Below are 57,671 nucleotides of genomic sequence, written 5' to 3'. Positions count from 1 at the left end.
AGAAACACTCATTCATTTTTCTCCAAAAACATTTATTTAAATCCTAACAAAAATAATTAATATTTTAAAATGTTTTATTTATTAATTTAATAAAAAACATAAAATAAACAATCCAATTAATTTTAATTAAATAAAAGCAAAGATCTGTTTTCATTAAAAATTGGATGGCGTAAGACTTTTATCTTTCGAAAGACACTAAATAAAGTCTTGATCTTCTTGCAAGTCTTGAAGCTGCTTTTTCAATTGTTTGCGATGCAATTGCTTCGCAATGAACCCCTGGTCGGGGGCAAAGATAATGGCGATCAGATAGAACACTAAAATAGTCGTGACAACCACGCCAGAAGTTGAAAGAGCCATTCCATAGACAGTCAAAAAATGCCTGGTCAAAGCGACGCCGCAACAGGCGGCTAACGCCCCGATGGAAGCTGCTCCAATTAATAGAGGTTTCAGCCTATGAGTGAGTAGGCGAGCAGTCAAGACAGGACCTGTCATAAAGGCTAAGACGAGGATGACTCCTACAGCCCGGAAAGCCGTTATAGTCGTAATGGAGACTTGCGCCATAAGCAAATAATTAAAAATAACTGGGGAAAAGCCAAGTGCGAAGGCTAGGTAAGGATCAAAAGTGGTTAACTGGAACTCTTTAAAAAAGAGCACAAACAAAACGGCATTGATCAATAAGATAAGGTAAACCCAGAAAAGATCGTTGACATGCAATGCATCGGCATTTCCCATCACAGCTTCCGTTCCTATATGCGCATCTCTTGTCAAGATAGTGACAAGCGTGACTCCAAGTGCAAAGAAACTCGTGAAGACAAGTCCTACGCTCGCATCTTCTTGAAGTTTTCCTGTCTTGGTTAAAAACTCGGTTAAAAATGCAGTCACAAAACCTGTAATCAAAGAGGCTATAATCATAGCCTCCATCGGTGCAATAAATCCTGAGTGCCCGGCTTCTTTACCTGGGACAATGACAGTGAAGAAGTAAGCTAGCACAATGCCCATTAAAATGGTGTGTGACAAGGAATTAGCAAGCATCGTCATCCGTCTAAGCACTAAAAATGTCCCCACAAGCGCTGACGAGACTGCTACACCTGACAAGACTAACACTTGGATTTCATCCGACACAAGATGTTCACTCGTCAGCTGACCCGTTAAAAATCCCCATAATCTGACAAAGAGCTGTAAGAAAAATCCAAAAAAGGTTTGATTATGGTATGGATTGTAAAAAGAAAGGCTAGAGAGCATGAGTCTCCTCCTTGGGAGGGATAGGCTGATGGTGGGGGTCTTGTTTAGGATCCTTCAAGAGGAGGGTCAGCTCCTTTTCAAGCTCTGGCGTCAAAATATGTTCCATTTCCTCAGCATTGTGGTGCACCCGTTCTGCATGCGCTCCTAAATAATTGACCAAATAGACTTCCCATAAACGATGCAGACGCACAATTTTGGCTGCCCGGTACTGCCCATCCTGAGTCAATTGGTAAGAGTCGTCAGGCAAGTGATGAATCCATCCATTGCTCTTCATGCGCCACAAGATAAATTGCAAATAGAGCCTGGAAGAGGCCTGGTATTTTGCCAACTGATCCAGCCCTACTTTTGCATCGGGGCTCAGCCGCCAAATAGCCTTGAGCAAATTTTCGCATATACATTCGTAGCGGAAATAGGCTATGCGCATCAACCGTACAAGCAGTCCTCTCTCTGGAGCAAGCAACAGGGCCATTAAACAAATGCCTGAAGCGACAATGACAATCATTGGACCCGTTGGCAGCACAATGCGCGCTGCAGCATAGTGTTTGGCCAGATAATCGGTGAGCTGTACCGAAAGAAAATTGCCAAAAAACCCGCTCAACATCCCAAATAATCCGGCCAGCACAAACATGACAGACAAGCGATTGGTAAACTGCCTAGCCGCAACGGCTGGCGCAATGAGCATGGCAGACATCAAAACGACACCCACAGAGCGAATTCCAATAATGACCGCCAACGTCAATAAGATAAAGAGCAGGGCGTCGATAGCTTTGACGCGAATGCCCAAACTTCTGGCATATTGCCGGTCAAATGTTAGCACTTGAATTTCTTTGTAAAGCCAGGCCACGATCACAAGTACGAGGAATGATAAAACCCCGTAGATCGCAATATGGATATCGGTCATTGTGGCTGCTTGGCCGTAAAGGTAGGTCAAAACCTGCTTATACAACGATGTGTAGCTAAATTGCACTTCGCTTGTCAGCATAAGCCCCACCCCGAAAAAGGTGGATAATACAAAGCATAAAGCCGCATCGCTTGGCAATTTCATGCGCCTTTCTAATACATGCACAATCCAAAGCCCCAATAATGACGTTGTGAAGGCTCCACCCAAAGTAAAAAGGGCTAATTTGAGCTCATCTGTTTCTTGAACAAAAAAAAAGCCGGCTAACAAGATACCTACAATAACGCCTGGATAAGAAGCATGCGACAAGGTTTCGCCCGCCAGGACTTGCTTGCGCAAAAAGACAACGACTCCTACAAGGCTTGCTGCCAGACACATGAGCATACAGCCTATTGTCGGAGCTCTTAAGATGGGATCGGTAAAGAAAGAAAAGAGAGTTTGCGCGTCTATCATGAGTGTTAGTTTTTGACCCCGGCTTGTTTTTGCTGAGACAGCTTTAATGCCTCATCAAATAGAGCGTAGCTTTTTCCGTAGGCTGTATTAAGATGATGAGGAGTAAAGACATCAGCGACGCTGCCGCATGCAATAAGCCGAACGTTCAACATCATGACCCAATCAAAGTAGCGCTCAACCGTGCTCAAATCGTGATGAACAACGAAAACAGTTTTGCCTTTGGCTCTTAGCTGCTGTAACAGCTGTACAATAACCGTTTCGGTTGCAAGATCCACACCAGTAAAAGGCTCATCCATGAAGTATACATCTGCTTCTTGCAACAAAGCCCGGGCGAGAAAAACACGCTGCTGCTGCCCGCCAGATAACTGGCTGATTTGCCTGTCGGCATACGCTTGCATGCCAACAATTTCTAGGTAATGGTCGGCGGCTGCCCGATCAGCTTCTCTTGGACGACGCCATAGCCCTAAACGGCCATAGCGCCCCATTAAAACAAGCTCACGGACAGTAACAGGAAAATCCCAATCGACCGACTCTCTTTGAGGAACATAAGCAACGCGTTGACGTACCTGCTTTAAAGCATGTCCAAAAAATTCGACACGGCCAGAAATCGGTTTAATCAGCCCCAAAGCTCCTTTAATCAAGGTGCTCTTGCCAGCTCCGTTGGGACCAACGATGCCGATCAACAATCCTTGCGGGACTGTCACAGAAATATCCCAAAGGGCTGGTGTCTTGCCATAATTGACGGTCATTTGGCTGATCTGCAGAGCTGGTACGACCGAAATAGGGTTTTGCAAAGAATCATTCATATAAGCATTCAGCATCCAATCAATTTTTAAATGACGCTTCAGACACAGCTGGAACCTTTCCATCCATATGATCGGCTAGCGTTTTAGCGTTATACTTAATCATTTTGAGGTAACTATCACCTTCCGATCCAGGTTTGCCCATAGCATCCCCGTATAAAGGACAGCACGCCATTTGAACTTGAAGACCCTGTTCTTGACCTGCTTGAATGATTTTTCTAATCGAATCGCGGCTCACATTGGTTTCAGGAAAGATGAGGGTCACTTGATGAAGCTTAAGATAGTCGATGATCGCTTTAATATCAGTCACGCTCAATTGACTCTCCGGCGCTAAACCCTCAGGAGCCGCAAACCGCTTGCTCCACTCGCCAGTTTCTCGTTCATTGTCCTCAGATAGATAGGCCCGTGTGAAGTAGTTAAAAGCGTCATGACTCGTCACTAAATACCTTTTATCGGCCGGAACTTGCTTCATAATTTGCTTCACCTCTTCATGTGCATCGGTCATTTCCTTTTGAAGCCTGCTTCCATTGGCCTTGAAATCTGCCGCGTGCGAGGGGTCTTGTTGGCTCAATGCATCTACAATAAAGGGAATGGCCCTTGACCAGATCGAAATATCCATCCAGATATGGGGATCCTTCTGCCCATTAACATAGACGACTAAGGAAGGCATTTGTTTTTCAATGCCGTCGCCTAAAGCATGCGCTTTTGGATTGCCAGCTAAATGTTGGTGTAAACTCGGTCCATGCTCCAATCCGAGTCCATTATAAAAAATAAGTTGTGCAAACATAAGCTTTTCGTCATCCCCTTTGACAAGCTGGTAAGAATGGGGATCTAACTCTCCTTGAATGAGCGTCAAGGCATCTACATGTTCGCCTCCAACATTTTGAACAAGATCATTAATCATGGAGGTCGTGCTTAATACCTTCACCCGGCCATTTTCACTTATCCACTGTTGGAATTCTGCCTGCCGCTTTGAGCGCTGTTCATTCGAACATCCCATCAGCATGATTATTCCTAGTAATAGAACCACTCCCAACAATTTTGTTTTCATGACACCCTCATCTGACGAAGCATTTCAAAGCTATAAATTCCCATGGAACATCCCGATGTAAATTGAATTTGTAGACCATAGCGTCCCACATTGCGAATAGCAACGGCGCGTACATTCTCTTTAATACTTTCTGGATGCAATAAACGCTGCCCTGTGACTTCATCGACGCAGTTAGCACAGGGGCAGTTTTTCTGCAAATCTCTTAAATGAAAATCTTGCTCTTTTTGGTCGCTCCAAACAATTGAGAAAGTGTGGTTATCCTTTTGCCTAATTTGTCTGATCGCTAAGGGACTGTTCATATTGGCTTCATCTCCTTCCAAATCAGTTCCACATGCGCAAGTGTCGAATCCATTTGACTTTTTAAAGCATCTGCATGGGAGATGATCTGGCCAGCGAGCTGAAGAAATGATCGTGTAATCCCAAGCTTTGCCTCAGGGTCCAAAGTAAACAGGGACTCACCCTTATCGCCGCATGCACAAAGAAGTGGATCAACAGGAATCTGTCCTAAGAAGGGATAACCAGCCTCTCGAGCCAAGCGCTCTCCCCCACCTTTTCCAAATAAATAAATAGTATCTTCTGTATTGGGAGCTATGTAATAACTCATGTTTTCAACAATGCCCAGAATCGGAACTTTGACCTGATCAAATAGATACATCGCTTTTTTAACATCTAATAACGCCACCTCTTGAGGAGTCGTTACCATAATCGCACCTGTTAAATTAGCTTTTTGGGCGAGCGTTAACTGAATATCGCCCGTGCCTGGTGGAAAGTCAATTAAAAGAAAGTCCAGCTCGCCCCACGCCACATTTTTAATGAAATGGGAAATTAAGCCGTTGGCAATCGGAGCCCGCACTGCCGTAGCTTCATGCTCTTTTCTAAAATATGCCATCGAAATCATCTTAATGCCCGCACAAAGGGCCGGCTGAATAATTTCTCCCTTCTGACTAGGTAAACGATCTTCCGGCAGCATTTTTCGAACAGAGGGGCCATAAATGTCTGTATCCATTATCCCCACAGCATAGCCCTGAGACTTTAATGCCAATGCCAAATTCACGGTAACCGATGATTTACCAACCCCACCCTTTCCAGCTGCGATAGCAATAATCGACTTGATTGAGGCTAAAGGTGGAGCCGCTTTGAACATTTGTAAGGGCATATAGAACCTCCATTCATCATTTTAATAAAAAAATGGATCGATAGCCGAACTGATAAAAAAAGCCTTCAAAGGCACTCGTCAAAATTAAAAAGAGCGTTGAATCAAAACTTTTTCACCCCATTGCAATTCTTTAAAAGAATTGCTGGCTATTTTTTTCATAAACGAGCAGTGTAATTCATTTTGTGTTGGTTGACCAGACAAAAATCGATCACCTTCTCTTAAGATGCGACTCAAAGATAAATAATTATTTTTAAAGCCTTCTTAATGGCCCTAAATAGATCTCCACCTATCAAATGATAGGTCTAAAAGACTAATTGTTAACCGATTGATAGAGCAAATCCTAATGGTAATTACACTGAAATTAGATAACAAATATGCGATTTAACTACTAGATTGAGTACTAAATAGACTTCAATTGTAATGGAGTTGTAATTCTATAATTTGGAATAATTACCTAATCAATCCAGATCCTATTGCAAATTAGATTTTGAGTATATCAAGCCTATTTAAGTCGAACTAATTTAAATGAAAAATTAGATTGTTGAAAAAAATGAACTTTCCTGATTAATTTTATCTTGCAAGAAAACTTATAATTTCTTAAATTCCCATTAATAATTAAGGCTAGCAACTATGTTGCCCCCTATGAGAAATTTCTTAAATCCCAATTGGTTTGGATGGAAGGGGCATTTTCGAGAGTTTTTAACATTAGTTAGATTTCTTTTGATTAGAAGGTATAACAACCCTTTTAAAATCCAAATGGTGCTTAGCCAAGCAATTTAAGTTTAAGAAACTGTTTATGGGTAATTTATCAAAAGCATGCTAATCTATAGCGAATGTATTTCTAAAGGACAAGTTATCGGTGTTCGCAACTACGGCTATAGTCAGGTAATAAAATGGTAAAAGGGATAGTATGCCAAGTTTACCATACGATTTGAAAATTATCTTTAAATAAAGTGAAAAGAATACGGTAACCATGCGTGGTTAACTTCAAATAATATTCAAATTTTTTTGAATATTGCTTATCGCAGCGAATGAAAACTGATACTTGCGCCTCTTGGCCCAGTTTGTAACGATTCCATGAATCCGCTGCGGAGTCTTTTCGTAATGATGCATTGATGAAACGTAACGGTCAAACGTTACACTTTGATGGCAAGCAAAACACTTGCCTGTTAGGCCTTATGGCATAGGCCTGAAGCTTTGAAAACCAAAAATTATGCTATTATAAGGAAAACAATGGACAATAAACAACTCGAACTTTTAATTCAGTCAGCGGTCAAGAAAGTTGGTGGAAAAAAAGAAAATGACATCTGTCATTATCTACCGATTGGAACAGGTGGTTACATTCACCACTTTACCATGCGCAAAATGAAAACCGAAGATCCACAACAATTAGCTGATTTGATTAATAAGTACATTATCAATAGCAGTAATCCGCAAGAAGTCACGCCAAAACCTCGTGCTGCAAGAGGCTCCCGTAAGCGCCGCGATCTATTCACATTCTCTAAGCAAGATTTAGAAAGAATGTTAAATATGGCTCGCATCGCTGGCGATAAAGAAATGGTTCGCAAGCTTACTCCTAAGAAAGATTTGAGAACAGTAAAGCGAGAATTGATTTCTTCTATCCGTCACGGACGAATTGAGCCAGAACTTTGGAATATGTATGTTGAAGCTATGACAAGTCATGCTAGCTTAGCAGCAATGCCTGCCAATCTCGTTGCCGCAACTGTTTAATTCAAGCTTCTTTTAAGTTCATCAGCCCCATTCACATTTCTGCATGGGGCTGATTTTTTTGCCAATTCGCTCAAATATTTTTTAATCTTTTAGTATGCATTTTGTAGACTTTTAGCAAAAAAATTTGCTAAGCTCACACTTGATACAAACCCCCATCAATTAATTAATTTTGTGAATATCCTTTTATCAGCCGACCTCCCGCATTCCATTCAGCCCCGTTTGGCATCATTATGCTTTGGTTTGCAGCAAGTTCAGTGGCTCGAAGAGGGCGATTTTTACTTAAATTTAAGATCTTTTGGCAAATTATCGCCAAATGAATTAGATGCAATTAGAATCCGCTTGAAGTATCTATTCTTCCATCCTCTTCCAATGACTCTAGAGGGTATTGGGCATCATCATCAACGGTCTAATCGCGGAATGATCTGGGCCGGCATTAAACGCTCTCTGCCATTAGAGCAATTAAAAAAAGAAATCGACCACCTTCTGAAAGATCTCTCTCTGCCATCTGAGGCCCCTTCACAATTAATGGTACCGCTTGGATACTATGAAAGGCTCAATCCAGACAAATTGAATGATTACTTAATAGATCGCGCTCATTTTCAGTCTCAGCCCTTTGAAATACAAAGCTGCTCTCTCCGTCTCATGCGAGCCACTCCCAAGAGGATGTTTTTCGAAAGATTGGAACAATACTCGGCCTCTCCGCAAATTAGCGGTGAAGATTAGTTCTTCATCTATTTTGCCGCCTGCAAGCGCCCTCTTAGAGCACAAACAAAGCGTTTGATGGAATTGAATATTGACAATGTACCGTGGCGGCTAGATTCCATCTTTCCATTTTCCACTCGATACACCGTATAGGCGCAATAGTTATTGTGGTTAAAGACCTTGTGCAAAGGTTTGGAGAGCTTTGCTTTTACATAAGGATGCTCCAGATCAGCATAGATGTCCCAAGTCAAATGTACTGCCTCGGCCTGCCTGGTAACCGCCCATTTCATTCCCCTTTCGGCGCAATATTGGTGAATGACACCGTCGAGGAATGGCTTCCCATGGCTTTGCATCCACTCAAACAGAGCGATAAACTCCTTTGATCGCCAAAGAGTCAGGTGGATTCCGCTCAGCTGCTCGGTATAGGCTTCATGAGTATTTGTCGGTTCTGGTACCCAAGACTTAGACTCTGGAAAAGCTTTTAAAGGAAGATTCTGCAAACTTAACTTCACCCCGCAAACAAACACCTCAGGATGCTTATTCAAAATCTCCACCTCTTCGCTTAGCCAGTTGGCATCTTGAACTGTCAGGTCGCCATCAGTCACTAAGACATATTCCGCCACTTTAATCCTCTCTTTATAGCGTTTGATCATCACTTCAAACGCATTATTAGAGATATTCTCATCAAAAAGAATGTAATTTGTAATCAATTGGCGATGCAATAAGTCTAAGCAAAACAACTGATTTTCAGACGATTGCAGGCTCTTATTTTCAATCACATAGATATCCAAGTCTTTATTTTGTACCAAGTTGTTCAAGGCATTTTTAATTAAATTTGATTCTGAATAAATCAAAACAAAGCAAGGAATTTTTTTATTGCGCATATATTGATCCGTAAAAAAAGGAAAGCTCCTTCTATACATCAACTGGAAAGTTTAAGGAAAGAATTATTGGCTAATCGAAAAGGAATTAAAGAGCAACTGGCAGACAAAAAAACAAAGAGGCCAGTTGTAGGCCTCTTTGTTTTGGCAAGTTTTACGCGCGTTTTGCGGCTGATTCGCCATTGTGTTGATGCTCCACTTCTTTATTGTGGAAATACAACATGACCGGAGAAGCAATGAAGAGAGACGAAAGCGTCCCAATTAAGACCCCTATGGTCATAACGAGGGAGAAGGCGAAAATCGACTGTCCACCTAGTATGACTAGAGCGAGGAGCACGAGCAGTGTCGTTCCCGACGTCATAATTGTACGGCTCAGGGTCACATTCAAGGCATGATTGATGATATCCTTGAAGGACATGCGGCGCATCGTTTTCATGTCTTCACGAATGCGGTCAAAAACGATAATAGTATCATTCAAAGAGTAACCAATAATCGTCATGATCGCACCGATCACTTGCAAGTCGATTTGGACTGGGAAACCAAGAGCATGGAATAGTGCCAAGATCCCCAACGTGATAATGACGTCGTGTACAAGCCCAGCTACCGCACCGACTGCGAATTTGAATTCGAAGCGGAAGGTAATATAGAGCAAGATAGCAATCAACGCAGCAGCCAACGCAAAGATGGCATTATTTCTCATCGCATCAGAGAACTGACCGCTCATGATCGTCCAGTTTTTCTGCAGCGTTGCAAGCTGAGAAGGTTGAACTTCCAATCCATGCGATTGTAAAGTCTCGACAACCCAGTTCAAACGCGGATCCTTCTGGTAATCATAAGCATATTTGCCTTCAGCATTGATTTCTGGCATTTGATAGAAAGGATGGCCCTTTTCATCCATGCTTGTACCTAGCTGAATGCGCAATTGGTTTGGACGGCTCAATTCACGCACCTCAAAGTCGCGGCGCGAAGCCCCTTTGTCTAAGAAGGCATTGATCGCTTCTAAGCGGTAATCAGGATGATTATTCTTCTCTGCAACATCCACTGTCAGAGAATAACCACCTGTAAAGTCCATTCCAAAAATTGTCTTGCGCTCAGTAACAAGGAAATAGGTTCCGATTAACATCACGATTAAAGAAATCGCGATGGCTTTTTTCGCCTGGCCCAAGAAATCAAAGTGCGTTTCTTTTAAGAACTGCGCCATAGAGAGCTGTTTGTTTTCTGGATTTCTAACCCAGCCAGCAAAGAAATAGCGAGTCATGAAAAGAGCGGTAAACATCGAAGAGATAATACCGATGATCAACGTCACAGCAAAACCTTTGATTGGGCCTGAATCGAACTGAATCAAGATAATCGCAGCAATAAGCGTTGTGATGTTTGAGTCGATAATCGCGCTAAAGGCTTTGCGGTAACCTGCTTGAATAGCAGAAGCAATTCGTCCGGTTAGCTTAAACTCTTCTCTAATTCTCTCAAATACGAGTACGTTCGCATCAACAGCCATACCGATCGTCAAAACAATACCGGCAATACCAGGCAAGGTCAAGGCCGCACCTAAGTTTTGCAGGACGCCCCACATGATGAAGATGTTGAGCAAGACAGCACAAGAGGCAACTAAACCAGCAAAGCGGTAGTAGCCTATCATAGCTGCGACAACCAAAGTTAAAGCCACGAGAGAAGCCAAAATCCCTTTTGTGCGCTCTTCATGTCCAAGTTCTGGGCTAACATTTTCTTCCGACAAAATGCGCGGCGTAAAGCTTAAGGATCCAGCCTTTAAATCGGCTGCAAGCTGAGTAACTTCTCTCTGAGAGAAACGACCACTGATCGTTCCGCCATCGCGAAGAGCCGAATTCAAGGAAGGTGCTGTAATAACAGTCCCATTCAGGATGACGGCCATTCTCCAGCCACGCCCTTTAGAATACGCTTCTTTTGGCGTTCCTGCAATCTTATCCTCAGCAAACTGGGATGTCCATGTATAAAAATCATCTCTTGGGCTACCGCTGCCGCTCGATCCTTCAAAAGAGCGCTTGATACCGAAGGTCAAAATATTACCTTGAGTTGCATCGTAGCCTGGCTGAATATTCTCTAAATTTGATCCTTCCAAAGCAAAGTTATGGAAAACAACTAGCAAAGGATGAGTTTGATTATCCCATTCAGCCGAATCGCCACCTCTAAACATCGCAATGGCAGAGAGCGACTCATCAAAGGCTTGGCTTACTACGCGATCTTTCGGATTCGCAAAGCGCAGGCCATTATCGTAAAGCAACTTGGCATGATCGGAGCGTGGACGTGTGCTCACATCGTTTACATCACCACCTAACTGCTGCCAAGCAATTTCATTGATACTATCAACATCTTTGCGGTTGGTTACAACAGCTTCATTCCAGACATCTTGCAAGAATTGATTGACCGCGCCCGCTAAAGTAGCATTTTGCGAGCCAAATTTTTCATTGACAATGTGGAAATACATAGCTGATGCCTTAACAAGATCAGAGGCTGACAGGTTTTGCGAGCCTGGGAAATCAAGCAAGATGTTGGAGTTTTCAATGCGAATAGTTCTTTCTGCAACTCCCATCTTGTTGATACGATTATAAAGCTCGTTAACCGCTTGCTTAAGATCTTCTGGATTCGTCACAGGGCGTCCATTTTGATCGAGCAAACCGATGCGGACTGTTTTACCACCTGACAAGTCTAGACCCCATTTGAGGACCTTGCGATCATCTCCTCTGAAATATTTAGCAGCGCTCAGCTTCAGATTTTCCCAGTAAACGTTCTTCGTTGGAGCTGGAACAGTATACTTGCTTGTAAGGTTTAAATCGACTTGAGCTGCATTGTAAGACTCTTTCCATTTTAAAAGATCTTCTTGAATGCGATCATCGATTTTATTGATCGTTAGCAAACGCTGCTCAACGTCAGAGAAATCGAGTACAGCAAAGCGCTTACTTCCCTTGACTTGGAAATCTTCGCGTGTTGCTTTTAAAAGGGTGCTGTAATAGTCGTTGAGTTCAAAAATGTAATCTTTGCTAAACTCTTTTGGCAAATTGAAAGCTGACCCTGGATAGCCAATGAAGCCCATTTGCTGCAAAGTTGTATTTAGCTGGCTGAAGTCCGCTGCTAATGCCTGGCTTTCGGCCGCCTCTGGAGCTTCCTGATACTTTTGAACAATTGCATCCATTCCTTTCGCAATGACGTAAATCGATCCATTACGGAAGCCTGCTGGAGCAGAAGATCCATACATAGCGGGAGCATAAACGACAAGGCCTAATTTTTGATCTTCAGACTTTTGTGTTTTGTAGGTGTCATACGAACGAATCGGATAAGCATCGCGAATGAGGTCAGTATGGCTTGGCACCCAAGAAAGCAAGAGCTGATCCATGACCTGCTGAGCACGCTTATTAGCTAAATAGCCTAAGTTAAGGGTTAAATAGCTTTGGCTGTTTGTCAAATTGTCCAATTCAACTACAAAGGTGTCTTCGCTAGGCTTAAAGACTTCATCAGAGAGGCGAGCAATACGAGCAATGTCATTGATCAAGTACTGATTCACTCTTTCTTTAACAAAAGCTTCTTTCTCGCTTTTGCCTTCAAAATTACGCAATGCCAAGACATCGTCATAAAGGTTCAGCATCAATTGGCTGCTTTCCCAGTCAATCGTCAAACCCTTAACGAAAGGATGATAGCCTGTTAAGTCAAGCACTTGGGCTTGATTGGATGCACTCTTATCAAGCAAGTTTTGAATTTTTTCAACTGTTAAAGGTGCATTTCCTTTTTGGAATTCAGCCCCATTCTTACGCATGATCGCAACGGCTGTGTCAAGCGCTTGGGCTTGGTTATTTAAAACGGCTAAGGTTTGTACGGCTTCTGACGTAGAATCGGCTTGAAGAGTGACTTGGCGCTCCTTAACTTTTTTACTTAACGCTTCCATCTTGGCAATGAACTTTTGTGTGAGCCCCTCGCCATCTTTTGGAGAAAGTTGAGAAAAACTTGCATAATAGCGCTTTGTGATCGGGTTGTTCTTGCCCAAGATATTGTCCATATCGACAATCTCTTTAGCCAAGGCCACAGTAGCGTCATCATAGCGTGAATCTGCATCGCCCTGATTTACAATCATCGACATCTGCAAAGCTGCCTTGCTTGGCCCGCCAATTGCTAAAGCAACTTGAGAAACCCGATCGCCAACAATTTCGCGATACAGATCTGCGACTTGATGCTCTTGTGAATACTTAGGGGTAAACTGAAACAATTTATCCATATCACTTGCGTCAAGATGAACCGCTATGTTGCGCTGGACAAGAACTTGAGTTGGGTCAAGATTGGCTCCATCAGAACTGAGCTCGAGTTGAGCCGGTACAAACGGGATTAAGGCTCCAGCCCTTGGCAAGAATCGCTTAAATAACTCAGCATCTTGTTCATTTTTAAATGAAACCTGAAACAATCCGCTGTTCGTAGTGACTAAGTCGATCGAAGTGGGTTTGATTCCCAATAAGCGACAAAACGAATACAACCATTCCTTAGAATCTACCTCAACTGTGTTAACTCGATCTACAATCGCCGATGCAACTTGCTCTGAACGAGGCGCATCAATTGGAGATTGAAGAGGTTTCGAGTAAAAAAATAGAGTAGGGAGAATGTTGTAAAGCGTAATTGCCATCACGGCAACAATCAAATAGAATTGCCAACGCTTCTGTTTTTCCATATTTTCATGCTTCCTTCTATGATTGTGAACTTCCCGTTACAGTGATGAAACTGAACCTCAACGAGGGCATTTTCGCACTAATGTAAAAGGAAATTTACTGTAAATGAACGTGGAACATCTTAGATAAAAGGAGAAGCATAACAAATCATTATGCATTCTGTCTACATAAAATCAAATTTGAAAAAAGCTATACTTATCAAGCAGAAAATTCGGAGGCAAGAGAAAAACAAATCCTTTCAAATAATAATTTTATTTTTAAAGTTATTGATACAAAAAAAACCCTTCCTTTTAAAAGGAAGGGTTTTTTCAGCTTTCACATTCTGAAACGGCTAACCTTAGCTAGCTGTTGCCTCAGATGTTTTGTCTGACTTATCAGTTGGCTGGTTTTGCTCAGCAGTTAGCTTCGCGAACTGCTTGCTCAAAGAGCGAGCTGCCACGATCCAAATTGCGATAATCACCATCAAGATTGCACCGATATAAGGTGTAATCGTTGCCAATGTTCCAAATGCCAACAAGGTCATCTGAATAATCGATCCACCAGATTTTCCTAAGCGAGCACCGACAACGTCAACTGCAGCTTTACCTTTTACTTTAGAATCTTCATCTAACGGAATGTAGGCCATCTCTTTTGTTGGGTCAAACAGAGAGTACTTAGCAGACTTACTCATGATATTTTGAGCAGCACCAAACATAACGGCTAAGAACAACGGTGTTGATCCAATGGCTGCGATGTAACCAAGTAAACTATCTCTGAAGATAACAAATGAGAAGAAGCCAATACCAGTAACCAATAAGACAACTGGAGTAATGAGAGCTGCGAAGCCCCAACCTTTACGACGAATAACGTTACCACCAACAAACAACATCATCAAGATTGTTACTGCACCAGTCATTGTAGAGAACCAACCCATGAATGTACTATAGTCGTTTGGATTAGGATACTGTAGTTTTACTTGGTTTTTCCATGTAATCTCAACAAGGTTGATGGAGATACCATAAGCAATAACAAGAATCGCTAAGCAAAGGATGTACTTAGATGTGAAGAGGAACTTGAAGCTATCGCCCAATGACATTTTAGCTTTTTTCTTCTTAGTCGTTGTTTGATTTGCATCATAGAAGCGAGGATCAGTCAAGACATTGCGATTAATCCACCAGTAAATAGCTAAAATAGCAATACCTGCAATAACAACCATTCCCATTAAGTAGTTAAGAGAAATTTGCCATGCATCAACATTAGCTGGCAAGTGCTTGCGAATGTCAGATACGTAAACGATAGCAGGACCAGAAACTAAGAGCGCTAAGTTAGCACCCAAGCCGAAAAGGCTATAGAAACGCTTCGCTTCTGTTACACGAGTAATTTGGTTAGCAAATCCCCAAAATAACAATGATAAAACAACGCTACCCCAAAGCTCGGCTAGAATGTAGAAAATCGAATACATCCAGTTTTCGTAAGCAGCAGCCAATCCGCTCCAACCACCTGGCAAATACGCGCGCAACGCTTCTGCTGATGCTTGAGGCATTAAAGCTTCTCTGGCTGGGTACATAACAAATGCAAATAGGCCAAAGAAAATGATAAAAGGAAGCAAAGTTACATAAAACAGATTTTCTCTGCTAAGCATGTTACTAAGCTTGGCATAGACAATCATAAATAGAATAGCGGCCGGAACAACACCAAAAGACTTTAAGAATGGGATTGCTTCAGCACCTGCAGCTGTCACGATCAAGCTGTCTTTTGTATCTCTCAAAATGGTATAGTTGAAAGAAATACAGAAGAACATAAAAAACATCGGGAGAAGTTTTTTAAGCTCGTAGCCGTGTACAGGCCAGAAAAACGACCTCCACTTACCAAAGTCTTGTTTCGCATCTTGCGACATAGTAAAACCTCGAACTAGTTTATTGTTTGCAAATTTTTGATAATATCTTGCGCGTTTTCATGATTTTTCTGAAAAAACATTACCAAGAACCTAAATTATTAAGCCGGATTATCTAAAAATGCAAGGAAAAAACTAGCGTAGAACTAAATGGTATATGCAAAAAATGATAAAACTCCTTAACTATCCTCTTCTACTACCCTTTCCCCAACCTTTTAATTTCAAATTTTAAACGTGAAATCGTATCGTTAAAAAATTTTATGAACCATCCATCCCTGGCCCATCTCTTAAAAAATCGATTTTGATAGAAAGCTCATTTTGAGGAGAAATCCCAACAGGTCGTTTTTTAAGAGAGACAAAATTTTTCTTATCAGTTAGAGTGTCCATACTTTTTAACATAGTCGACTTCTCGCCTCCTGAGCGCGATCAAATAAAGCTTGGTATGCTAGAGAGTCTACTAAATACTCTATTAGATATGTGCAATCGCATTCATTGAGATAAAGAGTGGTGAGCTGGTTTAGGATACTCTATCATTTCACTTGACATTGAGTCTATGAAGCATGCAATGTTAATAAAACATACTAAGTTGAATGACACCCGGGAAAGCTTATATCCCAGAATCTGAAACTAATGAAGCAGTCCAAATTGCCTCATTGTTCAAGTTCATGATATCGAAGTTACTCGGCAACGCAATCCTGACGATGAACAAACACGCGATTTTTTTTAGAGAAACGGAGCTAGAACTAGATGCATTCCACCACTCATGCCCACGAGGACCCTATCTGGGTTTATCCCCCGACGGACAATGAATTAAAGGAAAGCATCGTTAAAGAATTCAAAATCCATCCTGTCATCGCGCAAATTCTTGTTTCACGCGGATTTAAATCCTTCCAACAAATCCACGACTATCTTTACGCCAAATTACCAGAATTGCACGATCCTTTCTTGATGGCTGAAATGCCGCAAGCAGTAGAACGCGTATGCCGAGCCATTCGTGACCATGAAAACATTCTGATCTACGGCGATAATGATGTCGATGGAATGACAGGCACAACGCTTTTAACCGAATTCTTGCAAGATTTGGGGGCTAATGTTTTTTTCTACGTTTCTAATCGAGGAACTCTGCGTCAAAGCCTAATCGTTGAAGCTCTCGAATATGCCCTTATGAATAACTGCAAATTACTTATTACAGTCGATTGCGGCATTACGGCAGCCGTAGAAATTGCCAAAGTAGCCGCCCAGAATGTTGATGTCATCATCACAGACCATCACGAGCCAACTGATAAAATTCCCCACTGCGTTGCCACTCTCAATCCGAAACTTGTCAACAACGCCTATCCCAATCGGGATTTAACGGGAGTGGGAGTTGCTTTTAAATTAGCTCATGGAATCACCAACCAACTGACATCGGAAGGGAAAATTCCGCCTAAAAAGATCGACTTAAAAAGATACTTAGACCTCGTTGCATTGGGCACCATTTCGGACATGGGATCCTTAAGCGACACTGAAAACCGCATTTTAGTCCGCTACGGCCTTCGCCAATTGCGTAAAGGGAAGCGAATGGGCCTGTCTAAATTATTTTCTATTTGCGATGTCGATCTAAACGATTTGACGACTTTTACCATTGCTTCAAAAATAGCTCCGCGCTTAAACAGCCTAGGCCGCATTGACGATCCTCGCAAGGGAGTTCAAATGCTGCTGGTCAAAAATGCTGATTTAGCCGAGAAAATGGCTTTAGAGTTAGATCTCAATAACATTGAAAGGCAGAAAATTGAACGCACGATGTCTGCGGATGTAGATACAACGATTCATGAAACGCCAGCCATTTTGACTAATAAAGCTATTGTCATGGTGTCGGACAAATGGCATCCGGGTGTTATTGCCATCATCTCGACGCGTATTTCAAAGCAATACAATCGACCGACGGTAATGATTGCCATCGACAAAGGAGTTGGCAAAGGTTCTGTTCGCTCAATTCGTGAATTTCCCCTTTTGCCTACATTGAAACAATGTTCAGACTATCTAATCAATTTTGGCGGCCACGATTTTGCAGCTGGTTTAACGGTCAAGGAAGAGCATATCGAAAGATTCAAGAGCCAGTTTATTGCAGCAGCTAACGAGCAGCTAAACGATGCAGATGTCATGAGCAAGCTTTCTTTAGATGCCGAAATCAAATTCAGCGAATTAACATTCGACTTTATGGAATCAGCCCGTCTCTTGGAACCTTACGGCAATGAGAATCCGCAACCTATTCTTTATTGCGATGCTTGGCAGACATGGCCCCCAAAAATCGTTGGTAAAACACATTTAAAACTCTATTTAGAACAAGGCGACCGCGTCTTGGAAGGTGTAGCTCTTGGCAAAGCCTCTCATAGTCCGCAATTGAGAAAGAAAAATCTTAAGCTCCGCATTGCCTTTACGCCGCAAATCAATAAGTCGAGTATTCAATTACTCATCCGCGACTTTAAAATTCTTGAAGATCCATCAAATTCGCAAACAGACCAGATTTTGGACCACAACACTTAAATGATTGAAAAGCTCGCAGTTAATTCCATTATTACAGGCGATATCCAAAGCATTGCTTTTGGCGGAGAAGGCATCTTGCGCCATCAAGGTTTTGTAGTCTTCGTCCCCTTCACGGCCCCTGGCGATAAAATCGTTTGCCGCATCACAGAAGTCAAAAAATCCTTTGCTAAAGGCGAAGTGATTCGACTCGAACACCTAAGCCCACAACGCATAAAGCCCCCTTGCCCCTATTTTGGCACCTGCGGTGGATGTCAGATTCAACACCTAAACGATGAAGCCCAAGCCAAGTACAAATTATCGGCAGTAACTGATGCCCTAAAAAGAATTGGTCATTTGAAGGTTCCCCCAGCCCAAATCGTTCCTGCTCACCTAAAATGGGCCTATAGGCGGCACATTACCCTTCATTTGAAACCAGTCGGCCAGGGATTTGAAGCGGGCTATATTGGCGTGGACCATCGCTCGCTCGTCTTCATCCAAAGCTGTCCTATCTTCAATGCTCCGCAAGATCCGATTGTCAAGCAGCTGCAGGAATTAGTTAGCTCTCTTTCCAATTCGACCCAGCAAGAAGGCAGGGTCATGATTTTAAAAAACCATCGCGACCAGTATATTTTGTCATTTCAGTTTGCCTCTCTCTCAGGCCTGGATTTGCACACATTTGAGACCTCTTTACAACACTACCCCACTTTTACCGGCATCATCGTTCAATCACCCCAGGAACAGCGCACGTTTGGCGACCCTTACTGCGAGCAGAAATTAGAAGGGCTGACTTTCCGATTCACCCCCCAAGCCTTTGTGCAAAACCACCCCGAACAAAGTACAAACATCTACAAGCACATTTGCACCCTTGCCGGCGAGCATTCTCCTAAAAAAATCCTCGACCTCTATTGTGGATTTGGCATTACCTCTTTGCTACTCTCTCGTCAAGGACATACTGTTACCGGGATTGAATACAACCCCGACGCCATTCGCTTTGCTCAAGACAACGGTCACCTCAATCACCTCAAACAAGCCCATTTCTTGCAAGGAGATGTAGAAAAAGTCCTACCACACTGCCTCAAGACAGAAGGTCCTCCCGATCTCATTTTGATGAACCCACCCCGGACCGGCCTTTCCAAAGGGGTCATCCAAACAGTTTTAAAAGCAGCGCCAACCGAGCTGATCTACGTCTCTTGCATGCCAGCTACCCTCGCCCGCGACTTAGCGCTTTTCTGCCAAGATCAATATGACATTCAACAATGCATCGTCTATGACATGTTCCCACAAACTGCACATGTTGAAACATTAATTTATTTGAAGAAGAAAAAAGAGTATAACCACTCAGTTCTTAATAAAGGAAAGCGGTTAAGTCGATAAATCCTTTAATAAAGAAGTGAGCGGTTACAAAAGAGATGAAGCTAGAAAAAAGAATTAGCTAGCTTGGCGGCGACGGCTTTTTTTCTGCATATGCTTTTCTTGATAATCTTTCATATCATCAGAATGAATCACCCAAGCAGCACCTTTGCGTTGCGCTTTTAACAAGCCAATCCGAGTCGCATAGTAAATTTTTTGCGCAGGCACGCTCAACATTTCAGCCACTTGATTGACAGAAAAATAGCCTTTGCAATTGTCAAACAACAGTTCACCATTAAAGACAGACTTTGTTCGTGAATATTTTTGACGGCGATAGTCTTCCAAATCTTCTAAGCTGATTGTCCAACGAGTTGTTTCTTTCGTTGCCTTCAATTTATTTAATTTTATCGCTACATAGATTGCTTGTCGCGTCACTTTATTTAACTTAGCAGCTTCAGTGATAGAAACTACTTTCTTATCATCAGATTTAGTATTCTGAGACATTATATTATCCTCCATACAAAACTTAATTACCTATAAGATATAAAGATCAATCCTTTTTAATAAATTTTATAATTTATAGCTAAGGAACAATCAATTTTACATAATAAAGAATTTAAATCAAGCAATTTTTACTACTTTTTTAATAATCGTGAAATTTTTTGTAAAAATTTCGTAAATCAAACAACGCAAAAATAATTAATTTGGGTTTAACAGTAACAAACCAGCAACTAAATTATTAATTCACCTACTTTCAACCTTACCGCGCATAGTAAAAATCTAAAGACAGAAATTTTACAAAATATTTCTTTATTAATCAAATTATTTTTGAATAGAATTTCAATTGATCCATTTATTGTGGATGGTGGCGTCTTTAAGGAGCGCTGATATAGCGAATAAAGTGGACTTTGGAGGCATCAGAGAAAGTTTTTTTCACGCTGGTACCTAAGGAGATTACAGCACTTTATTGCTTACAGTTCATTGAGAGAGCGCTTGAAAGAATTTTTCAATCTCCTCTTTACTTGAGAAGCTTTAAAGGCGGTTAAAAGGCAATTTTTCAGCTACTTTGTGTAGAAACCTTTTTCAGATAATGGACTTTGGTTTAGAGTAGAACTTTTCTCGATCTGAGCTTTGGTTTTTTCTCAGAGTAATGGATCGGTTCTCAAATAAAAGACATAGGGTAAATCTGATGTACAAGTACATAGTCCTGTTAGCCTGTTTATTCAGCTGTGCGATCGAAGCCAAGTTGCCTGATTTGACACCTCAAGATGTTACGACTAAAGCCAAAGAAATTATGAAAGCCCATGCGTCTCAAAAAAAATTGACTCCGACGCTTGCAAAGCGCATCTTAAATAATTATCTAGAGAATTTAGACCCCAACAAAACCTATTTTATTGAATCTGATATTCAAGAATGGACCCATCCCTCGGATGAATTACTTTCACAATTAATCGAAGAATACAATAGCAGTAATTTCCGCATCTTTGAAAGCATTCACGCAAGCTTGGTTAAGGCCATTCAAAGGCGCCGCGAATTGGAAAGTAAAATAGATTATGAAAATCTCCCCAAGCATGTGCGTGCTGAAGAGTTCAAAGATATTCCGTGGGCGCATTCAGAGGATGAGTTAATCGACCGTTTAAGGCGCATCCGTTCGCTTCAAATTGAAACAGCCGCCAAGCTGAGCGATAATATGAAGGAGAACGCCCTACAAAGAATCACCAAACGCCAATCCAAGTATGAAGAAGAGGTATTAGCCCCTGATGCCCAAGAAAAGCAGCGCCTCATTTTATCAAATGTTCTTAAGGCCACTGCTTCGGCTCTCGATGCCCATACAGCTTATTTTACTCCAGGAGAAGCTACTCAATTTATGATTAACGTGCAGCAGCGGTTGTTTGGAATTGGAGCTCAACTTCGCGACGATATCAATGGCTTTACGGTCATTAAGATTGTTGAAGGAGGCCCTGCAGCCAATAGCAAAGAACTCAAGGTAAAAGACCGCATCGTTGCCGTCAATGGAGAACCGGTCGTTGGGATGGACATTATCGATGCAGTCGATTTGATCCGCGGTGAAGAGCATACTCCCGTCGTTTTAACAGTCATGCGCGAGACGACAGCGGCGAGCGGCGAGAAAGTAGAAGAGAAATTGGATATCACCATTTTGAGAGGAGAAGTCGTTCTTAAAGAAACTCGATTCAAAACCTCATATGAGCCTTATGGAGAAGGGGTAATTGGCTATTTAAAACTCTATTCCTTTTACCAAGACCGCGACAGCTCATCTGCGACCGACTTAGAACAAGAAATTAACAAGCTTAAAAAAGACCACCAGTTGTACGGACTCATTTTGGATCTGCGCTACAATTCAGGAGGCCTCCTATCGCAAGCAGTCGCCGTGACAGGGCTATTTATCACCAAGGGTATTGTCGTATCGATTAAAGATGAAAATGGCAAGATCCAACACTTGCGCGATCTGGATGGAACCATGGCCTGGGATGGCCCTCTCATCGTCTTAGTCAATCGAATGAGCGCCTCAGCATCTGAAATTGTCGCTCAAACTCTGCAAGACTATGGCCGGGCTCTCATCGTCGGCGACGACCATACTTATGGAAAAGGCTCTTATCAAACCTTTACCTTAACGACAACAGAAAACGAACAAGTCAATCCGCAAGGTGAATATAAAGTAACGCGTGGGCGCTATTACACGGTCTCAGGTAAAACACCTCAATTAAACGGTGTCCTGTCAGATGTTGTCGTTCCAGGGCCCCTTTCAGAAAGCGAAATTGGTGAGCAATACATCAAATATCCTCTGGAAAATGATCACATCAAATCCAATTTTGACGATGATCTTTCAGATGTCCCCTTTCTACAAAGAGATAAGATTCGCAAACTGTACAAATTTGGCTTGCAAGAAAAGCTGGATACCTACACTCCTTATCTTGAGCGGCTAAAAAACAACTCAGAGCAGCGTTTATCGACCAACCTGAACTATCAAAACATGCTAAAAGAAATCAAAAAGAAAGAGGAAAGCGATTCTGAGCAAATGGAAGACTTTGGTCAAAATGATTTGCAGTTAGAAGAGGCTTATGAAATCATGAAAGATCTCTTGATCATGATGCAAGAAAAGGGAATCCCGCTCTATCCTTCCAAGAGAAGGGAAAGCTTATCCCTTACACCCGACGTGAAACTACCAGAGGCGGCTTGAATCGCAACCGCATGCCCTTAGAGTCGATGCTGAACCGGCATCGACTCTTGACTCTTAGACCTTAGCTCATCTGGTTACTGACATTCGTCACTTTAATCAATTTTATCCTGAGTCTTATATGCTCATGCTAGACCGCCTTTGCTCAATTTTTTCCAAAGCAAGAAAGAAGCCTATTTATTAAAAAGCTTCCAAGGTTTAACTATTCTTAATAGATAAAGCTTAGAATCCAGTCCGTTTCAGAAAAAATAAAAATCTTAGAAGGTTAGAATGATTCATTCTATTCAGTCCATTCCTCAATATTTTCTGCCTGCCGCAAGTAAAGCTTCCCCTGGGCATATTAACGGCAAATCCGTTCGCCATCTTCCAACCCACACGGCTAAAAGTGGATTCCCGGGAATTGGTAGATTGGGCCCTACAATGGCAATAATAGGTGCGATTTGGCTGATGGCTGTTGCTGCTATTCCAGCTGGAATTGCATTCATGGCTGCAAGAGCCTTAAATGTTACCATGCAAACAAGCATTGCCGTTGCCATTGCGTTTAGCGCCGCTTGCTTAAGTGCGCGTCAGAGATCAAACCAACTCGAAAATTAATTCCTTCTCAAAGCAGCATCTTCGCAGAAGGCTGCCGTGTTTGCGAAAAGAGTTTTTAAATTTTTATACAACGTAATGACAAATATGGCTTACTAGCCATGTCCATTCATAAGGCCAAAACATGATCAACGCAAATTTTCGAAATCTTTTTTTTGCTTTGGAAACATTCGAGCAAGGGTTAAATGTCCTTGGCTATATTCCCTTAATAGGAAACATTTCGGCTCATGTGAGATCCAATTATGCCAAGATTGAGGCTATTACGGGGATAGGGCTGGCTATTTTTGCTGCATGCCTGAACCTACAAGGCAATTTACATAGCGCTTTTTATCTAGCTGTTGGAGTGAGCCTCGTTGGCCATGCTATCCTCAACGGCATACGCTCGTATTGGGAAGATAGCTATCCGGGGTTTACTTTATTCACAGCGCTTCCTTACGATGTCGTTGCAACATTTTTTGTAGGAAGGCGTTTTTTTCCCTATATCCTTTAATTTTACTTACCAAAAGAGGATCCAATTTTTCAATCCAGCCATTAGAGACTTGAAATCTATCTAAAAATCGCTCACAATTATTATCTATTTATATAGTTTATTGGGCCCTTCTATTCTTTTGTTGTTAATGTGAAGATTAGAACGCCTTTGCCTTTAAGATGATTCAACGAAAGGATCTTACGTTTATGTCAGTTCGCGTGCGCATTGCGCCTTCTCCAACAGGCGATCCTCATGTGGGAACCGCCTACATGGCTTTATTCAATATGATTTTTGCCCGCCACCACAAAGGGCAATTTATTTTACGCATTGAAGACACAGACCGCACGCGTAGCCGTCCCGAGTACGAAGAAAATATTTACTCGGCACTCCGCTGGGCAAACATCCAATGGGATGAAGGTCCAGATGTTGGAGGCCCCTTCGGTCCTTATCGCCAATCGGAGCGCTTTGGAATCTACAAGCAGTATGCCGAAGACTTATTGGCTAAAGGAAAGGCCTACAAATGCTTTTGTACGGCTGAAGACTTAGATGAAATGCGCGAGTTAATGGCCAAGCAGGGTGGACGCCAAGGCTACGATAGGCGCTGCCGTCATTTAACACCGGCCGAAGTGGAAGAAAGAGAGCAAGCCGGCATACCTTATGTTATACGCTTAAAAGTGCCACTAACTGGCGAATGTGTTTACGAAGATGCCATCAAGGGAAGAATGACATTCCCATGGGCCGATGTCGATGACCAAGTTCTTTTAAAATCCGACGGCTTCCCAACTTATCACTTGGCCAACGTTGTCGACGATCATCTCATGCAGATTTCCCACGTGATTCGTGGCGATGAATGGATGAGCTCTACTCCGAAGCATATCCTGCTATACGAATCTTTTGGGTGGACTCCCCCAACCTTCATGCATATGCCGCTTCTGCTCGGACGCGACGGCAAGAAGCTATCGAAGCGCAAGAATCCGACCTCTATTTTCTTCTATCGCGACAGCGGCTATTTGCCAGAAGCATTCCTTAATTTCTTGACGCTCATGGGCTACAGCATGACCGGTGACCGCGAAATCTACAGCCTCGACGACATCATTCAAGAATTTGACTATAAGCGCATTGGGGTCTCTGGAGCCGTCTTCGACGTGCAAAAACTCGATTGGGTTAACCAGCAGTATCTCATCAAGAATATCCCGGTCGACCAGCTGTGGAACCGCATGAAAGAGTGGAGCTTCAATGACGAGTTCATGCAAAGGCTGATGCCTTTATGCCATTCGCGTATCAAAACATTTGGCGATTTCATGGACTTATTTAATTTTCTCTTCATTAACCACATTCACTATAGCGACTCGCTTTTTGAGGTCAAAGACCTCGCTAAAGAACAGGTATGCTATTTAATCCAAGCCATTATTTGGCGTTTGGATGAATTAGAAAACTGGACAGGATCGGGAGTCAACCAGGCTTCTCGCGAAGTCGCTGAAATATTTGGAGTCAATCACAAGAAAGTCATCATGCCAATCCTCTTTGGAAGCTTGATGGGCAAAACACAGGGCCCTCCCCTTTTTGACTCCGTCACTATTTTAGGCAAAGACCGCACACGTGCCCGTTTTCTTAAAGCAATGGAATTTTTAGGCGGCATCTCTAACAAAAAAATGAGCAGCCTTAAGAAAGCTTGGCAAGAAAAAAGCGGACAAGCTCTCATGGCTAAAGAATAAGTCTTTAATGAATGCACTTTAAGAGACTTAAAGTGCATTCATTTCAACCTATACAAACATGCGCATATTGATTCAAACAAGGCTCACACACTAGGGGAGTGAATGGACCAAGCTCAACCACAGTCGTTTTTTCACATCTGCTCTAATGTCCTGGAAGGATGCTATGGGCTCACCCTTCAAATAGTCAGCCTCATCCTCTTTTTATTATTCTTTAATGTTGTCATCAAAGTCATTTTGTCTAAGCTTCAAGACCGCTTTTTAAAGCAGCACAATGCATGGGCTCTCAGCTTTGTGACAGCAATCGACCAACCCTTAAACTACTTCGTCTGGTTTGTAGCCCTGGTTTGCGGCTTTGACGCTTTGACCAAGCGGCTCCTCACCTTCCATCTTTTTAATGTAGATACCCTCTTAAGCCTTGGTGCCGTTCTAACAATCGGATGGTTTCTTTTAAGATGGAACAACAAGGTTGTCCACTACATGATGGAAATGAGCCATAACCATCGCATTGCCCTCACTCCCGGCAAGCTGGACCTAATCAGTAAAATGGCGACAATAGCCATTATCTTCATGACCCTGTTTTTTGCCATGGATGTCACAGGGCGCGACATGCAAACTTTAATTGCATTTGGAGGGATTGGAGGCCTAGCCTTAGCTTTTGCTTCGCAACAAGTCATCTCAAATTTTTTTGGAGGGGTCATGGTCTATGCAACCCAGCCTTTCACGATCGGTGAATTTGTCAGCCTGCCAGAAAAAAAGATTGAGGGGTATGTCGAAGAGATCGGCTGGTATATGACGCTCATCCGTAATCAGGAAAAAAAGCCCATTTATGTTCCCAATTGCGTTTTCACTCAAACAATCGTCATGACCCCTTCGCGAATGAGCCATGAAAGGTTTTTTCACACGATTGGCCTCCGATATACTGATATTGGTGTGGTTAAACAAGTCGTGACAGCTATCAAACTGATGCTCCTTAAACACCCGAATGTCGACCATCAGCAAAAAGTTGAAGCTTATTTTGTCGGATTCGGAACCTCTTCTTTAGACATCAATATCTCAGCTTATGTCAAGCTTGGAGGAATCGACTTTCCTTCCATCCGCCAAGATATCCTTTTAAGGATTGCGGATATTATTGCCCAACAGGGAGCTGTCATTGCAACACCGACCAACATCGTGGAAATTCAAGGGGGCGTCATCTTAAAACAACACGAGTCGCCACAGGCAGATCACCTTCCTTCAGCCAATCAATAGGCTTCATTCTTAATCAGTTTTGTATGTATGATACAAAACGCCTAATCAAGAACGTCTGCCAAAAAGAAGCCAGAAAAATGGAAAATCTTTTAACTTATATTTGCTAACATGCCCACCACGCACATTAGATCATTTTTTGCCTTTTATTGCTTGCTAGACTCAGTCTTCCCATAAGCAAAGACATTTTACTGTTGAGTGGCGGAGCCATTACAAGCGCATGCATACCAGATCATACCCTCCGCTTATACCTATGGATTTATGCAGACTGCATTTTATCGGCTTTGTAACCTCTTATAGTGGGTGGTTTATTGCCATTCTTACCCGCTCTTGCCTTACTTGGATTGGCGTATGTCAGATTTAAATGCCACAGAAAGTCAAATCGATGATGATCTAGATTCAAGTTCTTGAGAAATAATCTCCAATAAAGGCATTATAAATGCAACAGGCGTCTTAACGGCTTCAATTGAATTGCCCTGAGAAATTTATCTACCCAAGTGACACGTTCTATGTTTTTCACACCCTCTAATTTTCTTTCCTTAGCCAGGGGGCCGTTAGCTTTGTTGTTCATGGTTGATAATGCTGTTTGTCGCAGTATCGCCATCCTCTTGGCAATGGTGACAGATAGTTTAGATGGCTATTTAGCACGCCGTTTGCGCATGACCAGTCAGGTAGGCGCGTTTTTAGACCCTCTCATGGATAAGCTGTTTGTCTTGACAGTTGCAGTGATTTTTATTCAAGAAGGACGCTTAGAGCTCTGGGAAGCACTCACGCTTATTTCGCGTGATTTTGCCGTTTTACTCTTTGGCTTATACCTGGCCGTCAGAGGCTCTTGGTCTAACTTCAAATTTCGTTCGATTTGGTCCGGGAAAATCACCACTACCCTTCAATTTTTTGTTCTGCTTGGGTTGACCTTCCATTATGCGATGCCTTCCTATCTGTTTTATAGCTTCATCCTCTTAGGCATCCTCGCACTCTGCGAACTTTATTTAACAGAAAGGCAAGCCAAACTAAGTCTCTGATTAAGGTCCCGCAATTTGCGACTTTAAATCTGTATTGCGATTTAAGGTCTAACCATAAAATATACAGTAAGGCCATTGCTCCAACCTACTCCTGATGCGCTTTTGCTCTCAGCAAAAAAATCATAGTACTCCCATTTTGCTCGTGACAATATGAAGCGCTTTAGATACAAACATGTCATAGAGATCATGATTGAGGAGGTGACCCATGAGAGCAATATCTGTGATTAAACAATTCATTTTCCCTTTGTTTTTAACTCTAGCAGCAGCATCTTTTGCGTATCCCGTACAAGAAGAATACGAAAACACGTATCCATCTGAAGCCGAAAATGATGACGGGTATCAGGAAGAACAGACACCTCAAAGGCGTGTCTTATTCAAGCACCGCAGAGCCATTTCACTGCCCAATTCTTCTTACAATACTGATACTGATTCGTTTGAATATCGCCCCCCTTATCCAGAAAGGCGCGATTAATGCGCCTTTCCATCCTATGAAGCTGAGCTTTGGATATCTATTTGAAAATTAGGAATCCTGCCATGGAGAGATTAAAAAAAACACCTGCCAAGGGAAGCCTTGACTGTTATCAAGGAATCCACTGAGCAGGTGTTTATAGGGACAGGAAGCGCAGCTACCGGCTTATGAGGCCTTTGCCACTTCAGGCGCGACTGAAGCTTCGCCAATATCTTCTCGGGCTTGCTCTCCAATGATGGCAGCAAATTGCTTACCCAGTGAACGGACTGCGACGATCCAAACCCCAATCACCCCGAACAAGACAATGGCCACGTAAGGAGCGCTTGAACTCACCGTCGCAAAGACCATGAGCAGGCTCTGGTGAATGAGAGATCCACCCGACTTACCAAGGCGTGAACCCACGCCGTCAATGGCAGCCTTTCCCTTTAACTTGCATTCATGTCCCAATGGGATGAAAGCCATCTCTTTGGTTGAATCAAATACTGAATATTTGCATGCCTTACTCATGCAGACTTGAGCCGCACCAAAAAAGACGGCGATGGCCAAAGGGGTCGTTCCCGTTAAGAGCATCACAGGCTCGGCCAAATCATGACGGAAGAGCATGAAAGCAAAGAAACCGGCACTTGTCACAAGCATGATAACCGGTGTAATCAGAGCCGTACGAGTCCAGCCAAAGCGAGCAATCAACTGCGACATGAATAAGGAAGTCAGTGTTGCAATAATACCAACGGCCGATGTCATCGTATTCATGTAGCGATTATACTCGAGCGCCGAAGAATAGAGTTGGCGCAATTGATCTTTCCAAACAATTTCCACTAAATTGATTACTAGGTTATAGGAAACAACCAAAATCGCTATACAGATGAGATACTTTGAATTAGACAGATAGGCAAAACTTTCTCTGATCGATAACCGCTTTTTTGTTCTTTGGATGCGCTTTGCTTCGTGAAACTCTTCAAAATCCGGACCGCTAAGAACATTTTTATTCATCCAACGAAAAGCTGCCATGGTAATGCATCCGCTCACGATGACTGCAAACACGAGTACGTTCAATGTCTGTTCCCAACTCTGGTCATTCGTTAACAAGTTAGCTATGAATCCGGCAATGATAGCCGCCGAACTGGCTATGACACCCAACATGCTATAAAAGCGACGCGCTTCTGTCATCTTCGTCACTTCATTGGCAAATCCCCAGAACAAGACCCCTAAAACAAGACTTCCCCAAATTTCGCAAACCGCATAAAAAAGAGTGAATGACCAATTGCGGAACATGGCAATCAACCCTTTAAATCCGGCCGGTAAAACAGTTTCTAAATAATCGGATAATTGATGAGGATGTAAACTATCGCGTAAAGGATAAAGAACATAGGTGAAGAGAGCAAAAAATAGTAAAAAGAAGCTGATGGTAATGTAAAAAACCCTTTCTTGACTGTAACGATTCGACAGTTTTGTAAAGAGAAGAGTAAAAAAGACCGCCATAGGCAGCAAGACCCAAACCTTAATAAAAGGAATGACCTCTGCACCCGAAGACTTAGCTGTCACAACAACGGCGTCTTTGATATTGCGTAGAATGCTATAATTGAAACAAATCAAAAATAACATCAACATCATGGGTAGCACTTTCTTGACCTCATACCGATGAATAGGCCAGAAAAACGCTCTTAACTTACCAAACTCTGACTCTGGAAGAGACATTTATAAACCCTTTGTTACCAAAAATGATATCACAGACTTTTACTAATTTTCAATAATTATATTTACTTTTCAAAAAATAAAAAAAGCACATTAATAATATAACTATTACTAACGCGCTTTTTATATAAATTAAACGGCTTGTTGTTCTTTCAGTAAACTGGATTCTGTTAGAACATTGACTGGACGTAAGGGAGTAATGGATGGCTCAGCGACAGGAGTTTTTTCGACCTGGCCAGTCAATTCATTAAATTGTTTACCCAATACGCGGATCGCAATGGCCCAGATGACGATGACGCCAAACAGGACAATCGCAACATAAGGAGCACTCGCACTAATGGTTGAGAAAAGCAGGAGTAGGCTTTGGTGAACCATAGATCCACCTGATTTACCAAGGCGGGAACAGACGCCATCAATAGCTGCTTTTCCAATCAGCTTAGACTCTGGGGTCAAGGGAACAAAAGACATTTCTTTCGTTGCATCAAATACAGAATACTTAGCTCCGCGGCTCAAGATGTTTTGAGCCGATCCAAAAAAGACGACTAGCATCAGCGGTGTTACCCCGGCAAAAGAGATGAGCAAATCGGGCGAGGCTTTCTTTAAGAAAAAGAAAGAGAAGAAGCCCAAGCTAGTGGCTGCTAAAATCGCTGGTGTAATCAAGGCTGTAAACGTCCAACCAAACTTACGGATCGCATTTCCAGATACAAACAATGAACTCAAAGTTGCTACGACGCCGATGATTGAGACGATGTGGTTCATGTACATGGTGTAATCATTCGGATCGGGATACAGCTCTCTCACCTGATGCTTCCACAACACTTCGGTCAAATTGATGACTAGATTGTAAGAAATCACAATTAAAGCGATGCAAAGTAGATACTTAGAGCGAAGCAGATAGGCAAAGCTTTCTTTTAAAGAGAGTTTACCCTTGGTTTCCCCTTCAGTCTTGATAGAAGCTGGATCGTAAAAGCGCTTATCGGTTAAGACTTCGACATTCATCCAGCGGAATAAGGCCAGCGCAATTCCTCCGGAAATCAGGACCAAAGAGACCATCATCACAAGCGATTGATACCAAGGATCTCCTCCTAATAACGCGCCCCCCCCCCGCCGAGTAAAGTTACAACAGTAAACAGAAGCTTGACCTGCAAAGATTCCCGAAAAGTTGGCGCCAACGCCAAATAAACCATAGAAACGCTTCGCTTCACCCAACTTAGTCACCTGATTGGCAAATCCCCAGAACAAGACAAACAATACCGTGCTGCCCCACAGTTCAGACATGACGTAGAACAGAGTAAATGTCCAGTAGCGAAACATGGCCACCAAACCCTTAAAACCGGCAGGCAAGGCTGTTTCTAGAAAATCGGCCGTCGCATGAGGATGGATTAGATCGCGAATGGGATAAAGAACAAAAGTGAAAATAAAAAAGTAAGATAAAAAGAGAGAAATGATAATGTAAAAGACTGTTTCGCGTGGCAGGCGATTCGATAACCATGTAAATAGAACTGTCATCAAAACAGCCCCGGGAAACATGGCCCAAACCTTCACAAACGGAATGACTTCCGCTCCAGACGATTTGGCCGTAATAAGCAATGAATCTTTTAAAGTTCTTAATATGTTGTAGTCAAAGGAAATAAAAAAGAAAATTAATAGCATTGGGATGAGCTTTTTAAGCTCATAGTGATGAACGGGCCATAAGTAGCTCCGCCACGGACTAAATTCAGGGGACGCCGATGGTGTCTCTGACATGTTAACCTTTCCCTAAGATTAAGATCGGTAAACTTTTTATCATTTATCCTCAGTAACGTTTTTTAAATCACCTAACTACAACTATTAACAATAAGAGGCGATTCCGAGTTCGGGTGACTCATCATACAACCTAAGCTTGTCTCAAATAATCGAATTATTAGTTTTTGGCTTTTAAAAAACCTTAGACCCCTAAAGGTATAAGCGTTCAGCTCTATTTAATCAAGTCCTTTTTGATTTCTTTGTTAAAGGCTTTTAAGGATTCTTTTAATTTTTAAAGAATTATAAAACAAAAAACGAAACTTTACAACAAATTTTAATTTTAAATTTTTAACAACAAAAACTAAACTATCACTCATTATTTCAACTCTAGTTTCAAGAACCTCTGCAAATTTTCTTTTTAATAAAAAAAAAAAAATAGAGACGTCCATAAACGAAAAAGCCTTAAAAAATAATTGTCAATCGAGTTCATTTGTAGAAAGAAAGAGATACCAAAGGAATCGATGAAATTGAAATAAAGTGATTTGAGAGAGGTAAAGGGTTCTTGATTCATGCAATCTGCGGTAATCACACTTCCTTTTTCCCCTTCTCCAAAAAGAGAAGGGGCGAAGAGAAGGATGTTCTTTGCAGAAAAAATCATTGTGAGTCCAAAAATTTTTACTTTATCAAAGATCCAGGACTAATCAACTGAGATTTTGTAAGCACCCTCTAAAGCACTTTTGGTCACGTGAGTAAAGAATTCAAAATATTTGGCCTATCAGACAGGGCTTCAATTCCGGGCAATTGGCCAAATTCGATGTATTCGAGCGAAGCGCCTCCTCCAGTCGAAAGATGATCGATGTGCTCTGCAACGCCGGCCTTTTCGATGGCAGCAATAGAGTCTCCTCCGCCGACGATTGTCGTGGCTGGCAGATCGGCCATCGTGCGCGCAATGGCTTCTGTCCCTTTATCGAAAGGAGGATGTTCAAAAACTCCAAGGGGGCCATTCCAAAAGACGGTGGCAGCTTTTTTCAGTTCTGCCTGGTAATTTTGAATGGTGTTTGGTCCAATATCAACTCCTTGAAAGCCGTCAGGAATACCTTGGTCCACTTGGATGATTTTTGAGCCGCTTGCCGAATCAATGCGAGGAGCAATGACAAGATCCGTTGGCAGAAGAATGCGACAACGCGACTGCGAGGCGATATCAATAATCTCTCTTGCAACGCTTAAAAACTCTTTTTCATAAAGCGAGTCTCCGATGGAAATTCCTTCCGACTTAAAGAACGTATGGGCCATGGCTCCGCCAATCAATAGCACATCGGCCTTTTTCATGAGAGCTTCGATGACTTTAAATTTAGTCGAAATCTTCGCTCCTCCCAAAATTGCACAAAAAGGGCGTTTAGGATTGAGCAGGACCGACCCTAAATAAGCCATCTCCTTTTCCAAAAGGAAGCCTGCTGCTGCAGCTTCTGGAAAGAACTGATCGATAACTGTCGTAGAAGCATGAGCGCGATGAGCCGTGCCAAAAGCATCATTGATGTAGACATCTCCTAATTCGGAGAGGGCGCTTGCAAAGTCAGGCTCTTCTTCGGGTTTTTCTTCTCCCTTATGGAAGCGCAAATTCTCAAGCATTAACACATCGCCAGGTTTTAGATTGCGCGCCATTTGCTCGATCTGCGACCCGCAGCAATCAGGCGCCATTTTAACTGGCTTATTGAGAAGCTCAGATAGACGCTTAGCGCAAGGAGCTAGCGAAAATTGAGGCTCGGGCTTGCCTTTTGGCCGTCCGAGGTGGCTCATTAAAATAACAGCACCACCGCGATCTAATACGTACTGAATCGTCGGTAAAGAGGCACGGATACGGGTGTCATCTGTGATTTGATTATTTTCAATGGGAACATTGAAATCGACACGGATAAGAGCTTTTTTACCGTCTAGGGTTAGATCGCGAACAGATAATTTATCTGCCATAGCCAAAAGCCTCCTGCCTAAGATTGATTCCTTGCCCATTTATGAATTGAAGCGGGAAAGAAAACTACTTCATAGCTCAATTAAATGAGTCTGTCAAGACTTATCAGTTTTACTCTTAATCACTCTTTTTTAATTACTTAAAGAGATGTAAAAAACACAAATCTTTTACGATAAACAATCTAAAAATCCGCTTTTTTTATTTTTTATTTTCATTCAGAGTAGATGACAAGTCAGACGGTAGCTCTAAACAGGTCATGCTGGCTTAATTTAAGTTGCCTTAGTAGGAAAAGTGCTCCATAGTCAAAAGTGAATGAAAGATTGTCAGGGCACTTTCTTTGCCCATAGACATAAGACACCTAAGTTTTAAGTAGATAAACCTTAAGTTCAAATACACGTTCAGGCTGTATTACCATGGATTCTTCTCTTCATCTTCTTCGAAAAGAATATCGGCTCAAATCACTCGATAGAGGTGATTTGCATCACGATCCTTTCGTACAGTTTAAAAAATGGCTTGCAGAAGCGAAACAAGCAGAGGTTTTAGAACCGAATGCCATGAACTTGGCAACAGCCTCATTAAGTGGCAAACCATCTTGCCGCACGGTCCTTCTTAAGGGGATTGATTCGAATGGATTCTTATTCTACAGCAACTATGAAAGCCGTAAAGGGCAAGAACTGGCTCAAAACCCCCAGGCCTGCCTCTGTTTTTTATGGAAGGAACTGGAGCGGCAAGTCATCATTGCAGGGATGGTCGAAAAGCTTACATTCAAAGAGTCAGCCTCCTATTTTGACTCACGACCTCGCGGAAGCCAATTAGGTGCTTGGGTATCCAAGCAAAGCCAACCGATTTCCTCAAGAGAGGCATTAGAAAAACAGTACTTATACTTTCAACAACTCTATGAGGGACTTCCCATTCCTCTGCCACCTTATTGGGGAGGTTACCGCCTCCTGCCCAAATACTTCGAATTTTGGCAAGGAAGGGAAAATCGCCTGCACGATCGCTTCAGTTACATCTTAAATGACAAAGGCTGGGGAATTGATAGGCTCGCTCCTTGAAGACCACGCCATACCCATCCTCTTGCACAAATTGCCTCCAATCAGACTAAGACAATAATCTATTTTCTTAAGAGCTACGGATTTGGAAGATCTGGCAAAAAACCTCCCGCTTGCATGTCCCACATGCGCGCGTAAAATCCTTGCTTGGCAACGAGTTCACTATGCGTTCCCTCTTCCACAATTTTCCCCTGATTGAAAACAAGAATGCGATCCATTTTGGCAAGCGTTGAAAGACGGTGGGCAATGACTAAGGTTGTCCGATTTTCCATCAGCTTCTCCAAGCTCTCTTGAATAAAGGTTTCTGTGACCGAATCAAGAGATGACGTCGCTTCATCTAAAATAAGAATCGGCGAGGCTGCCAATATGGCACGTGCAATTGCAATTCTTTGTCGTTCCCCCCCGGACAGCTTCGTTCCCCGCTCGCCCACAAGCGAGGCGTAGCCATTCTGGCATTTTCTGATAAATTCATCGCAATGAGCCAATTTGGCGGCTTCTATCACCTCTTCTTGGGAGGCCTGAATATTGCCGTACTGAATATTTTCTTCCAATGTGCGGTGAAAAAGGAGCGGGTCTTGCGGAATGAGCGCCACCTGCTTGCGTAAAGAATCAAGAGTCACCTGCGCAATATCTTGCCCATCGATTAAAATCTTCCCTCTCGTGATCGGATAGAATCGCAAAATGAGATTGACAAATGTCGACTTACCGGCTCCTGAATAACCTACAAGGCCTACTTTCTCTCCCCCTTTAATATGAACATCTTTGTTTTCAAATAGTTTTTTCTGCCCGTATTGAAAAGTCACATTCTCAAAGATGATTTCTCCTTTCTTGACTTCTAATGGCGGGACGCCAACCGGATCGACGACATCCTTGGGATCATGCATGACTGCAAGTGCCTGGCTGGCAATTCCAAAAGATTTAAAAAATTGAGGCAGCAAATCACCCGCAATCCATAAAATCATGACCACATTAAAAGTCGTATTAAAGACTTGGATCACTTCCCCTGTAGAAATTCTGTCTTGGATCCAATAAAAAATGAGCAGGCCATTGAGGGTAATAATTCCAACTAAAAATAAGAGTGAGAGAGACATTAGCATAAGGGCAACACAGTACTGTGCACGAAAGTTTTTTTCCTGCTCGACGCTTTGAGAAGAAGCAATGCGCTGCCTTTCAAATTTAAAACGGGAAAACAGATTGACGGCGAAATTATTGGTGAAGCTATCAACAATCTTTCCTGCAAGCTGGCTGCGAGCCTCGCCATGATCATTAGAGTACCTGACACATTTTGCTGAGAAAAAGAAGCAAATCGCAAAATGAGCAACTATCCAAATGGCTAAAATCAAGGCAAAGATAGGACTGACTGCCGAAAAAAAGATGAGAATCAAAATAGATGCAGCCAGGGCAGGAATAAAAATCATCGCATTATGAAGCATCGAAGTGACTTGCGATGTCATATCCGCAATTTTATTAGACAGGCTTCCTGCAAAGTGCTCATTAAAATATTTTGGTGAATGGTGCTGAATGTGGTCAAACATCGCCATGCGAATATCGGCCTCCAGCTTTGGAAAAGCCTTGGCCCGCAAAAAATCACGACTCCTAAAGCAGCACTCGACAAAAATCCATAAACAAACCCCTGCCGCTAGCAAGCCCTTCAACGAGTCCCAGGCTGACAGCCGGTCCATATCATACTGCGTCAAGGTATCGATAATTAACCGCAATAGATAAGGCCATACAGTGGAGTCAATAGCCCATGACAGAGAAAGAAAGTAAATAAAGAAGAAACTCCACGGTTGCATGCGCAGGAATTTCCAAACGAAGGAAAGGAGGTCCTTAGAAGTCATAAAAGCATTCCCTTAAACCCAGCTTGTAGCCTATGAAGGCTCATAGTCGAAATTATTTTCTCTCTAGACCTGTACACAAGCAAGTTGGGTAATATAAATCCCACAATTATACAAGAAATCAAAAGAGAACTCAATGCTCCTTTCAACTTTCTCATGACGCCTCATTGCTAAACAGATGAGTTTATTTTTAATCCAAACATTAATATTTCACCTTCTTCTCCTCAATAATTAGAAGGCAAATTATCTAAGCAAGAGTAGGTAGAAGCCCGTTTTGCCTCTCCTGTCCTGAAAAAGATCTCTAATGTATTTGCCGATTTCTTGGTTAGGCACAATGAAAGTAGAGCCAAAAGCAATCAGATGGCAGGGGACAGCATCTTTTCTGCTCAGCCTGATGCTCAAAAGCATGGAGTGATAACAAGGCTGCTCAAGACAGTCATTTCCCCTTTGAAGCGATCTGAAACGTCTCAATCTGATACTACGACAACCCGAACAACGCTTCAGGAAGAAGTGTGACAAAATAGCGAAAAGTTGAATCATCTAGGGCTTAGAGATGAGGATAGGCAAGAATTGAGAGAAGGGCTGCAATGGGCAAGGCTACTTTAAAGACTGATCTTGCAAGCGGACCTCATTTCCAGAAAATGGCTCAGCGCAAAACAAAACAAGTTTGGCGTCATACATCCAATCATCAGCACGCCTATTTTACGCCTATGAAGGGAACATTCGATCGCGTTTAATTGATACCGAGGACAATCAGATAACAGACTCCAATTTAGCCCTCGAAATGGCGGAAGTAGAGGCAGAAATGCGCATTAATGGGGTAAAACGCAATCCTTAAAAAGGGAAATTACTCAAAGGCTTAACCGCCAAACATCCGGATAATAAGGCGCAGGTAAAAATCAACAAACTAGACACCTTGCTTAGAGCCATGACTCAATCAGATCTTGCTAGCAGGCCTTCTTTACAGCAGGTGAATGAGGAGCTGCGTCAAATTCTCTAAACCTAGCAATCGGGGCCTAAGCTCTCTTCTTTTCACGAACCATTTCTAAAAAATATTGATGAATGGTAGGATCGCCTGTCAATTCCGGATGAAAGGAAGCTCCCAATAAATGCCCTTGCCGAACTAAGATGGGCTCTCCTTGATAAGAAGCCAGCACTTTAACCTCCTCTCCATTCGCCCTAATTCTTGGTGCCCGAATGAAGAAAGCATGAAAGATCTTGTCATGTCCAGATGCCAAATGAAGGCCTACAGACGCCTGAAAAGACTCTACCTGCCGCCCATAGGCATTGCGTTCAACGGTAATGTCGAGCAGTCCTAAAGGTTTCATTGTAGATAATTGAACGCTGGATGACATTAAAATCAGACCAGCACATGTGCCAAAAAGGGGTCTTTCCTGAGCAAAATCCTGAAGCGCCTCTTTCATTTTAATAAAGTCGAGCTGGCGCAACATGACGGTGGACTCCCCTCCAGGAATAATGAGTGCATCGCACCCTTCCAGCTCTTGAGGAGTACGCACCTGGCATACTTGAATGCCGAGCGACCGTAGCATGTCTTCATGTTTAGCAAAATCGCCTTGCAAGGCTAATACCCCGACCAACATTAATTCTACCAGCCTCTTTGCGCCATTAATTCTTCTCTTTTCAACTGACGAATATCCAATCCCTTCATGGCATCAAGCAATCCCATAGAGATCTTAGCAAGCATCTCCGGGTCATTGTAAAACGTTGCCGCACCAACAATTGCACGGGCGCGTTGAGCCGGATCTTGCGATTTAAAAATGCCCGATCCTACAAAAACAGACTGCGCTCCGAGCTGCATCATGAGTGCTGCATCGGCAGGTGTTGCAATACCTCCGGCAGCAAAATTAGGAACTGGCAAGACCCCAGTTTTGGCAACGAGTTGAACCAGATGGAAGGGAGCGCCCAAACGCTTAGCTTCTGCCATGAGTTCCGCAGAATCCATAGTCATGAGGCGGCGAATTTCGCGATTTACTGTGCGCATGTGCCTGACAGCTTCAACGATGTTGCCTGTGCCTGCTTCGCCTTTCGTGCGAATCATAGCAGCGCCTTCGCCAATGCGTCTTAATGCCTCTCCAAGATCTCTACAGCCGCAAACAAAAGGAGCCTTAAAGAGATGCTTGTCGATGTGATTTTCTTCGTCAGCAGGTGTTAAGACTTCGCTTTCGTCTATAAAGTCGACTTGCAAAGACTCTAAAATCTGCGCTTCGACAAAGTGGCCAATGCGGCATTTAGCCATGACAGGAATAGAAACAGTCTCTTGAATTTTCTGGATAAGTTCTGGATTAGACATTCTGGCAATTCCGCCTTGCGCGCGGATATCGGAGGGAATTCTTTCCAAGGCCATGACAGCGACAGCTCCTGCATCCTCGGCAATTTTCGCTTGTTCTGGATTGGTGACATCCATGATAACTCCACCCTTAAGCATCTCTGCTAGGGCAACTTTGACTTCAAACGACCCTTTTTCGACTTGGCTTGCATTTTCTTTTGTCATAGTACCTGTCTCTTTAAAGTTGTAAAAAAGGATTGCTGGACTGATTAAATAAATTGCCTTTCTTGCGGCGCTTCAGTTCAGTACGCACGGAAAATAACAAATCTTGATCAAAATCTTTATTAGAAATCCACTGCAAATACTGCAAGGGAATTTCTTTTAGGGGACGTCCCTTATGTTTACCAAGCGGCATCGTGCTCATCATAATCGGTTTTGAAAGAGCTTCAAACAGTTGCTCAGTCGTACGATAGCGCTTAGCCAAATGCTTAAACACTTCTTTATTGACAATGACATCACTCATGGCACGATGCGCTCCCTCTACCGGAACATTAAAATGCTTGCGCAAGTATTCAAGCGAGTTGACAGGGCTTTCCCCATACAAACGAGCCATTCTCAATGTATCTAAAAATCGATTTTTGCGAATTTTGCATGGAATACCATGCCTTTCTGCTGCCGTTGCCAAAATATCAATGTCAAAGCCCACTCCGTGGCCGATGATAATATGGTCCCCGATCATTTTTAGAACATCCGGTAAAACCTGCGTAATAGTAGGCTTATCCATCACCATGTCTTGGGTAATATGATGAATGGCAATCGATGTTTCTGGAATGGGGCATTCAGGATTCACCAGGCTTTCCATCTGCTCGTAAACTTGGCTTCCATCAAAACACATGACAGCCACTTCAATGACACGATCTTGCTGCGCATCCAATCCCGTTGTTTCACAATCAATACATACAAATTTTTGTTTTTCTATATCCGGCATAATGTCTTATTCTTGTTTCTCTTCGTCTTGTAAAGCATCTTGGATCATGTTCATGAGTTCTTTTCTTCCTCTGTTTTTGGGAACAGAGTAATAGAGGTAATGCAAGTTCATCAAATTTAATTCTTTCAAAATCTTTTCTGTATTCTGCTTGAGCTCTTTTTGATTGACCTTGTCAATTTTCGTAATGACTAAAATCACGGCCTTCTCATTGTGGAGAACCCATTCTAAAAACTGAAGATCTTCGTCATTCGGAATGCGGCGCACATCAAGCAAAAATAAAATGAGCTTTAGGCTCTCGCGCTTTTCCAAATAAGCACGTACCATGGGCCCCCATTCTTTCTTAACGGATGCAGGAACTTTGGCATATCCGTACCCAGGCAAATCGGCAAAGGCGATTTCATCGTTCATCGTAAAAAAATTCAAATGCTGCGTCTTACCAGGAGTTGCCGACGTCTTGACTAAGTGCTTAGCTTCAAACAGGTGGTTGAGCAAGCTTGATTTACCCACATTCGATCGGCCCACGACAGCAATCTCTGGCAAAATAGTGCCCGACTGGGAGCGGATAACTGGGTAATCTTTGGGCTGAACAGCCGTTTTAATAAACCTAGCCTGTACTGTTTTTTTCATGACGCATCCTTCTTGACAATCTTAATGCTTCTGCGATCCTCTGCTTCGTGAGCCATTGTCACAAAAATACAGGTGGGGGGGAAAAGGGAGGTAATCCTCTCAGACCATTCAATGCAGCAAATTCCATCGGCCTCAAAGTATTCGTCAAATCCCATGCTCAAAAATTCATCCGCATCCCGCAAGCGGTATAAATCAAAATGATAAACCGTCTTTGCTCCCTCGTAAATATTTAGATAGGTAAAAGTTGGGCTCTGAACAGCTGCGGGGTGGAGCTGAGCCGCTCCTGCAACGACTCCTTTAATAAAGGTCGTTTTACCAGCTGCCAAATCTCCAAAGAAACAGACAACAGCATTGAGCGGTAGCTGTGAACCAAATGCTTGCCCAAGAGCAAAAGTCTCTTCAGCAGAGCTCGAGAAATAATCTTCTACGATCGACATGTACTTATCACAAAACTTGCAGGAGTAATACCCAATGAGCTGAAGAGCCGATTGGGTATCAACGGAGTTAATCTTCGGCCTCTACCCAACGTTCGACATAGGGAAGAAAAGTATCAAATTCGGCCAAGGCTTCTACGAAAGCTGTGATTTTGTCTTCTACCAAATGCTTCTGGATAAAAGCTAAAAAGTGATCTTCAATTTTGAATTTATTCTGATTTTGAACTTCAACTAATGACAACTTTTTCAAATAGTTGCGTTTAAAGTCCTCTACCACGGCCTCTTTACTGTTAAAGAGCTTGCCGCTCAAAACAGACGAATAGACAACTTTTTTAATAGCTTCTTTACGCGTTTTTGTCTTGTCAATATAACTCTTGATAACATCGGGATCTTCTGACACAAAAAAGCGCTTAACCCGAAGTCCGCCAATTCGCTCTGTATTTTCTGGGCACTTTGAAACCCAATCATAAATGGCATCTTGAGGGTTTGGGTGAGTATTGTCACCAAATACCTTTCCTGTAAACGGGCAAATGTAGATTTTCTTCGTTTCCTCGTTTACACTGGCATGCCCAAAACCAATTTTAATTTCTGTTTCATGCCAAAGCTTGCCTTCACTTTCCAACTGGCGTACAGCATCGTCAGCACCTTGATAAATGATTTTATCTTTGGGAAAAAGTACCGGCTGAAGGTGAAACTTGTGCTCAATAAAACACAAATAAGTGTTGATCAATTCCGCTGGGCGATTTTCATCAAGAAATTGTTCTAACACTTTTTTTTGTTCATCTGTTATGACAACTTTTGTCATCGAAACCTCTCACCGGAAATTTAAAGAAATTAAACTTAATAATGCGATTACTGTAATAAGAGTAGCCTGTAAAGTATTATCATTCAAGACAATTTTCACTTGACTCAAAAAGGAAAAGACGATGCTAACCATCCAAGAAATAGCAGTGACCGGTTATGAAAAAGTAATTGAAGCTCAAGACCCTGAAGTCGGATTACACTGCTTTATCTCCGTCCACAACACAAAGCTTGGACCAAGCATGGGCGGCACGCGCATCTATCCTTATCAAACCCGTGAAGAGGCCTTAGAAGATGTGCTTCGCCTTTCAAAAGCAATGACCTATAAATCGGCTCTCGCAGAAAACGGGTTGGGGGGAGGCAAGAGTGTCATCATCGCCAACTCTAAAACGGAAAAAACGACCCCTCTCTTGCTTCGCTTTGCCGAAGTCATCGATTCTTTAAAAGGGCAATACATTGCAGCCGAAGATGTGGGATCAACTACCGAAGATATGGCTGTCATCCGCCAAAAAACACCCTACGTCGGAGCCTTGCCCACAGAAAAAAGCAGCGGCGATCCGAGTCGCTTTACGGCTTGGGGCGTCTATCGAGGCATGCGGGCGGTCGCAAAAAAACTATGGAATGAGGAATGCCTCAGAAAAAAAATCATTGCCATTCAAGGACTCGGCAATGTCGGCAGCAAGCTTGCCAATATTTTATTTTGGGAAGGAGCTTACCTCATTCTCTGCGACAAGGACTCAAAGGTCTCCCACGAACAGGCCCTGCTCTACGGGGCGCAAGTGATAGATCCAGCAAATTTTGCAAACCTGCGCTGCGACATTTTGGCACCATGCGCGCTCGGCGGAACAATCAACGACCAAACAATCCCCGAACTTCACTGTAAAGCCATTGCGGGGTCCGCTAACAATCAGCTCCTCCGATCAGAGAATGGACGGGAACTCATGCGCCGCGGCATTTTATACGCTCCTGACTACGTCATCAATGCAGGCGGTATTATTAACGCGGCCAGCGAATTCGATCAGCGGGGCTACGACCCCAAAACGTCACGCGACAGAGTCAACAACATTTACGATACGCTTCTCACGATTTTTAGTAAGGCCGAAAAAGAGCATAAGCCGACCAATCAAGTGGCTGATGAACTCGCTGACTATAAATTGAACCATCTGATTGGCCAGCGCGCTCATCCTGTCGCCTTCGAAAAAATGAGATAATCAAAGGGCTCTTCACTCACTCGCAGGGCATCATTCGATATCTCGCTCCGCTAATCAAAGAGATTCGCAGCCCTCTCTACTCACGATGCACTCACTCCCCGTATAGCTGATTCGCATGCGATCGCCTGGCTCATAGGGCTCATTCAAAAAGGCTTTGGCTATTAAAGCAGCCAGATCGTACTTAATGACGCGCTGTAAAGGACGGGCACCCAATTGCTCATGATAGCCTTTGGCCTGCACATACTGAACAACGGATTCATCAAAGGAAATCATGACTTGCTTTTGCTTAAAAATGTTTTTTGCAAGGGCATTCAACTTGAGCCTAGCAATCGCCTCGACCATCTCAGGAGTAAGTCCATGGAAAACCACCGGTTCAATTCGATTGTAAAATTCGGGTGATAATGCTTTGATCAACTCTTCCTCAACTACATAGAGCGCCTCTTCATAAGAAAAAGGATGCTGGGCTAAAATGATTTTACTGCCAATGTTAGTGGTCGCAATAAAAAGGCAATTGCGGCAATCAATGTATTGCCCAGTGGCGCTCGTAAAATACCCCTCGTCAAAGATATGGAGGAATAAAGAACGAACCGTCTCATCCGACTTTTCAATCTCATCCAATAACACAATCGACCGAGGCTGCTTCAAAATCGCATTGCTTAAAATACCCCCTTTTTCAGACTCCTTATAGCCATGCGATATCCCAATCAGGCGATTCAACCCCTCGTGCCCCTTGTATTCGGACATATCAAAGCGAAGAAGGCGGGCTTCATCCTGGAAAAGCTGGCAAGCCAGCTCTTTGGCCAATTCAGTTTTACCCACTCCCGTCGGTCCAATGTAAAGAAAGGCTGCAATAGGCTTGGAAGGGTCTTGAATGCCGGCATAATGGCATAAAAGGGCATCCGTAGTCATTCTAACCGCTTGCTTCTGCCCTATAATTTTTTGAGACAAATTAGCCTCTAAGTCTAAAATATTGGGCGCCGGCGTCTCTTCCAATTCTTTCGCTGGAGACCAGGGCCACCAGCCTTGCACCATCCACTCACTATATACTGGACCCTCAGCATTCAAAATCTCTGATCGCATCAATAAAGGGCTTAAAATGAGGCAACATAATAAACTATTAATACTCTTCAACACTGCTTACCCCAATTACTCTAAAATGAAAAGGATATTAACATCTCAATACTTTCAATGAAAACGAAATCTAAAAACAGACAAATAATTCATTGACCGTAAATTCTATTTAGACAAAAAGATTAAAAAAGGCCTGTTTATTACAAAGCCTCAAATCATAGCTAATAAAGTTTAAAATACCTTTAATATTAACAAATAGGAAGATCATGAATGAGTTTAGCCCTATGAGCCCAACGAACTTGTTTTGCAGTTCGTTTGACTTTGAGCTCGATTCCAAGTGGTTTGAAGCTCAAGAAAGTTTTGAATCAATCTTCGAAGAGAATTCGCACGAGCCTTTCACTCCCGATCATCTACCGGATGATCAAACATTTCTGGCTCAGTCACAGCTCTTATCTGCCCAACCCAATCTACAATCTTTTTTGCATGGTGATTTCCAGCCTCTACCATCTCTCAATAGCAATCAAGAGCATCCCTTTCTTGCGTCCCCTTTTTTTAAAGCATCGATAGCCCAGGTGCAGACAGATACTAAAACAGATTCAATGCCAGAAAACAAGAAACCTAAGAAAGCCTCCTCTAACTCTTCTAGCAGAGTGGAAGAATCCAGTGAGCACATTTCGGATGATGTGAATATGAATAAAAAGGAGCGAAGAAAAATGCTCAACAGGATATCGGCCCGCAAGAGTCGCGAAAAGGTTAAGGCCAAGCTGGATCGATTCAAGGCCCTTCTCGAAAAGGTAAAAGCGACCGTCGAAAAACACCCCTCTATTTTTCTTGATCTTTTAAATTCCAAGGAAGAAGACGCTCACTTTATTGAAAAAGCCCTGCTCATGAGCCTTGAAAAAATCAGTGAGCAAGAGCAACTTCTTAAAAAACAGTAAGCATTTCTCCACGATAAGCGGCATCCTATAGATCTTATAGGCCGCCGCTTTTTCCATTCAATTTCTGGCAAACAATTACCATTTCAGTTATCAAAAAAAACATTTATCATTTTCTCTCTCAACTACATAAGAGGCTAGAGCGAATAATGAATAATAATAGTCTATTCATCCTCCCGCACTTTTTTTCACCCGTCATTTTAACTCAAAGTGAAATGAGTGTTTTTAATGATCAGGGCGCAGATGATGAATCCCTATTCAACCAGTACGATCAATTATTATATCCGATCCAGACAGATCTCCCTTTTCTAACGATTCAGCAAGCGTTGAAAAATCGATCAACTCGCATTTAAGCAAGCAAAAACGTCCTACAAGGCTACAAGTTCCCTACTCTGCGGCTCAGGCAACGTTCGATGAAGAGAGCGAACAAGACTATTGCACTCAAACTCTGAGCAAACTAGCCTTACTCATCAAAGCCAATCCCAATCTTTTCTCAAAGCAAGGGGGTTTATTGCATACGGCAGAACTCGAGTATAAGGAATTTCTTGAAATGGCTTTTGAAGACTTGATTAAAAAAAATGATTGTTTACAAATAAGACTTTCGCCCCCATTTTTTCGCGACATCCTCATAGAAAATGCGTTGGCCATTTCAACGATCTTACAGCCAACCTCAAAACAAGCAACTCAGCCAACCCATCAGAAGTCTTCATTCTCTCTTTACTTTGAAAATCTTTCTCCCTCATTTCACGTCTCTTTCCCTTCGAATCCTCCTCTCACACATGCGATCGAAGCTCAAAGTCCTTGCCCTTTAAATCTTCTGCAAGAAACCCTGGAAGATTTAGAAGGGCGGATTCGAGACCTCATAAAAGAAAATACCAGCATTTTTTCCAATTTCGACATGCCCCTTGATCGCTCTTTAATCGAGAATGCATTCTTGCACTGCATAACCAAAATCCGCAATCTTCAAATTCGGCTCAATTTTTTGTAAAAACAAAGCGATACACCTTTAATAACGGCCAGCAAGTGGCAAAAAATGTAAAAAAAATTTAAGATTAACTTCAGATTTTGGGAACGAACAATGATTTGAGTTTTACTTTCATCCCTGTTAATCTTAAAGCAATTAAAATCTTCTTTTCTTAACTTCCATTAATTTGAGTCATTCTTTTTATGCATAGCCTTTTAACTACTTTAATCGATCTTTTCCAACAAGCGACCTTGAAAGCATTTCCAGACATTCGCACATTAGATCCCTCTTTCCAAGCCGAAATCACGCCCAGTACGCAAGAGAAATTTGGCCACTATCAATACAACTCGGCCATGAAGCTGTCTAAACTCCTCAAGCACCCGCCCCGTCAAATTGCAGAAAGCATTGTCAGTCACTTGGACTCTTCCGGCATCGTCGCTAAAACTGAAATTGCAGGGCCCGGATTCATCAATGTCACTTTAGATCCAGCTTATCTCTCAAACGGAGCCGACACTCTCCTTCGTGATTCTCATTTAGGGATCGATGTTCCTTCTCAACCTCAGCGGATCATCATTGACTTTTCATCGCCAAATGTCGCTAAAGAAATGCATGTAGGCCATCTCCGTTCTACAATCATTGGCGACAGTTTAGCCCGTTTATTCGAATTTTTGGGACACGATGTCGTCAGGCTCAATCACTTAGGTGATTGGGGTACAGCATTCGGCATGTTGATTGCTTATATGAAAGAAGAGGCTCCGGATGTTTTAGCCGGAAAGCAAAGAACAGACTTGACACATCTTGTCAATTGGTATCGTGCCTCAAAGAAAAAATTTGATGAGGATGCAGATTTTAAAAGGCGCTCTCAGTTGGAGGTTGTCGCACTGCAGCAAGGGCAGCTTCAAGCTAGGCACGCTTGGCAGATCATATGCGAGATTTCACAAAAGGCTTATCAAGAGATCTACAATTTACTCGATGTGAAGCTGATTGACCGCGGTGAATCCTTTTACAATGCATTTTTAGCCGAAACCGTTGCAGATTTAGAAAAAAAGGGATTGGTCGAGATTTCAAATGGAGCTAAATGCATTTTTGTAGAAGGCTTTCAAAACCGAGATGGCGAAACCATGCCTCTAATGATTCAAAAATCAGATGGCGGCTATAACTACGACACAACCGATATGGCAGCCATTTACCATCGCATCCATCAAGAAAAGGGAGATCGCCTCATTTACGTGACCGATTCTGGACAAAGCACTCATTTTCAAATGATCTTCAAAGCCGCTGAGAAAGCCGGTTATTTAGATCCCCAAAAAGTACGCGTCGACCATGTTCCCTTTGGGCTGGTTCTAGGAGCTGATGGAAAGAAATTTCGCACACGATCTGGAGAAACAGAAAAGCTGATTGATTTGCTCGAAGCGGCGGTCGCTCATGCTGAAAAGATCCTGGCTGAAAGAAATCCTGAAATGGATAGTTCTGAAAGACAGCCGCTGGCACGTGCGCTTGGCATCGGCGCGATTAAATATGCCGACCTATCTTGCAATCGCGTTGGAGATTATACATTCAGCTATGACCGCATGCTGCGCTTTGAAGGCAATACTGCCGCTTTTCTCATGTATGCTTACGTGCGCACTGCTGGAATTAAGAGGAGGCTAAAAATCGATCCTCTCTCTATTATGGGCAATACTCGCATCCAGCTCGAACATCCATCTGAAATTGAGCTTGGACTTCATTTACTCCGCTTCAACGACACCCTAAACATGATGGCCAATGACCTGCTCCCCAACCGCCTAACCGACTACCTCTACACATTGTCCGAAAAATTCAATGCCTTTTTCCGCGATTGCCGCGTCGAAGGAAGCCCTCAACAAAATGAGCGCCTCCTATTATGCGAAGCAACAGCCAAGGTACTCAAACAAGGCTTGACGATTTTAGGTGTGCCAACCGTCGATAAGATGTAAGACAGCGCCATCCTATTTTGGAGAGTGAATGATGCGTGCCAATCAATCGCTCTCCGAGCTCTCATTTTTTTATTCCGTTACCCATAGTGAGCGGAATGAGAGCTCGGAGAGCGATTGTCTCGCCAGTTAATTCCCTCCACTCATCGAATTATAGGGGCGTTTTGTGGGGCTCCCCTGAAATCTCTCTAACGTAGCGAGGAATGGCATATCCGGATAATCTTTTAGCCAATTCCTTTATAAGTGCTAGCCCCTTTTCTTCTTCCACCTCAAAATGAGCTGTCCCTTGTACCCGATCTAGCTGGTGAAGATAGTAAGGCAAGATCCCTCGATTCGATAATGCTTCGCAAAGCTCTTCCAAGACGGCTACATCATCATTGACCCCTTTGAGCAAAACTGCCTGGTTCAGCAAAACACAGCCAAGCTTTTGCAACGCCTTCAAACGCCCAAAAATCTCTTCATCCAATTCTCTTGGATGGTTGCAATGGATGACAATATACAGCTGCTTCGAACAAGCCTCGAGAAGGCTCAACAAACGATCATCGATCCGCTCCGGTATCCCTATTGGAAACCTGGTGTGAAAGCGAATGCGCTTAACATGGGCAATGCCATCTAATTGAACTAGCAGTTCTTCTAAAAGTTCGTTGGAAAGCGACAGCGGATCACCCCCACTCAAAATGACTTCATGGATCGAGCTGTCTTCTCTAATCGTTTTCAACTCTTCTAAAAAAGATTTATCTTCCACCTCGTAGGAGAAGTTTTGTCTAAAGCAATAGCGGCAATGCATGGCACAAGCGCTCGTACAAACAAGCAAGACTCTTCCATGATATTTATGTAAAAGCTTAGGAGCCTTGCGACAAAGCTCATCACCAACTGGATCGACAACAAAAAGCGGATGGTTATCCGTTTCCTGCTTCGTTGGCAAAAATTGCTTTACCAACGGATCTTCGAGTGACCCTTTTGCCATCTTTTGAGCCAGACGCAAAGGAACATTAATCGGAAAACCTGGTTTTACCAGCAACTGCTGACGCTGATCGTCTGTCAGCTCAAGATAGTCGGCTAAAGCCTCCACCCGATTAAAATTTTTCCTCAGCAGGAGACGCCAAGGAGCTGGAGAAGAAAGAGGAGATGAATGAAACATAAAAGTTAAACTACGCTGCCTGCTAAGATTCCAAAACTGTTCAAAATTATGAATGCGATTTAAATCTATAAAAGAATGGGTCTAATTCTAAGTCTTTAGAGATAATTAATAAATAAAAAGAGAAGTTTTATACACAAAACACTGTAGTGTTCTGTGTATAAAAGAATGGATAGTGCTTATTCAGATTGGCTCAAAACAGGCGACAGCAAATGAAGAGAAGACTTTACTGGCACTCTTTCAGTGCGAACATTTTTCTCTTCTTCAACCAGCATAACGTCTGCACCCAAATTGCCCAATTTGCCCACAAAGTTTTCATAGCCCCGCTCAATAAAAGGAAGGCCTGAAATGGTGCTCGTATCTGAGGCGATTAAAGCCGCCATGATGTAGGCAAAACCGGCTCTTAAGTCAGGAATGCAAATCTCTTTTCCAACTAATGGAGTCGCCCCTTTTACAATGACGCTATGGCAAAAACTTTGCGAAGCAAAGCGGCATTGCTTACCTCCAAGACACTGCCTGAACAGCGTCACATCGGCTCCCATCTCTCTTAACGTATCTGTGTAACCAAAACGGTTTTCATAAACAGTCTCGTGAACGACAGAAGTACCCGTCGCTTGAGTCAATAAGACGACGAAAGGCTGCTGCCAATCGGTCATGAAACCAGGATGAACATCTGTTTCCAAATGGAGCCCGCCTTGCAATGGGCCGTCATAGAAAAATTCGATCCCGTTGCTGCGAATGTCAAACCCACCTCCCACTTCACGCAATTTGTTTAAAAACGTGATCATGTTAAGATGCTGAGCCCCTTCGACAAAGACCCGCCCTTTCGAGCTAATGGCCGCCATGCCCCAAGAAGCTGCTTCAATGCGATCTGGAATGACTGTATGCTCAACTTCATAAAACCGGCGCGTCCCTTGAATGCGGATCGTACGGTCGACATCAATCGTAATAATCGCGCCAAGCTTTTGCAAAAATAGAATCAATTCAACAATTTCTGGCTCAATCGCAGCATTTTTAATGATGGTCATGCCGCGCGCCGTCACACCCGCCAAAATTGTATTCTCTGTGGCCCCGACAGAAGGATAAGGAAGCGTAATAACAGTTCCCTTTAACCCATTATGCGCGTGCGCAAAATAGGCCCCTTCCCTTTTCATGCCGCGATATTCGATGACTGCCCCAAGCTGCTCTAAAGCCTGAATATGAAAATCTACCGGACGTTGACCGATTGGACATCCACCAGCCGTAGGAACGATAATATCTTGGTCTGTGCGTCCAAGTAGTGCTCCAATCATCAAAATCGGAATGCGATTGGATCCGGAAAAGCGTTGAGGCACGTAGGATGTCTTCAGCTCTTTCGTAATGACTTCCATCGTCCCTGCTTGCCGATCCCACTTCACTTCCATTCCAATTTCTTCGCAAAGTGAAACAGTTACTTCGACATCTCCAATATTGGGAACGTTGTAAAATGTACAGCGCTTGTCTGATAAAAGAGAAGCCACCAGTAATTTAGTCATCGCATTTTTGGCACCAGCTGCCTTCACATGCCCATTTAGAGGCGTCCCGCCTGTAATTTTCAATACGCTCATTCCCACTACCCGCTCGTCTAGCATTTAAGTTTTACTTACTTGTCTACCACTTGGAGAGAAAAAAACTAACATGAGTTGCGCGTTATACGCAATCAACAAATACTATTTATTTATTTTCAAATAAGGTGTAACTGTTTTGCTACATTTTTTACAGGAAAAACAAAAATAAAAATCTAAAGCGATTACAAACAGCCCGCTTATTCAGCAAAAGATTGATTACAATCAAATGAAATCATTTAGCTTTTCATCAGCGAAGGTCTGAATAAGGCCTGCTTCATATTCGGATAAGACGAGTTTGCGTTTGAAGGTGCGAATGGGATTTTGACTGTCTTTGGTATAGACTTCTAAGGGAAGCAAGGCCGGCCGAGGGTCTTCGCTCGGTGCAAATGCCAGACGAATCACTTGGTCTGGAAACCAGCGTTGTTGGAGGCGCAGTGCAACTAAAGACATGGTTTGCCGAGCATTGATTTCGACAATTGGGTACAGTTTGATTTGCAGGCTTTTTGGGCAGCGGTAAAGCAAGGCATCGATCCCCACATGACCGAAAAAACCCTTCTCAAAGAGGTCTTTCAAGGCTTCTTGAGCGGCCTTCAAATGCGCATTTAAATGGCACAAAAGTGGCCCAAAGAGTAGATTGTCTGGCCCCACAAGAGTGCCAAGATAGGCACCATGTGGATCTGTTTCGAAAACGGTCGATCCAAGCAGGCGACATTGGCCGTCGGGGTGGATCATCCATTGTGTGCTAAAGTCAAAGCAGCGGTCCAGCCAAGGCTCAGCCACGACTGGGCGTCCCTCGTTCCATTCTTTCTCGCAAAAATTCAGTAAGCCTTGCAATGGGGCCTCTTGATGGACGACTCGGTTACCTTTTCCAGATAATCCAAAGCACGTTTTTAAAACCTTTGATCCAGGCACTTGCTTAAGCCAAGCACTTAACTCTTGAGCGCTGGTAATCAAAGCGGCGTCTTCTAATGAGGTATAGCGGAAGCTAAAAGATTTACTGTTAATCTCTTTGATCATTTGCCAATCGGTAGGGGCATAATAGATCATTTCTCTTTCTTTAGCCCATCTCTGTACTTGCTGAGAAGAGCCCCAGGAAAGACAATTGTGCCCTCTAAAAGGCTCCATACCGTCTAGATGAGCAAGAGAGGGTAGCTCAACCCCTTTTCTCCAGCTTACGTTTTGCAGGGCATCTAAAAAGAGCTGCGACGGAAAAGCTGCGACAGCCACGAGATCTCCTTGAGCCGCATATAAAAGAGGCAAAAATTGAAGTTGCATGCAAAGGGCGTTACGGCTCCATTGCCGAGCTAAAGGCTGATTATGCAGATTGGCAAGCTCGAATTCAAAATCAGTATTGGCTAAATGGACCGCTTTCATGAATAAATCACAGTATAAAGTTTGCAAAACACCCTTAATGGCAAGGCAAAAAGCCTTTTTTATCTTTTATTTAAAAGACAATTACAAGATCATACTCGCTAATATTTTTACTTTAAAACATTAAAAACCTGACCTAAGAAATAGGTAATGAATGAATCCACTTGGACCAAATTATTATAATTTTTATAACCCTGTTTTTCAAGAAACAAACTCTAATGAGAACTTGAGCGCTGATATAGAAAAACCGTCTTTGAATGAAGTTGAAGAACAGGCTTTAAATTTAAATGAAGGGAATGCTCCGCATCCTCTTGAGCCAATTGCTACAAACTTAGTCTCAGAACGTCCAGATTGGGTACCGCAAACAGCTGTTTCCAAAATCGGAACATTGAGTGCGCAAACTTTTCTATATTTGCTTGACAAGCAACAAATCGCACAAGAAAAGGGAGAAGCTTTAAAATGGTTTTTTCAACAACGAAAATTCCCTCCTGTAGTTAGCTGCGATTCTTTTAATATCCCCGCCTGGATTGATCTTACGCGGTTGGATACGCCAGTTGATAGAGAAGGATATGCAACCACCTTCAGTGAACATGGCTCACAGAATTCTAAGTTCATTCAGGATACACACCTTCTCTCTATTTTTCCTGTTAACACCATTCGTTATTTAGATCCCAGATCGGACGCTCCAGCTAGCATCTATCCCGTTGGCATCTATTCAGATAGCAAGGTCATGATTCAGCAGCAAGCGACAAGAGGTTGTGTTGCAGCCTGTGCCGCTATGATGGTCGAAGATCATCAACGTCAATGTAATTTGCGAAGTTTGATATCAACCAATTTAGCCACCGACGCGCAACTTATCTCATGGCTGAAGGAAGCTGGCCTCGATGCAGCCTTGTATATGATTCAAGGCGGTATTGCGGAATTGGAAAGTTTCATCAAACAACACGGATCAGTTGCTTGTGCGGCTAATGGAGAATTGGGAGGCCATGCAATTATTTTAGATCAAATAGACTCTAACCAAGCCACTATCCGAGATCCTTTCCACGGCTGGCGCATTGCCATTTCAACCCAGCAATTCATCGCGATGGGTGGAACAAATCCCTCAATTGTTTATGTCAAATCGACTCCTAATCCTTAACAATAGCCATTTCAAGCATTTATAGTTAACTATAAGTGCTATTTATTTAGGCGGTTTTTCTTAGGTTTCATTCATACAAGTACTTGGAAAATAGCATGTGAGCATCCTCTTAGAAAGCAAAAAGCATTTTTTCTCTTTCACTTTAAAGGAAGCATGTGAGAACATTTTACCCATATTAAGGAGATATTTATGACTGTTCGTACAGGAATCGGCCAAGATAGCCACCGTTTTCTGCCCATTGATTCTTCCAAGCTGTGCATTATTGGCGGCTTAATTTTTGACGATGCTCCAGGCTTTAATGCCAATTCTGACGGAGATGTTGTGTTTCACGCCATTTGCAATGCCATCACCTCTTTAACAGGAGTCTTGATATTAGGCGACATTGCCGACGATTTATGCTTAAAAGATGGAATCACAGATAGCGAGGTTTACCTGCTGGAAGCCATGAAAACCTTAGGGCGGCAACGCGTAACTCATGTGGCCGTCACCATCGAAGCCAAAAAGCCCAAATTCAAACATCGCCTCCTAGACTTGAGAAAAAATATTGCAAGAGTCATGAAGCTCGATGTTTCCCAAGTCGGCGTCACAGCTACCTCGGGCGAAGGACTCACCGATTTTGGATGCGGAGATGGCGTTCAGGCATTTGCCATCGTCACAACTGTTGAGTCTGTAGAATAAAAGCCTTAGGCAGTCCTAAATAGGTCATGCTCGATTCTCTTCCGCGCTCTTTTATTTTTTGATTCCTTTACCCACCGTTCGCACGGTGGGCTAGATTTTGCAAGAGTCAAGAGTTAAAAAGAGCAAATAAGCTGGCCCAAGTCACACTCATCCGCTCTTTAATGAACCCTCCGAGTCCATTCAGAACTTGCACGCTCTTTATTCTTGCCCTTCATGACTCTTTGCTTTTTCAAACCAGTGGTGATCGCGCAACGCGCTTTCGACAGTTAAAGAAGGATAGCGTGCGACTCCGCCTGTTTGTTTGATAGAGGCAGGCCGGGGAGCCAAATGACTATCTTTGCGCAAATGGATGAAAAAAGGCATCGCATAGCGATCCTTAGATTCTTTTTGGACAACGCGGTGAGGTGTGCTTTTAAATAGGCCATTGGAAAGATTCTCGAGCATATTCGATGCCGAGACGACTAAAAGAGGGCTCTTTTGCTGAATGGCAAGCCACGATCCGTCTGCCTGCTGAATTTCAAGCCCAGGATCCGTAATGCCTGCTATAATCGTTAAAAGGTTTGGATCGCGATGGGGTGCTTTCCAATTCAGATCCGCATGCTTTTCTGGAAGGTAGTGGATGACTCTCAAAATGCTATCGCCCTGATACGTCTCAGCCAATAAAAAATCAGCCCTTTCTCCCATAGCCTCGCTAATTGCCTGTAAAAGAATATTACCCACCTCTTCCAATTGACCATATACTGCTAGCATGTGAGGTTTAAAATCGCATGGCACTGCAGGCCAAAGATTGGGTGCTATGGTATAGGGAAGATCTTGGGGCTGAACAAATTCCCGCCCCACATGCCAATATTCCTGAATGTCAGGTACCTTGCGGCTAGGCTCAAGTTTAAATCCCTTGTACCCCCTATTGAGTAAAAGGCCCTGATAGCGCGCCTTTTCCTGGGCAGGAAGGGAAAAAAAGGCAGCAGCAGATTCATAGGCCCGGTCTATGGCTGTTTGCGAGACAAGCGGCGTCTTAAGAGCAAAAAACCCCTCTTGGTTCAAAGACTCTTTCAGCTCCTTAACGAATACAGCCTTTTGCTGAGCATTGCCCTCTGTATAGTCGCTTAAATTGAGTACTTTGATCTCTGCCCATGAAAATAGGCAAAATAACGAGAAGAAAATCGTTAAAATCTTAGTCATACCCCCCTCTTTCACCCCTCTTTTTGAGTCTGTTGTCTTATAATAAAATAAATTACTATATTGTTTTATAAGACGACAATCGAATTATCCTCCTCTTACGGAAAGAATAATCTTAAACTCTTCATCCTAGGTAGCCCATAGCCTAAATGACGCGCCCTAATAAAGCACAGCTTTCACACTCTCCTCTATAGGAATTTCCTTACCCTTACTTTCCCATGTATAGCCCAGCTGCTGCAATCCATGTATAAAATAAAATTGTTTGAAAGCCTTCGCAAAGACTTCTTTATCATCTCCAGGATACACCCTCCATCCCGTAAGATTCAATTTCTTAAATGTTGACGTAACAGTAATCCCGTTGGAAGTGAGGCTTTTCAACATTGCTTTATCGTAAATAATGACTTCTTTTTCCGGCGTTAATTCAGCAACTATTTGGCATGTATAAGGATGGATTAGGCATTGAATCATTTTTTCTCTCCTAAGGTCAGTTTCGTAAGAAATAATCCTCATAATGAGATTGAAGGCTTTCTATCACATCTTTTAAAGGCGTTTTGACGTCTAAAGCTTGTTTTAATTGCTTCGCCACACAATCGAGCCACTCAAATTGAAAAGTGAACACTTCATTCTCTTTCATGATCAGCTTATAGCGATTTATCGCTGCTGGCGAAAATAAGTCTTCCATTTCAGCTTTAAGAGGTTTCTCAAAGGCAGAAAATTGCAAATACTCTAAACGTAGAGCCCTAATCTCTTTAAACATGAGGCAACTATCGTGGTCAATGCCAACTATGCTAGCCAAGCCGCTTAAATTTTGGAAAAGAAAATTTGCACCATTGCGATCACTATTACTGAAAAGTAAGTCAAAAATGGCAAGTCTATGAAGTTGATTCTCCTCCATCTCTAACTTTTCTACTTCTATCTGTGCTTGCGTATACGCATGTTCTACAAATAGTTGCGCCGAGCCCACCCATTCCTTGATTCCGAGCAAGATTGTTAATGGGATCGGAAATTGTTGATGGTAATTAAGTCGAGAAACGGTGCATTCGGCCCTCACAATCTCCTCCCCTTTTTCATTTTCCGAAATGGGCTTAAAAACCCAATGAGTCTTGCCACCGACATTTAAAAAAAACGTCTGGTTATTGTGCCTCGACCCTTCCCGCATGATTTTTACATCAACGATTGGCAGCTCTTTAATCCCATCCCTAAAAGCCAGTAATTTGGCCTCGTATCGAGCTAAGCTGTCTAAAAATATCTGATGCTGGGTACTCCCTTTCTCAGCCTCGCTTTTCATGACTGCTAATAGCTGGATTTGATAAGACTTGGGCATCTTCAAAAATTTTGCTATCTCGCTGCTTATGTCAGGTTTTTTCTCCACATACTCATCAAGTTTTCTCAGCATCGCATCACATGATTGAAACGGCTCCACAGCCGTCAAAAAATTGCGAAGAGTTGCAAAAACATACGCCGGATGAGGACAGCTCCAGTGATTTGAACTCAATTTGTTTTCACTAAATGATTTAATGGTTGAATCAAATAGAGCCTCGTGAATCAAGCTGACCTCTCCGAGCGTTAAAGGAATAAACTGCATTAGCCTATTGCCTGCCAGCTCGAAACACACATTGGCCGCCTTGGCAAAAAAACCCTCAGGCGGATTGCCTATTAACTCTCTGAGCTTTCCTTCGCTTAGCCGAAAGGCGATAGACAGTTTATTAATGAGCTGTGCTTCATTTAATTTCTTCATGATGCCAACAATCTTTAAATGCGTTGCAATGATCACTTTATCACTCGAGGCTAACAACGGCGGCAATAGTGACCGAATGACTTTGAGTTGAGTAGAATAGGCTTGCAACTCTGCAAATAACAAAGCATTGCCTATGTACTTTCCACAAATGGCCTGTATTTTCTCGCGATGATCAACAACCCTAACATTAATCAATTGATACTCAAGAGTATTTGATTGCGAGCTGTCCATGCTGGAGTTGAGCAACTGCAACTCTTGCGTTAACCTGCTTAGCTCATAAAAAGAATTCAATTTCACTGCAAACTATCCAATTCAATTATTAATTTTTATATCTATTTAAAAACAAAAACCGATTAATATTAATTAAATCAAAGTTTTCAGACACTAACAAAGAAATAGTATATTGAGCATATCCATCAACTTTTTTATTAGAGCGCAGAAAATTAAAAACTATTTAACACTTCATTTTAAATAAAACTTACATTATACTATTAATATAAAAATTTAAGATGCGGTGATTGCATAATGCAAGTTCCTTTTTCTTTATCCAATTCTCCTCCCATTCTTCAGTTTCTTGAATCGAAAGACGAGTCAGTATTGAAGCTTGGAACTGATGAGCAAGGAAGAGTTTGTTTGCAACTAGCTCATAAAGGTCTTTGGACTTGGTTTTTGACTCGTATTTTAAAGCTAAAAAATTACCAGTTAGAGACAATCGTTCATTATATTCGCGATAATCGCACTGAATTTGACCAACTAGCCTTGCCAAGGAATAACAGAATTGACGATTTTTACCGTATCCTCAATGGTAAAATTGGACGCTATAACAGGGCCCATGTTAGGCAGACTCCCATTCAAGAGCTTTTTATCCGCCTCCATTCCCCTCTCATTTCGCTACCACCTTTAGAGAACGAGCAGCGCGTTCAAGAAAATGAAGAGCTGCCGCCTGCCGCTCCTTCTCCAACCGTCAGTCTTTCCTTACAACAAATATCTCCTTCCACGCCTGTTTTCCATCAGCAGAATCTGCTGCAATTTTACCTCAATCAGTATGCTCGACTTGAAGATTTAAAGGCGCACCTAGCAAGAGAGCCAGAAAATGGCCAGGTAGGGCAAAAGATCCTAGCAATCGAGAATAGTGATTTAAGCAATATTGAGGCTCTCTTAACTATTCGTCATGGGGTAAAACCCTCCCTCAATGCAATCGCTCAAGAATTAGGTAGCTCACTTGCCACGACTCGCGGCATATTAATCGGTCAAACCTATAAG

General features: G+C 42.7%; 51 protein-coding genes (2 of these 51 cut by a window edge). 22 read left to right on the top strand and 29 right to left on the bottom strand.

Annotated features, from left to right (window positions below):
* The 7 genes from PNK_RS01395 to PNK_RS01365 all read right to left on the bottom strand — a co-directional run.
* A protein-coding gene (locus PNK_RS01395; protein ID WP_059059837.1) for an F-box/LRR-repeat protein crosses the window boundary here: on the bottom strand, window positions 1–12 show its start. It extends 1,026 nt beyond the left edge of the window; 12 of the gene's 1,038 nt are visible here — the first part of the coding sequence; the start codon lies at window positions 10–12; its stop codon lies off the left edge, out of view.
* Window positions 13–195: 183 nt separating this feature from the next.
* The gene (locus PNK_RS01390) at window positions 196–1,242 is read right to left on the bottom strand and encodes a metal ABC transporter permease (protein WP_059059836.1); all 1,047 of its coding nucleotides are present in this window, start codon (window positions 1,240–1,242) and stop codon (window positions 196–198) included.
* Window positions 1,232–2,593: a metal ABC transporter permease gene (locus tag PNK_RS01385; protein ID WP_032124914.1), complete on the bottom strand. Its 1,362-nt coding sequence runs from the start codon at window positions 2,591–2,593 to the stop codon at window positions 1,232–1,234. Before PNK_RS01385 ends, PNK_RS01390 begins: the two co-directional genes overlap by 11 nt.
* Window positions 2,594–2,598: 5 nt before the next feature.
* Complete coding sequence (locus PNK_RS01380) at window positions 2,599–3,399, bottom strand: metal ABC transporter ATP-binding protein (protein WP_059062306.1); 801 nt, start codon at window positions 3,397–3,399, stop codon at window positions 2,599–2,601.
* Window positions 3,400–3,418: 19 nt separating this feature from the next.
* Complete coding sequence (locus PNK_RS01375) at window positions 3,419–4,447, bottom strand: metal ABC transporter solute-binding protein, Zn/Mn family (RefSeq protein ID WP_059059833.1); 1,029 nt, start codon at window positions 4,445–4,447, stop codon at window positions 3,419–3,421.
* Window positions 4,444–4,746 (bottom strand): DUF971 domain-containing protein, encoded by a 303-nt coding sequence (locus tag PNK_RS01370; protein WP_032124913.1) that lies wholly within the window; start codon window positions 4,744–4,746, stop codon window positions 4,444–4,446. The genes PNK_RS01375 and PNK_RS01370 overlap by 4 nt, the downstream gene beginning before the upstream one ends.
* On the bottom strand, window positions 4,743–5,603 hold the full coding sequence (locus tag PNK_RS01365; protein ID WP_059059832.1) for an Mrp/NBP35 family ATP-binding protein: 861 nt from the start codon (window positions 5,601–5,603) through the stop codon (window positions 4,743–4,745). The genes PNK_RS01370 and PNK_RS01365 overlap by 4 nt, the downstream gene beginning before the upstream one ends.
* Before the next feature lie 1,233 nt (window positions 5,604–6,836).
* Here PNK_RS01365 and PNK_RS01360 point away from each other — a divergent pair.
* Window positions 6,837–7,334 (top strand): hypothetical protein, encoded by a 498-nt coding sequence (locus PNK_RS01360; protein WP_032124911.1) that lies wholly within the window; start codon window positions 6,837–6,839, stop codon window positions 7,332–7,334.
* Between the two features lie 171 nt (window positions 7,335–7,505).
* Complete coding sequence (locus PNK_RS01355) at window positions 7,506–8,057, top strand: 2'-5' RNA ligase family protein (RefSeq protein WP_059059831.1); 552 nt, start codon at window positions 7,506–7,508, stop codon at window positions 8,055–8,057.
* 8 nt (window positions 8,058–8,065) lie between these two features.
* Here the strand turns inward: PNK_RS01355 and PNK_RS01350 are convergent, their stop codons facing one another.
* The 4 genes from PNK_RS01350 to PNK_RS13290 form a co-directional block, all read right to left on the bottom strand.
* On the bottom strand, window positions 8,066–8,920 hold the full coding sequence (locus PNK_RS01350) for a hypothetical protein (RefSeq protein WP_059059829.1): 855 nt from the start codon (window positions 8,918–8,920) through the stop codon (window positions 8,066–8,068).
* Window positions 8,921–9,071: 151 nt separating this feature from the next.
* Window positions 9,072–13,604, bottom strand: coding sequence for a protein translocase subunit SecDF (locus PNK_RS01345; RefSeq protein WP_059059828.1), 4,533 nt, complete (start codon window positions 13,602–13,604; stop codon window positions 9,072–9,074).
* Window positions 13,605–13,939: 335 nt separating this feature from the next.
* Complete coding sequence (locus PNK_RS01340; RefSeq protein ID WP_059059826.1) at window positions 13,940–15,478, bottom strand: NTP/NDP exchange transporter; 1,539 nt, start codon at window positions 15,476–15,478, stop codon at window positions 13,940–13,942.
* Window positions 15,479–15,733: 255 nt separating this feature from the next.
* Entirely contained in the window at window positions 15,734–15,874 is a 141-nt protein-coding gene (locus tag PNK_RS13290; RefSeq protein WP_158021661.1) for a hypothetical protein, read from the bottom strand.
* A gap of 348 nt (window positions 15,875–16,222) precedes the next feature.
* Here PNK_RS13290 and recJ point away from each other — a divergent pair, with 348 nt between their 5' ends.
* Window positions 16,223–18,001 carry a single-stranded-DNA-specific exonuclease RecJ gene (recJ, locus tag PNK_RS01335; RefSeq protein ID WP_032124906.1) on the top strand — a complete coding sequence of 593 codons (1,779 nt, stop codon included), beginning with the start codon at window positions 16,223–16,225 and terminating at the stop codon, window positions 17,999–18,001.
* Entirely contained in the window at window positions 18,002–19,354 is a 1,353-nt protein-coding gene (gene rlmD / locus PNK_RS01330) for a 23S rRNA (uracil(1939)-C(5))-methyltransferase RlmD (protein ID WP_059059823.1), read from the top strand.
* 54 nt (window positions 19,355–19,408) lie between these two features.
* Here rlmD and PNK_RS01325 read toward each other — a convergent pair whose 3' ends face one another.
* Entirely contained in the window at window positions 19,409–19,849 is a 441-nt protein-coding gene (locus PNK_RS01325) for a helix-turn-helix domain-containing protein (RefSeq protein ID WP_032124904.1), read from the bottom strand.
* Between the two features lie 670 nt (window positions 19,850–20,519).
* Between PNK_RS01325 and tsp the strand changes: the two genes are divergently transcribed.
* The 7 genes from tsp (at window position 20,520) to PNK_RS01290 (ending at window position 28,040) form a co-directional block, all read left to right on the top strand.
* Entirely contained in the window at window positions 20,520–22,529 is a 2,010-nt protein-coding gene (gene tsp / locus PNK_RS01320) for a tail-specific protease Tsp (protein ID WP_059059822.1), read from the top strand.
* A gap of 267 nt (window positions 22,530–22,796) precedes the next feature.
* Window positions 22,797–23,120 carry a hypothetical protein gene (locus tag PNK_RS01315; RefSeq protein WP_059059820.1) on the top strand — a complete coding sequence of 108 codons (324 nt, stop codon included), beginning with the start codon at window positions 22,797–22,799 and terminating at the stop codon, window positions 23,118–23,120.
* Between the two features lie 121 nt (window positions 23,121–23,241).
* Complete coding sequence (locus tag PNK_RS01310; RefSeq protein ID WP_032124902.1) at window positions 23,242–23,607, top strand: hypothetical protein; 366 nt, start codon at window positions 23,242–23,244, stop codon at window positions 23,605–23,607.
* Between the two features lie 185 nt (window positions 23,608–23,792).
* A complete protein-coding gene (gene gltX, locus PNK_RS01305) occupies window positions 23,793–25,301 on the top strand; it encodes a glutamate--tRNA ligase (protein ID WP_079992750.1) in 1,509 nt (502 codons plus the stop codon).
* A gap of 102 nt (window positions 25,302–25,403) precedes the next feature.
* Entirely contained in the window at window positions 25,404–26,549 is a 1,146-nt protein-coding gene (locus tag PNK_RS01300) for a mechanosensitive ion channel family protein (protein ID WP_059059816.1), read from the top strand.
* Window positions 26,550–27,055: 506 nt separating this feature from the next.
* Window positions 27,056–27,568 carry a CDP-alcohol phosphatidyltransferase family protein gene (locus PNK_RS01295; protein WP_032124899.1) on the top strand — a complete coding sequence of 171 codons (513 nt, stop codon included), beginning with the start codon at window positions 27,056–27,058 and terminating at the stop codon, window positions 27,566–27,568.
* A gap of 205 nt (window positions 27,569–27,773) precedes the next feature.
* Entirely contained in the window at window positions 27,774–28,040 is a 267-nt protein-coding gene (locus PNK_RS01290; protein WP_032124898.1) for a hypothetical protein, read from the top strand.
* Between the two features lie 162 nt (window positions 28,041–28,202).
* Here PNK_RS01290 and PNK_RS01285 read toward each other — a convergent pair whose 3' ends face one another.
* The 3 genes from PNK_RS01285 to PNK_RS01265 all read right to left on the bottom strand — a co-directional run bounded on the left by PNK_RS01285 (window position 28,203) and on the right by PNK_RS01265 (window position 33,422).
* Entirely contained in the window at window positions 28,203–29,732 is a 1,530-nt protein-coding gene (locus PNK_RS01285) for an NTP/NDP exchange transporter (RefSeq protein WP_032124897.1), read from the bottom strand.
* Between the two features lie 129 nt (window positions 29,733–29,861).
* Entirely contained in the window at window positions 29,862–31,475 is a 1,614-nt protein-coding gene (locus tag PNK_RS01280) for an NTP/NDP exchange transporter (RefSeq protein ID WP_059059814.1), read from the bottom strand.
* Window positions 31,476–32,195: 720 nt separating this feature from the next.
* Window positions 32,196–33,422 (bottom strand): phosphoglycerate kinase, encoded by a 1,227-nt coding sequence (locus PNK_RS01265; protein ID WP_059059808.1) that lies wholly within the window; start codon window positions 33,420–33,422, stop codon window positions 32,196–32,198.
* 411 nt (window positions 33,423–33,833) lie between these two features.
* On the opposite strand from PNK_RS01265, the gene pdxH reads away from it, so the two are divergent.
* Entirely contained in the window at window positions 33,834–34,475 is a 642-nt protein-coding gene (gene pdxH / locus PNK_RS01260; protein ID WP_059059807.1) for a pyridoxamine 5'-phosphate oxidase, read from the top strand.
* A 74-nt stretch (window positions 34,476–34,549) separates the two neighbouring features.
* On the opposite strand, the gene PNK_RS01255 is transcribed toward pdxH, so the two are convergent.
* On the bottom strand, window positions 34,550–36,313 hold the full coding sequence (locus tag PNK_RS01255) for an ABC transporter ATP-binding protein (RefSeq protein WP_059059806.1): 1,764 nt from the start codon (window positions 36,311–36,313) through the stop codon (window positions 34,550–34,552).
* Window positions 36,314–36,670: 357 nt separating this feature from the next.
* Here PNK_RS01255 and PNK_RS13285 point away from each other — a divergent pair, with 357 nt between their 5' ends.
* On the top strand, window positions 36,671–36,826 hold the full coding sequence (locus tag PNK_RS13285; RefSeq protein ID WP_158021660.1) for a hypothetical protein: 156 nt from the start codon (window positions 36,671–36,673) through the stop codon (window positions 36,824–36,826).
* A gap of 71 nt (window positions 36,827–36,897) precedes the next feature.
* Window positions 36,898–37,047 (top strand): hypothetical protein, encoded by a 150-nt coding sequence (locus tag PNK_RS13280; protein WP_158021659.1) that lies wholly within the window; start codon window positions 36,898–36,900, stop codon window positions 37,045–37,047.
* Window positions 37,048–37,326: 279 nt separating this feature from the next.
* On the opposite strand, the gene pdxT is transcribed toward PNK_RS13280, so the two are convergent.
* The 6 genes from pdxT to PNK_RS01225 all read right to left on the bottom strand — a co-directional run bounded on the left by pdxT (window position 37,327) and on the right by PNK_RS01225 (window position 41,451).
* On the bottom strand, window positions 37,327–37,911 hold the full coding sequence (gene pdxT, locus PNK_RS01250; protein WP_059059805.1) for a pyridoxal 5'-phosphate synthase glutaminase subunit PdxT: 585 nt from the start codon (window positions 37,909–37,911) through the stop codon (window positions 37,327–37,329).
* A 5-nt stretch (window positions 37,912–37,916) separates the two neighbouring features.
* On the bottom strand, window positions 37,917–38,822 hold the full coding sequence (gene pdxS, locus PNK_RS01245) for a pyridoxal 5'-phosphate synthase lyase subunit PdxS (protein ID WP_032124889.1): 906 nt from the start codon (window positions 38,820–38,822) through the stop codon (window positions 37,917–37,919).
* Window positions 38,823–38,835: 13 nt separating this feature from the next.
* Window positions 38,836–39,585, bottom strand: coding sequence for a putative quorum-sensing-regulated virulence factor (locus tag PNK_RS01240; RefSeq protein WP_032124888.1), 750 nt, complete (start codon window positions 39,583–39,585; stop codon window positions 38,836–38,838).
* 6 nt (window positions 39,586–39,591) lie between these two features.
* Window positions 39,592–40,212, bottom strand: coding sequence for a ribosome biogenesis GTP-binding protein YihA/YsxC (gene yihA, locus PNK_RS01235; RefSeq protein ID WP_032124887.1), 621 nt, complete (start codon window positions 40,210–40,212; stop codon window positions 39,592–39,594).
* Entirely contained in the window at window positions 40,209–40,649 is a 441-nt protein-coding gene (gene tsaE / locus PNK_RS01230; protein ID WP_059059803.1) for a tRNA (adenosine(37)-N6)-threonylcarbamoyltransferase complex ATPase subunit type 1 TsaE, read from the bottom strand. The genes yihA and tsaE overlap by 4 nt, the downstream gene beginning before the upstream one ends.
* Window positions 40,650–40,716: 67 nt before the next feature.
* Window positions 40,717–41,451 carry a DUF2709 domain-containing protein gene (locus PNK_RS01225; RefSeq protein WP_032124885.1) on the bottom strand — a complete coding sequence of 245 codons (735 nt, stop codon included), beginning with the start codon at window positions 41,449–41,451 and terminating at the stop codon, window positions 40,717–40,719.
* 121 nt (window positions 41,452–41,572) lie between these two features.
* Between PNK_RS01225 and PNK_RS01220 the strand changes: the two genes are divergently transcribed.
* Window positions 41,573–42,658, top strand: a complete 1,086-nt coding sequence (locus tag PNK_RS01220; RefSeq protein WP_032124884.1) for a Glu/Leu/Phe/Val family dehydrogenase — start codon at window positions 41,573–41,575, stop codon at window positions 42,656–42,658.
* Window positions 42,659–42,712: 54 nt separating this feature from the next.
* Here PNK_RS01220 and PNK_RS01215 read toward each other — a convergent pair whose 3' ends face one another.
* Window positions 42,713–43,738, bottom strand: coding sequence for an AAA family ATPase (locus tag PNK_RS01215; protein WP_158021658.1), 1,026 nt, complete (start codon window positions 43,736–43,738; stop codon window positions 42,713–42,715).
* A 257-nt stretch (window positions 43,739–43,995) separates the two neighbouring features.
* Between PNK_RS01215 and PNK_RS01210 the strand changes: the two genes are divergently transcribed.
* From PNK_RS01210 to argS, 4 genes are all read left to right on the top strand, one after another.
* Window positions 43,996–44,667, top strand: coding sequence for a bZIP transcription factor (locus tag PNK_RS01210; RefSeq protein WP_059059799.1), 672 nt, complete (start codon window positions 43,996–43,998; stop codon window positions 44,665–44,667).
* A gap of 146 nt (window positions 44,668–44,813) precedes the next feature.
* Window positions 44,814–45,017: a hypothetical protein gene (locus PNK_RS01205; protein WP_059059797.1), complete on the top strand. Its 204-nt coding sequence runs from the start codon at window positions 44,814–44,816 to the stop codon at window positions 45,015–45,017.
* 158 nt (window positions 45,018–45,175) lie between these two features.
* Window positions 45,176–45,652: a hypothetical protein gene (locus tag PNK_RS01200; protein ID WP_059059794.1), complete on the top strand. Its 477-nt coding sequence runs from the start codon at window positions 45,176–45,178 to the stop codon at window positions 45,650–45,652.
* Between the two features lie 179 nt (window positions 45,653–45,831).
* Entirely contained in the window at window positions 45,832–47,583 is a 1,752-nt protein-coding gene (gene argS / locus PNK_RS01195; protein WP_059059792.1) for an arginine--tRNA ligase, read from the top strand.
* 148 nt (window positions 47,584–47,731) lie between these two features.
* On the opposite strand, the gene PNK_RS01190 is transcribed toward argS, so the two are convergent.
* The 3 genes from PNK_RS01190 to PNK_RS01180 form a co-directional block, all read right to left on the bottom strand.
* Window positions 47,732–48,721 (bottom strand): KamA family radical SAM protein, encoded by a 990-nt coding sequence (locus PNK_RS01190; RefSeq protein WP_059059790.1) that lies wholly within the window; start codon window positions 48,719–48,721, stop codon window positions 47,732–47,734.
* Between the two features lie 176 nt (window positions 48,722–48,897).
* Entirely contained in the window at window positions 48,898–50,304 is a 1,407-nt protein-coding gene (gene murA, locus PNK_RS01185; RefSeq protein ID WP_059062304.1) for a UDP-N-acetylglucosamine 1-carboxyvinyltransferase, read from the bottom strand.
* A 222-nt stretch (window positions 50,305–50,526) separates the two neighbouring features.
* Window positions 50,527–51,705, bottom strand: a complete 1,179-nt coding sequence (locus PNK_RS01180; protein ID WP_158021657.1) for a hypothetical protein — start codon at window positions 51,703–51,705, stop codon at window positions 50,527–50,529.
* Between the two features lie 124 nt (window positions 51,706–51,829).
* Between PNK_RS01180 and PNK_RS01175 the strand changes: the two genes are divergently transcribed.
* Together PNK_RS01175 and ispF are read left to right on the top strand one after the other, a co-directional pair.
* Entirely contained in the window at window positions 51,830–52,813 is a 984-nt protein-coding gene (locus tag PNK_RS01175) for a cysteine peptidase family C39 domain-containing protein (RefSeq protein ID WP_059059786.1), read from the top strand.
* A 189-nt stretch (window positions 52,814–53,002) separates the two neighbouring features.
* A complete protein-coding gene (gene ispF, locus PNK_RS01170; protein WP_051981834.1) occupies window positions 53,003–53,491 on the top strand; it encodes a 2-C-methyl-D-erythritol 2,4-cyclodiphosphate synthase in 489 nt (162 codons plus the stop codon).
* 198 nt (window positions 53,492–53,689) lie between these two features.
* On the opposite strand, the gene PNK_RS01165 is transcribed toward ispF, so the two are convergent.
* The 3 genes from PNK_RS01165 to PNK_RS01155 form a co-directional block, all read right to left on the bottom strand.
* Entirely contained in the window at window positions 53,690–54,673 is a 984-nt protein-coding gene (locus PNK_RS01165) for an isopenicillin N synthase family dioxygenase (RefSeq protein ID WP_059059784.1), read from the bottom strand.
* Between the two features lie 156 nt (window positions 54,674–54,829).
* Entirely contained in the window at window positions 54,830–55,138 is a 309-nt protein-coding gene (locus PNK_RS01160) for a hypothetical protein (protein WP_059059782.1), read from the bottom strand.
* A 16-nt stretch (window positions 55,139–55,154) separates the two neighbouring features.
* Complete coding sequence (locus PNK_RS01155) at window positions 55,155–56,705, bottom strand: protein kinase family protein (RefSeq protein ID WP_059059780.1); 1,551 nt, start codon at window positions 56,703–56,705, stop codon at window positions 55,155–55,157.
* A gap of 228 nt (window positions 56,706–56,933) precedes the next feature.
* Here PNK_RS01155 and PNK_RS01150 point away from each other — a divergent pair, with 228 nt between their 5' ends.
* On the top strand, window positions 56,934–57,671 hold the 5' portion of the coding sequence (locus tag PNK_RS01150; protein ID WP_059059778.1) for a hypothetical protein. 2,295 nt of this gene lie beyond the right edge of the window; the window shows 738 of its 3,033 coding nt (coding positions 1–738); it begins with the start codon at window positions 56,934–56,936; the stop codon falls past the right edge of the window.

It is taken from the genome of Candidatus Protochlamydia naegleriophila, from assembly GCF_001499655.1.
Taxonomy (GTDB): Bacteria; Chlamydiota; Chlamydiia; order Chlamydiales; family Parachlamydiaceae; genus Protochlamydia; species Protochlamydia naegleriophila.
This window is presented reverse-complemented; position numbering and strand designations above follow the sequence as displayed.

Bases quoted from the DNA above. Each gene is read 5' to 3' on its own strand.
- PNK_RS01390 (WP_059059836.1), bottom strand. From the start codon at position 1,242: ATGCTCTCTAGCCTTTCTTTTTACAATCCATACCATAATCAAACCTTT.
- PNK_RS01385 (WP_032124914.1), bottom strand. From the start codon at position 2,593: ATGATAGACGCGCAAACTCTCTTTTCTTTCTTTACCGATCCCATCTTA.
- PNK_RS01380 (WP_059062306.1), bottom strand. From the start codon at position 3,399: ATGAATGATTCTTTGCAAAACCCTATTTCGGTCGTACCAGCTCTGCAG.
- PNK_RS01375 (WP_059059833.1), bottom strand. From the start codon at position 4,447: ATGAAAACAAAATTGTTGGGAGTGGTTCTATTACTAGGAATAATCATG.
- PNK_RS01370 (WP_032124913.1), bottom strand. From the start codon at position 4,746: ATGAACAGTCCCTTAGCGATCAGACAAATTAGGCAAAAGGATAACCAC.
- PNK_RS01365 (WP_059059832.1), bottom strand. From the start codon at position 5,603: ATGCCCTTACAAATGTTCAAAGCGGCTCCACCTTTAGCCTCAATCAAG.
- PNK_RS01360 (WP_032124911.1), top strand. From the start codon at position 6,837: ATGGACAATAAACAACTCGAACTTTTAATTCAGTCAGCGGTCAAGAAA.
- PNK_RS01350 (WP_059059829.1), bottom strand. From the start codon at position 8,920: ATGCGCAATAAAAAAATTCCTTGCTTTGTTTTGATTTATTCAGAATCA.
- PNK_RS01345 (WP_059059828.1), bottom strand. From the start codon at position 13,604: ATGGAAAAACAGAAGCGTTGGCAATTCTATTTGATTGTTGCCGTGATG.
- PNK_RS01340 (WP_059059826.1), bottom strand. From the start codon at position 15,478: ATGTCGCAAGATGCGAAACAAGACTTTGGTAAGTGGAGGTCGTTTTTC.
- PNK_RS13290 (WP_158021661.1), bottom strand. From the start codon at position 15,874: ATGTTAAAAAGTATGGACACTCTAACTGATAAGAAAAATTTTGTCTCT.
- recJ (WP_032124906.1), top strand. From the start codon at position 16,223: ATGCATTCCACCACTCATGCCCACGAGGACCCTATCTGGGTTTATCCC.
- rlmD (WP_059059823.1), top strand. From the start codon at position 18,002: ATGATTGAAAAGCTCGCAGTTAATTCCATTATTACAGGCGATATCCAA.
- PNK_RS01325 (WP_032124904.1), bottom strand. From the start codon at position 19,849: ATGGAGGATAATATAATGTCTCAGAATACTAAATCTGATGATAAGAAA.
- tsp (WP_059059822.1), top strand. From the start codon at position 20,520: ATGTACAAGTACATAGTCCTGTTAGCCTGTTTATTCAGCTGTGCGATC.
- PNK_RS01315 (WP_059059820.1), top strand. From the start codon at position 22,797: ATGATTCATTCTATTCAGTCCATTCCTCAATATTTTCTGCCTGCCGCA.
- PNK_RS01310 (WP_032124902.1), top strand. From the start codon at position 23,242: ATGATCAACGCAAATTTTCGAAATCTTTTTTTTGCTTTGGAAACATTC.
- gltX (WP_079992750.1), top strand. From the start codon at position 23,793: ATGTCAGTTCGCGTGCGCATTGCGCCTTCTCCAACAGGCGATCCTCAT.
- PNK_RS01300 (WP_059059816.1), top strand. From the start codon at position 25,404: ATGGACCAAGCTCAACCACAGTCGTTTTTTCACATCTGCTCTAATGTC.
- PNK_RS01295 (WP_032124899.1), top strand. From the start codon at position 27,056: ATGTTTTTCACACCCTCTAATTTTCTTTCCTTAGCCAGGGGGCCGTTA.
- PNK_RS01290 (WP_032124898.1), top strand. From the start codon at position 27,774: ATGAGAGCAATATCTGTGATTAAACAATTCATTTTCCCTTTGTTTTTA.
- PNK_RS01285 (WP_032124897.1), bottom strand. From the start codon at position 29,732: ATGTCTCTTCCAGAGTCAGAGTTTGGTAAGTTAAGAGCGTTTTTCTGG.
- PNK_RS01280 (WP_059059814.1), bottom strand. From the start codon at position 31,475: ATGTCAGAGACACCATCGGCGTCCCCTGAATTTAGTCCGTGGCGGAGC.
- PNK_RS01265 (WP_059059808.1), bottom strand. From the start codon at position 33,422: ATGGCAGATAAATTATCTGTTCGCGATCTAACCCTAGACGGTAAAAAA.
- pdxH (WP_059059807.1), top strand. From the start codon at position 33,834: ATGGATTCTTCTCTTCATCTTCTTCGAAAAGAATATCGGCTCAAATCA.
- PNK_RS01255 (WP_059059806.1), bottom strand. From the start codon at position 36,313: ATGACTTCTAAGGACCTCCTTTCCTTCGTTTGGAAATTCCTGCGCATG.
- PNK_RS13285 (WP_158021660.1), top strand. From the start codon at position 36,671: ATGGCAGGGGACAGCATCTTTTCTGCTCAGCCTGATGCTCAAAAGCAT.
- PNK_RS13280 (WP_158021659.1), top strand. From the start codon at position 36,898: ATGGGCAAGGCTACTTTAAAGACTGATCTTGCAAGCGGACCTCATTTC.
- pdxT (WP_059059805.1), bottom strand. From the start codon at position 37,911: ATGTTGGTCGGGGTATTAGCCTTGCAAGGCGATTTTGCTAAACATGAA.
- pdxS (WP_032124889.1), bottom strand. From the start codon at position 38,822: ATGACAAAAGAAAATGCAAGCCAAGTCGAAAAAGGGTCGTTTGAAGTC.
- PNK_RS01240 (WP_032124888.1), bottom strand. From the start codon at position 39,585: ATGCCGGATATAGAAAAACAAAAATTTGTATGTATTGATTGTGAAACA.
- yihA (WP_032124887.1), bottom strand. From the start codon at position 40,212: ATGAAAAAAACAGTACAGGCTAGGTTTATTAAAACGGCTGTTCAGCCC.
- tsaE (WP_059059803.1), bottom strand. From the start codon at position 40,649: ATGTCGATCGTAGAAGATTATTTCTCGAGCTCTGCTGAAGAGACTTTT.
- PNK_RS01225 (WP_032124885.1), bottom strand. From the start codon at position 41,451: ATGACAAAAGTTGTCATAACAGATGAACAAAAAAAAGTGTTAGAACAA.
- PNK_RS01220 (WP_032124884.1), top strand. From the start codon at position 41,573: ATGCTAACCATCCAAGAAATAGCAGTGACCGGTTATGAAAAAGTAATT.
- PNK_RS01215 (WP_158021658.1), bottom strand. From the start codon at position 43,738: ATGCGATCAGAGATTTTGAATGCTGAGGGTCCAGTATATAGTGAGTGG.
- PNK_RS01210 (WP_059059799.1), top strand. From the start codon at position 43,996: ATGAATGAGTTTAGCCCTATGAGCCCAACGAACTTGTTTTGCAGTTCG.
- PNK_RS01205 (WP_059059797.1), top strand. From the start codon at position 44,814: ATGAATAATAATAGTCTATTCATCCTCCCGCACTTTTTTTCACCCGTC.
- argS (WP_059059792.1), top strand. From the start codon at position 45,832: ATGCATAGCCTTTTAACTACTTTAATCGATCTTTTCCAACAAGCGACC.
- PNK_RS01190 (WP_059059790.1), bottom strand. From the start codon at position 48,721: ATGTTTCATTCATCTCCTCTTTCTTCTCCAGCTCCTTGGCGTCTCCTG.
- murA (WP_059062304.1), bottom strand. From the start codon at position 50,304: ATGAGCGTATTGAAAATTACAGGCGGGACGCCTCTAAATGGGCATGTG.
- PNK_RS01175 (WP_059059786.1), top strand. From the start codon at position 51,830: ATGAATCCACTTGGACCAAATTATTATAATTTTTATAACCCTGTTTTT.
- ispF (WP_051981834.1), top strand. From the start codon at position 53,003: ATGACTGTTCGTACAGGAATCGGCCAAGATAGCCACCGTTTTCTGCCC.
- PNK_RS01165 (WP_059059784.1), bottom strand. From the start codon at position 54,673: ATGACTAAGATTTTAACGATTTTCTTCTCGTTATTTTGCCTATTTTCA.
- PNK_RS01160 (WP_059059782.1), bottom strand. From the start codon at position 55,138: ATGATTCAATGCCTAATCCATCCTTATACATGCCAAATAGTTGCTGAA.